A 53,082-nucleotide genomic window follows, 5' to 3' on the forward strand; every position below is an offset into this window, starting at 1 on the left:
ATAAAAGATGGAAAAGTATTTAATGAACTAATTAGAGGAAATGATAGTAGAAAAGAATTCTTCAATAGAATTATTGAGGTAGTGACATTACTTGGAGGTGACAGTGGAGATGTATTCTAAAATTGCATTAAATAATGTAAAGAAAAGTTTTAAAGACTATACCATATATTTTTTAACTTTAACCTTTGCCGTTTGTATATTTTATAGCTTTAATTCTATAGAATCACAAAAGGCAATGTTTGAAATAAGTAAGAAGGAAGCTAGTTTTATAGATATGTTAACTACAGTTATTTCTTGGGTATCTGTATTTGTGTCAGTAATTTTGGGTGGACTCATTGTTTATGCAAATAACTTTATGATAAAACGAAGAAAAAAAGAACTTGGTGTATATATGACATTGGGTATGAGTAAAAGAAAAATCTCAAGTATTTTAGTGTCTGAATCTTTTTTCATAGGCCTTATGTCTTTAGTAGCAGGGTTAATCTTTGGTATAGTTTTATCACAAGGATTATCTCTTTTTACAGCGAAGTTATTTCAGGTAGGCATGAGTGAATACAAATTTGTATTTTCACAAAATGCTACTGTAAAGACTATAGCTTATTTTGGAATAATGTTTTTACTTATAATGATATTTAATACCTTTGTAATTTCAAAATACAAACTTATAGATATGATAAATGCTAGTAAGAAAAGTGAAAATATAAAGATTAAAAATCCTATAGGATCAATTATTATTTTTATTTTAGGAGTAGGAATACTTATAACTGCTTATAAGTTTATAATAGAAGTGGGATTAGACATAACTGATTCTAGATTTACTATTTCGATAATACTGGGGATTCTAGGAACTATATTATTTTATTATGGATTAGCTGGATTTATATTGTATGTAATCAAGAATAGTAAAAATATATATCTTAAAAAACTAAATATATTTGTTACTAGACAGATAAGTAGTAAAGTTAACACAAATTTTGTATCTATAACAGTTATATGTTTAATGCTCTTTATAACTATTTCTATATTATCTACGGGATTGAGTTTTAAAAATTCCTTAGAAAGTAGTCTTAAAGATACAGTACCCTTTGATGTCTCAGCTAGAATTATAAATTTTGAAGGTGGGGAAAACAAAAATATAGAACAGGCCATTAAAGAATTAGGATTCAATTTCACAGATAAAGAAAAGTATGTAGTATTACAAGAGTATAGACTAGAAGAAAGTTATGGTGATATATTAAGAGGATATGGTAAAGAAGATAAATTTCTTGATAACGATTATAGTAACATGTCAGCTCTAAAAATAAGTGATTATAATAAACTAAGAGAGTTAAATGGACAAAGTTCCATAGACCTAAAAGAAGATGAAGTATTAGTAACCTCTAACTTTAGTAAATTAGTGCCTTTAGTTAAAAGCTATATGAAGGAAAACACAGTAATTAAAATAAATAATATAAACTATAATATAAAAAATCAAGAGCTTATTACAGAAGCTTATGAAAACACAGGCTTTGCTAATAATTTCTTTACAGTAATACTTCCAGATAAAGCTTTAGAAAACCTTAAGCCCTATGACTCTATATTAAATTGTAACTTTGTAGGTGAAGATAGAGAAAAACGAGAATCAGAAATAGGAGAAATATTCAAAAATAGCAGAGATGAAAATGCTTCGGGTAAAGACTTTATAATATTAGGTGATACTAAGACTGGCATATACAGTATGACAAAAGGAGCTACTACCACAATTTTATATATAGGTATATATATAGGGATTGTATTTTTAATATCTAGTGCAGCAGTACTTGCTCTTCAACAATTATCAGAAGCTAGTGAGAGCATTGATAGATATAAAGCTCTAAGAAGGATTGGAGCTTCAAAAAAGATGATAAATAAAACCATATTTATTCAAACTTTAATATACTTTGCAATGCCATTAGTATTAGCTATAATTCACTCCATAGTTGGAATTAGTGTAGCTAATGAATTTATATCTCTTTACGGCAATGTAGAGATAGGGGCTTCAGCCACTATAACAGCACTACTGATAATAGCTATATATGGAGGCTATTTCTACGCCACCTATATAGGCTATAAGAATGTAACTAACACTCCAAATCTATGATTTGGCTAAGTGTTAGTTACTCCAGCGAATGAAATGAATATATTTTTTAGTAGTAAAGGTAGCCTTAATGGCTACCTTTATATTTACCTTTATATTTATATTAAAACTATATTACATTAATTATATACTTATACAAATTAATCCTGTAAAATAATATTATAATAGACAAATGAAAAATATAAAAATTTATTTAAAAAAATGTTAAGGTGGTTTTTGGAAAGTTTTTATAAAAGCTTTTAATTTATAGATGTAGAGGTGGAGAAAATGAAAAAAGTCTTAGTTCTTGGAGGAAGCTATTTTATAGGAAAAGCCATTGTAGAAGCTTTATTAGGTTCTCAGAAAGATTATGAAATTTACACCTTAAATAGAGGAAATAGAAAAACCGAAGATAAAAGAATTATTAATATAATTTGTGACAGAGAAGATTTAAATGAAATGAAGAAATGTCTTAGCGAGCATGAATTTAATTATATAATTGATGTGTCTGGACTTAATGTAAATCAGTTAGAAATTCTTCATGAAGCCTTAAACTATGAAAAGTTAGAGAAATTTATTTTTATTAGTTCAAGTGCTGTTTATGATGTAGAAAATTATAAAATACCTTTTAAGGAATCATCTATGTTAGGTAAAAATAAATATTGGGGAGATTATGGAACAAACAAAATAGAGTGTGAAGAGTTTTTAGAGGATAAGTATAACTACAGTAATGTTCAGCTTATAGTACTACGTCCTCCTTATGTTTATGGAGAAAATAATTATGCAGCAAGGGAAGGTTTTATTTTTCATCATATTATTAATGATAGTCCTATTCTAATTCCTAATGATGGAGAGACTAAAATTCAATTTATCTACTCTAAGGACCTAGGCAATTTAGTAGAAGGATTTTTAGATACAAATCAAGATAATCTATCTATTTATAATGTTGGAAATAGCGAGGCAGTCACCTTTAATACATGGATAGAATTATGTGAGAAGGCTGCTGGTAAAAAGGCAATAAAGTATCATTTTTATTATGAGGAGAAGGGTTATAATGAGAGAGACTTCTTTTCATTCTTTAATTATGACAATGTGCTGGATGTAAAAAAAGTCCATAGTATATTTAAAGAAGAAACTTCCATGGAGGAAGGCTTAAAGAAGTGTTATCAATGGTATCTTCATAATGAATCCATGGTTATGATGAAAAAACATGTAGCAGAAAAGGAAGAGGAAATTTATAAATTGTTAGGGAGATGATAGTTCATAGTTTTAAAATATGGATGTATAGCTATGAATTTAGTTATATATTAAGTACGATATGGAGATTAAAATGGATAAGTTAATTGGGATTTTCAAGGTACATTAGCTCATAATGAGTGGATGCTTAGTAAAGCTTTATTCAAGGTTTATGGATGAACTATAGATAAAGAGTAGGGGGTGTGTTATATGGATTTTTTATATATTGTTATAGGGATTATAGTGGCTGAGTTTATATGCTTAATATTGTTTAAAGGACTTAATGATAGCATTATTGGACTTTTTAAACCGATGCAGAAATTTGTATCAAAATCTAAGAAGAAGAAAGTATGGAGTGCTATGGGGTATGCTATTGCTGTTTTTATTGCTTTGGCAATTAAGGATAGATTTGAGCTACATTACATTTGGTATGGTATATTAATTGGAGTTTTATTGTCTCTTAATGACATAATCTTTGAGACCGGAATATTTGCTAAGAGATTAGAAAATTTATAATGATATTAAATCGAAAATTACACTGTAAAAGTTTTATAGTGTTAAAAAGGTATAAAGCTAGTTTTATTACAGCTTTATACCTTTTATTTTAATTTACTTTAGACATGACTCTTTTAAATTCGGATATTGCACCACTAAGAGAAATTAAATCTTCATCTGGTAGCACAGATAACTTTTCCTTAAGAAAGCTTTTCATTAAATCCTTTTTGATTTTAAAGACTTCATGGGCTTTTTCTGTTATTTCAATTCTAATAACTCTTCTATCCTTTGGATCTTCATATCTAGTAACATAACCACACTCAAGGAGTTTATCTATTATTGGGGTCATATTAGGTTTAGATATACAAAGGTCTCTAGCTATACTAGACACCTTTGAAGGTCCATTTTGAGCTAGGTAAAAAACCACTTTTACATGTGATGGTGGTACAACTGTATTTTTCATAAAATCGTCTAATTTTATAATCTTTTTATGAAGTAACATCATAAGAAGAAAAAAGTCCTCAGATAGTTTAGTTAAATTTTTTTCATCCATAATAATTCTCCTTTGTCTGTAGTATTGAATTTCTCTATCCGATGACTACCAGCTCTAATACTCCTATCTTCTTCAAAGTATGGGTAAAGAGCTGCTACGTACCTGGATAACGATTTCCCCTAAAGGACAACGAATTCTAGTATCAAATAAATTGATACTAAGAACTCTGTTTATATTAAAATTGTTAATTAAAAATTAAAAAAACACAACAAAATAGTTATTGACTTATAATAGTTATGAAACTATAATTAATATATGTTTATAACTGTTATATACTTATAAATAATATAATATCATAATTTATATAAATTAATAAGTATTTTATAAGATTATTATAAATAAATTTTTTTTAAATTGCAAATAAACTGATAAATTGTAAATACTATTGTTATCTATGTTCATATAGCATAGGTAATAAAGTATTTTGTTTTTAGTTTATTTCTTAGTAATTTATTATTGTAAGAGGGAGTGGAGGAATATGTTCAAGTTAATTAAATATTTAAAGAACTCAGTAGTGCCAATTATCATCATAATTGGATTACTAATTGTTCAAGCAGTCTGTGACCTTTCTTTACCTGACTATACTTCTAATATAGTAAATGTTGGAATTCAGCAGGGGGGAGTAGAAAAAGTTACACCAGAAGTAATTAGAAAGAGTCAATTAGAAAAGTTAGAACTATTTATTAGTGAAGAGGATAAAATAGAAATTAAGAGTAATTATACATTGTTAGATAAAGATTCTCTTAGTGATGAAGAATACAATAAATATGTGAAGAAGTATCCTTCTTTAGAAAATGAAGGTGTATATAAGCTTACAACTAAGAAAAAGGATAAAGAAACCATTGAAAAGTTAAATGGAATATTTGCAAGGCCAATGTTAGTAGTGCAAGGCTTTGAAAGTGACAGTGAAGAAAGTAAGGCAATGAAAGCAGCAATTATAGCAGAGTTTCCTCCTAATATGGGTATAGATGAAAATGCAGATATATTAGAAGTGATATCACAGTTACCGCAGCAACAGCGATATACTATGATGAAAGATATAGATAAAAATTTTGAGAACTTACCTAATACTATGATAGACCAAGCAGCTATTAGTTATGTAAAAAATGAGTATAATAATATTGGTATGAATATAGACAAAATGCAAACTAACTATCTTCTTTATACAGGAGGATTAATGATACTTATAGCCCTACTAAGTATGGTCGCTACAGTAACTGTTGGATTTATTGGGGCTAGAGTGGCGGCAAACCTTGGTAAAAACCTTAGAAGTAAAGTATTTTCTAAAGTTATAGGTTTTTCTAATGCAGAATTAGATAAGTTTTCTACTGCGTCACTTATAACTCGTAGTACTAATGATATTCAACAAATTCAAATGCTCATGGTAATGCTTCTAAGAGTTGTATTCTATGCACCAATCTTAGGGATTGGTGGAGTAATAAAGGTTTTAAACACAGAAACTTCAATGGCTTGGATTATTGTTGTCGCAGTAGTGGCTATTTCAGCAGTAGTTATTGTTTTATTTACAGTAGTTATGCCAAGATTCAAAAGAGTTCAGAAACTAGTTGATAGAGTTAATCTTGTAACTCGTGAGATATTAACTGGTATGATGGTAATTCGTGCTTTTAGCACAGAAAGACATGAAGAAAAAAGATTTGACAAAGCAAATAATGATTTAACTAAGAATAATTTATTTGTAAATAGAACTATGGCATTAATGATGCCAACTATGATGTTGATTATGAATGGAATTACCATTTTAATAGTATGGAATGGAGCACACAGCATTGATGCAGGAACTATGCAAGTTGGAGATATGATGGCATTTATTCAATATACCATGCAAATTATCATGGCTTTCTTAATGATATCTATGGTTTCAGTTATGTTACCTCGTGCTACAGTTTCAGCTGGGCGTATAGATGAAGTATTATCTACAGAATATGTAGTTAAGGATCCTGTAGATCCAATAAAACTTGAAGAAGATAAAAAGGGAATTCTTAAATTTAATAATGTCTCTTTTAAATATCCAAATGCTGAAGAAAATGTTCTAAGCAATATAACTTTTACTGCTATGCCAGGCGAGACTACTGCATTTATTGGTAGTACAGGAAGTGGTAAGTCTACCCTTATTAATCTAGCACCAAGATTTTATGATGTAACCGAAGGAGAAATACTTCTTGATGGAGTTGACATTAGAAAAGTAAGCCAGCATGATTTAAGAGAAAAGATAGGCTATGTACCTCAAAAAGGAGTTCTATTCTCTGGTACCATTGAAAGCAACTTAAAATATGCTGGTAATGGCATTACAGATGAAGATATGATAAAGGCCGCAGAGATTGCACAAGCCACTGATTTTATTAAAGGTACTAAGGAAAGTTATAATACCGAAATATCTCAAGGTGGTACAAATGTTTCAGGAGGTCAAAAACAAAGACTTGCTATTGCAAGGGCTATTGCTAAAAAACCAGAGGTATATATATTTGATGATAGTTTCTCAGCTTTAGATTTTAAGACTGATGCGGCATTACGTAAAGCACTTAAGAAAGAAACTTTAAATAGTACAGTTTTAATTGTAGCTCAAAGAATAAGTACAATTCTACATGCAGAACAGATAATAGTTTTAGAAGAAGGTAGAATTGTTGGTATTGGAACTCATAAAGAGCTGATGAAAACTTGCGATGTATATAAACAAATAGCACTATCTCAACTTTCAAAGGAGGAGTTAGCTAATGAGTAAGGAGCAAAATATGAAAAAAGGACCTATGGGTGGAGGAGGACCTATGGGTGGTTCAGGAGAAAAGGCTAAAAACTTTAAGGGTACCATGAAAAAGCTTATTAGTTATCTTAAACCTTTTACTGCATCCATAATAATTGTTATAATATTTGCCATTGGAAGTGCCGCTTTTTCTATTATTGGACCTAAGGTTTTAGGTAAAGCTACCACCAACATTTTTAAGGGACTTTTAGGTAAGATAACAGGTTCAGGAGTCGGTATAGATTTTCAATATATAGGAAAAATTTTATCAATACTTTTAGTCTTATATATAATTAGTACATTATTCTCCTTTGTGCAAGGATTTATAATGTCAGGAGTTACTCAAAAGGTTTCATATAATCTTAGAAAAGAAATTTCAGAGAAAATTAATAGAATGCCTCTTAAATATTTTGATAATAAGACCCATGGTGAAGTTTTATCTAGGGTAACAAATGATGTAGATACCGTAAGTCAAAATTTAAATCAAAGTATGACTCAAGTTATAACTTCAATTACTACATTAATTGGAGTACTAATAATGATGATTTCAATAAGCGGTATAATGACAGTAGCAGCACTTCTTATATTGCCAATATCTATGCTATTAATATCAATAGTAGTTAAGAAGTCACAAAAGCACTTTAGAAATCAACAGAAATATTTAGGAAATGTTAATGGGCAAGTAGAAGAGACTTATGGAGGACATAATATAGTTAAGGCATTCAATGGCGAAGAAGAAGCAATTAGAGAATTTAATAATTTAAATGATAAATTATATGACTCAGCTTGGAAGTCTCAATTCTTATCAGGAATGATGATGCCTATTATGACATTCGTAGGGAATATAGGTTATGTAGTAGTTTCTATCTTGGGTGGATGGCTTGCTATAAAGAAAACTATTGAAGTTGGAGATATTCAATCCTTTATTCAATATGTAAGATCTTTTAATCAACCTATTGCGCAATCAGCCCAGATAGCAAATCTAATGCAATCTACAGCAGCGGCTGCAGAAAGGGTTTTTGAATTTTTAGCAGAAGAAGAGGAAGTACAATTTGCAGAAAATCCTATTAAAATAAAAAACTCTTTATTGGCAGGAGATGAGGGAGAAGATATTAAAGGTGAAGTAAACTTTGAAAATGTTCACTTTGGATATAAAGAAGATAAGATTATTATCAATAACTTCTCAGCACATGTAAAACCAGGACAAAAGGTTGCTATAGTTGGACCTACTGGAGCAGGAAAAACTACTATGATTAAATTGCTCATGAGATTTTACGATGTAAATAGTGGAGCTATCTTAATAGATGGTCATAATATTCAAGATTTCAACCGCCAAGATTTACGTAGCATCTTTGGTATGGTACTTCAAGATACATGGCTATTTAACGGATCTATTAAGGAAAATATAAGATATGGTAGATTGAATGCTACTGACGAAGAAGTTATTGCTGCAGCAAAGGCTGCTAATGTAGATCACTTTGTAAAAACTTTACCTGATGGATATGATATGACTTTAAATGAAGAAGCTAATAATGTATCTGCAGGTCAAAAGCAATTACTTACAATAGCTCGTGCAATTCTTGCGGATCCTAAGGTTCTAATTCTAGACGAAGCCACCAGTTCTGTAGATACTCGTACGGAAGTTTTAATACAAAAGGCTATGGATAATTTGATGAAGGGTAGAACTAGTTTTGTAATTGCTCATAGATTATCAACCATAAAAGATGCGGATTTAATCCTTGTAATGAAGGATGGAGATATAGTAGAGCAAGGAAACCATAATGAGTTACTTGCAGCTAAGGGCTTCTATTCAAACTTATATAATAGTCAATTTGAAGATATTCAAGAAGATGTAGTTTAATAGCTAATAAAATATAAATAGAATTCTTAGACTAGAATGGAGTTACTTCATCTGAAGTTTATTAACACAGTTTTAAGAACTAGCTTAAATTAAGTAAATTAATTTGAGTTAGTTCTTTTATTTTACAAATAAGTATAACTTAGTACTTGTGAAATAATAATGAAGTAATAAATTTAATTTAATATATAAATAATCAATAGACAAATATAAAAAAGATGATATAATTACCATTAATAAATGTGTAATATTAAACAGATTAGAAAATAATCATAGTTAACTAAATAAAGTTTACGTTTATTAAATACATGAAGGATTAGAAGGAGATTTATCATGAAAGCAAAACAGGTTTTAGATATAGCTCTTTCAGCAGGAGAACTACTTATAAGTAATGGGTCAGAATCCTATAGGGTAGAGGAAACTATTGAAAGGATATGTAAAGCATATAATTATAAAAGTGAATGCATAACTACAGGAAAAGGAATTTTTATATCCATTTTGGATGAGGATCAAGAAAAGGTTACATCACTAAAAAAAGTCAGAAGTAAGAGTGTTGATTTATATAGCATAGAGCTAGTAAATAGTTTTTCTCGAAGCATAGAGGCAGATAAGATTTCCTATGAGGAAGCAATGGAAAGACTAGAAGATATAAGAAAAATGCCTACTTTTAAATTACCCATTAGAGTGTTAGCTGGTGGAATGACTTGTTTTATTTATTCATTATTCTTCAATGGAACAATTTTTGCAGCTTTTATATCTGCTATTTTAGGTATGATAATTTATTATATGGTAGATAAGGTATCCAATGTAGGGTTTTTCCAATTTTTTATTTTCTTTTTCTCAGGATTTCTTATAGCCGGTATAAGTATTTTATTTGAAAATATTATAACTATAGTGAACAAGGACAAGATTATACTAGGGTCTATAATGGTACTATTACCTGGTGTAGCCCTTACTAATGGAATAAAAGACATAATTTATGGTGATTTTACATCAGGAATTTCAAAGGTAGGGGAGGCAGCTCTAATAATTACAGCAATTGGTTCAGGAATTGGTACTGCATTAGCCTTTAGAAATTTTCTAGGAATCTTTTAGAGAGAATATATTTAAGTGAAAGTAGAGGCTATGTTATGACTAGACAAATTATTTTGGCATTCTTTGGAAGTGTGTTTCCGGCCATATTATTTAATATAGATAGAAAAAAATTAGTTTGGGCAGGTGTTTCAGGAACTCTTGCATGGATAAGCTATTTAATAGTGTTCAATTATGGAGGAAGTGTAATCATTGCTACTTTCATGGGGGCATTTGTAGTAGGAGTTTATAGTGAAGTAATGGCAAGAAGGTTAAAGTCTCCAAGTATGCAGTTTTCAATACCAGGAATATTTCCATTAGTACCAGGAGTTATGGCCTATAATACAGTATTATATATAGTTGCTCAAAATTATGACCTTGCTTATAGCAGTGCAATGAAAACTATTATAGTAGGTGGAGCTATTGCCTTTGGAATGATGTTATCTTCAACTACTTATAAATTTTTTAGCAAAATTCAAAGAGATATAGAAACAAAGAAAGCAGCATAAAATAAAATATTTAGGCTACGTTTTAAACTGGTGTTAAAACATAGCCTATATTTAAACTAAGTTTAAATTTATACTTAATTATTGAGCTTTCTTTTCGCTTGCCTTATTGTTTTCAGGGTTACACTTATTATCACACTCTGGTTTTCTCATATGGTTACCATTAGTTTTTTCATCCCTAGATTTAGGAGTATTTTTATCTTGTTTCTTCTCATCAGTTTCATTTAGAGTTGGTTTCTTTTCCTCTTGTTTGGGTGATTTTTCATTCTCAGGTTTAGGCTCATTTATAGTTTGTTTTTTTTCATCAGATTTTTTGGTCTTATCTTCTTCCTCAGTCATAGTTGGTTTCTTTTCTTCAGCAGGTTTTTCATTCTTAGGTTTTTCTGTTGGAGCCTCTATAGTAGTCATTTTTATACTATTAGAATCCATTGCTATACTATTATATCCAAAGGCTACAGTAGAAGAAGCCATGATGGTACCAACTAATGTTAGCATAATTAAAGATTTTTTCATTGCAATACACCGTCCTTTTAAAGTATTTATTTGAGATTTTAAGTATGAGAAAATTTGATGAGAATAACAATAATGAGTATAACCTATGAAAAATAAAAGGTTTAAGAAAACTCGACCTTAGTTTATCCTTAGAAAGATAAAAATATGTTATTAAAAATTTTCCATTTATAATCCAGATAATTATAAATTAAAAGCAAATTTGAAAATTATAGTTTTTATGTTATAATGAAGTTAATTTAATAATTATTTAGCTAGGGGTGCCTAACGCTGAGAGAAGCAATAATTGCTTTAACCCTTGAACCTGATGTGGATAATGCCATCGAAGGAAAGCTTTAAAAGATTTTAATAATAGCTTATTTATAAAAATATTTATAAATATTTATTTTATGAAATCATCCAAAGGCTTACCTTGTGTAAGCCTTTATTTTTTCGGATAAGATTAATAAAAATTTATAAAAATATGTAAGCAATTATTTTCTCCTAAAGAAAGGCGCTAAATTATTAAATTAAATAATTATTGTACTTAGGGAGGAAGAAAGTATGGATTTTACAACACAAATGGATGCTGCTAGGAAGGGCATTGTAACGAGAGAGATGGAGATTGTAGCTAAGTCAGAGAATATGGATGTTCAAGAGTTAAGAGGCTTAGTAGCGGAAGGTAAGGTAGCTATACCTGCTAATAAAAATCACAAATCCATTGTGCCACAGGGAGTAGGACAAGGTCTTAAAACTAAAATAAATGTAAATTTAGGTATATCAAAAGATTGTGATGATATAGATAAAGAAATGGAAAAGGTGAAAGTTGCTCTAGATATGAAAGCGGAGGCTATTATGGACCTTTCTAACTATGGAAAAACTGCAAAGTTTAGAGAGAAGTTAGTAGAAATGTCTACAGCGATGATTGGAACAGTACCAATGTATGATGTAGTTGGCTTTTATGATAAGGAACTAAAGGATATCTCTGTAGATGAATTCTTTAAAGTAGTAGAAAAGCATGCACAAGATGGAGTAGATTTTGTAACTATCCATGCTGGATTAAATAGGGAAACTATAAATACTTTTAAAAGAAATAAGAGGCTTACTAATATAGTTTCAAGGGGAGGATCTCTTTTATTTGCTTGGATGGAATTAAATCAGAGAGAAAATCCATTCTATGAATATTTTGATAGATTATTAGATATATGTGAAAAATATGATCTAACTTTAAGCTTAGGAGATGCATGTAGACCAGGTTCAATATCTGATGCTACAGATGCTTCACAAATTAAGGAGCTCATGGTATTAGGTGAGCTTACAAAAAGAGCTTGGGAGAGAAATGTACAAGTTATAATTGAAGGTCCAGGACACATGGCTATTAATGAAATAGAAGCTAATATGTTACTTCAAAAAAGACTTTGTCACGGAGCACCATTTTATGTTTTAGGACCTTTAGTTACCGATGTAGCTCCAGGTTATGATCATATAACTTCTGCCATTGGTGGAGCTATTGCAGCAAGTTATGGAGCAGACTTTTTATGTTATGTAACTCCAGCAGAACATTTAAGACTTCCAAACTTAGATGATATGAAGGAAGGTATAGTAGCAGTAAAAATTGCGGCTCATGCAGCGGATATTGCTAAAGGAATTAAAGGCGCATCAGAGTGGGATAATGAAATGAGTAAGGCAAGACAGGAACTTGATTGGGAGCAGATGTTTACATTAGCTTTAGATGAGGAAAAGCCAAGAAAATATAGAAAAGAATCTACACCCCATCATAAAGATAGTTGCACTATGTGTGGTAAAATGTGTTCTATGAGAAATATGAACAAGATTCTTAGTGGAAAAGATATTAACCTTTTAAGAGAAGATGATTAATAATTAATAAAAGGACACTATTAGAAATTAAGCTTTCATTGGTAATTTAAGCTTAGTAATTTTAAGAGTGTCCTTCTTTATATATTTTTATGTTTAATAACTTGAATAATATAATTAATAATAAAGTAATAACTGTTTTAAAATTTAAATTATTAATATATATCTGCAGCTACTAAGTTAACTGAATCTATTGAATTTAGCGTCAATTCATCTTTTAAGGTATTTATTAATGTAACTTTATCTCTTCCAGATTCTTTAGAGATATATAATTGTTTGTCTGCAATTTCAATCATATAGTCAGTTGACCTAAGAGAGGAAAGGTTTCCATAGACCCCACCAATACTAACAGTAATTACAGAACTACCATTATCATTAGTAGATTTTATTTTTAAGTTCTTAACTTTAGAACTGATTAGATTACCTAGGTAAATAGCTTCATCATAGGTTAAATCCTCAGCAAGATATATAAATTCTTCTCCACCATATCTACCACAAAAATCGTGACGGGAGGTAGAAATGCCTTTTAAACATTGAGCAATACTGGCAAGACATTTATCACCATGCATATGTCCCCAATAATCATTATATAATTTAAAGTTATCCACATCTATCATAAATAAAATCATATTATTTTTATTGAGTTTAGAATATTTCCATAGTCTACTAAACATTTGGTCAATGGCATGTCTATTTGAAATTTTAGTAAGAGAATCTTTCAATGCTTTAAACCGTAAATTCTTATTCTCATTTTTCATATATTGTAGCCTTTTATTTTGGGATTCTATTTCCATTTCTAGTTTTTGATTTATTATTTTAATTTGTTCTAATTCTTCAGCTTCTATAGCATGATTACATTGAATTCTTATAATTTCTAGTTTAGATTTCATGGTAGATGAAGAAACTTCTTCCTCTGAAAGGTGGTACTGTCTGTAATATTCTAAGGCCGTTTTAAAATCTCCTAATGATTCGTAGTATTTAGAAAGCTCCAAATGTATTTTGCTAAGCTTATGTTTGGAATTAAGCTCCTCAGCACAATGTATAGCTTTATTTAAATATTCTAGAGCATAATTAGAAGAAGTAGAAAGCTTTAAAAAACCAATGTTAAAGTATAAATCTATGATATAGAATTTGTTGCTAATGGTTTCTAAGTGTTCTAAGGATTTATTATAGTATTCCATGGCTTTATCAAACTCTTTATTTTTAAAGTGAATGAAACCAATGTTATTTTCTATTTCACCTAGAAGTATAAAGTTATTAAATTCAATAGCTATATCATAGCTTTCAAAAAATGTTTTTAAAGCTTTATGGTAATTATTCTTCTCAAGAAGAACTTGTCCTATATTAAATAAAATAGATGCAGAGAGTGAAGTATAATTAAACTTTTTAGCTTTAGCTAAAGCTTTCTCATAATATTTCAAGGCTTTATTATATTGGGTAGTTATCCTGTGAATCTCTGCCATGTTATTAAGGGAACATGTATGAATAAAGCTATGTTTATCATCAATACACAAATCTAGAACTCTAAGACAATTTATTAAAGAATCCTCATAAAGTCCAACGTGAAAATATGCGCAACTTAAAAGATTTAAAGCTACAACAATGCCTTCCTCTTCATTTAATTCCATAAATATATCTAGAGCATGATGACCATATTCTACCCAGTTGGCAAAATTTGATAGTGACCTGTAAGTTAAGGCAAAATTAATAAAGCAATAGCCCATTGCAGATTTATTATTAAATGCTTCAGCTAATTTAAATGCTTCTTTTGTTATTTCATAAGCTTTTCTAGGATCGCTATGTACAATAGTTTTTCCATCATCAATAAGTTTAAAAAGTTCTTTTGAGTTATTATTCATACTAAACAACCTACTTTTCTTAGAATAGTTTAATTATAATTTGAATTTAAACTTATAACTGAGTAACAAATGCATTTTTAACCTTGTGGTTACAATAATATAATAACATAAAATTAGATGAAAAATAATATAATATATATAAATTACTTAAAAATTTAAGTAATTTAAATCTAAAAATAATTATATGTTGAATTTAGTTTATTTGGTATTAATCACAATATTTTTTTAATCTTTCAAAGTCTAGAATAACTATTTTTTTAGATGTACTTGCTAATATTCCTTGGGATTTTAACTCATTAAGAACTCTAGTAACGGTAACTCTAGAGCAACCGATTAAATTTCCTAGTCCTTCATGAGTAAGTGGGAGACTTAATTCAATTGGATCATTACATTTAGAGTAATTATTTATAGTTTGAGCAACAATTCTACAAAGAGCAGAGCAAATTTGAGCTCGTGGTGATCTCTTTAAAAGGTCTCCCATCTGAAATAAAGAAATTTGATATTTTCTTAATATGCTTTGAATAAAATACTCATAATTTTTAGGCTTATCATTTAAATAATTATATAAAGTTTCATTATCAATAAATGAGATTGAAGTATCTTCTAATGTAACTGGAGTAATGCCTATATGAGATTGATGAAATAAACTTTCTTCCCCATATATTTCTCCTGGTATTAGAAAAAATAAAATTTTTTCAAGACCCTTTTTAGTATATATACAAACTTTTACTTTCCCTTCAATAACTATTGAAAGCTTACCACCAGGGAAGTAATCTATATGGTCATTTTTTTTATAATGTTTTATAATTCCTAAAGGAGCAAGTTCTTCAAGAAAAAAAGTTCTCATTTTTTCTTGTGGAATGTGTTTAAAGTATTCTTCGTACATATATTAAATCATCCTTTTCAATGTAGTAGAGTAATAGTTAATATTTTATACCAAATTTAATAAAATAACATCTAAAGTCTAATATACCATTCATTTTATAGAAATTATGTTGAACTTAAATTTTATTCACTGGTATTATTTTCGTTTTTAGTATTAGTTTCATTTTCTGGAGTTGCAGAAGCAAAAGTTGAGAGGTTAGTACCTATAGCTTGAAAAAGATTTCCTAAAAGGTTAACTTCATCAGAAGTTCTATTTTTAGCGATATAGATAGATAGTATAGCAGCTGCTATAACTAATTCTTCAGGGTTTAGATTAGAATACATAAATTCACCTTAAGAAAATAATTATTATTTTATATATTATGTAATAGAAATGGATATGTCAATAAATTTAAATATAATTTTAGTTTAATACAATAAAAAATCTATCAAATAAATGATAGATTTTTCTATTTATATTATTATAAGCTATTCATATACTTTTTCCAATCTCCATGAGGAATGTAGATTGCATGTGAATTAAAACTTTTATCATTTTCATCTACGTATTTGTATACATAACAATTTTCAATGGCCTTTGTTTCAAGATTTTTGACATTTATAGTAGTTCTCGTATATTCATTGATTGATATATCTTTAAAGGATCTGAACCCCTCCATTTGATCTAAGGAAACTATATCTTCATAAAAATCTTTTAGTGTCATAATTTCTCCAATAACAGTATCTTCTCCATCTAGTAAAGCAGGATATCCCTTGTGTGAAAGATGAAAAAGCTTTCCCTTTACTTCGCCTAGAGAAGCTGGAGATACTTTATTTTTTAAGTATTTATCATAGTTAAAAAAATCTTCTCTTAAGCTTCCATATACAAATACTTTTTTTTCTTCTGTTGGGTATATCATTAGCAGATTGTACCTCCTATAGTTTTAATGTCTTTATCTTTATTATTAACTAGGGCTTCTATACAAAGCTCAAGACATTTTGAAATATCTTGAAGATTCATATAAGGTGTATTTGGTTTTGTAACCACTTGATTTGGTATATATGGAACGTGAATAAATCCACCTTTCATATGAGAGTACTTTTTATCGATAAGATAAAGTAATCCATACATTATGTGGTTACAAACAAAGGTTCCAGCAGTATTAGAGATTGCAGAAGGATAGCCATTATCTACCATGTTTTTAACCATTGCTTTTATAGGTAAGTTAGAGAAATAAGCATTCTCTCCATCATCTTTAATTTTTATATCTATTGGTTGATTTCCTTCGTTATCTTTAATTCTAGCATCATCTATATTAATAGCAACTCTCTCTGGCATAACTGAAAATCTACCACCTGCTTGTCCGATGCATATAACTGCATCGGGATTATGATTTTTGATAGAGCTTTCAAGAGCCTCTATTGATTTATTAAAGACAGTAGGAATTTCTACTTTTACAACTTCTACGCCAGCAATATTATTAGGAAGTAATTTTACTGCTTCAAGAGCTGGATTTATAGGTTCTCCTCCAAAGGGATCAAAACCACTTATTAAAACTTTCATATATATATTTAATGAAGCATTAGCTTCATTAAAATTCACCTCCTTTAGTTATATCTTATATAAACTTTTAAAATGCTAGGAAATACATTAAAACTATGTGCGATAATAGTAGTGTCATAGCCACAGGAAATTGACGTTTAATAATTGCATTTTTGTCATCTATCTCCAGAAGAGCTGCAGGCATAATATTAAAATTAGCTCCCATTGGTGACATTAGGGTTCCACAATATCCAGCAGTAAGAGCTAAGGCGCCAGCAACTACTGGATTAGCCCCCTGTGCAAATACAAATGGAATTCCGATACCAGCAGTGATAACTGCAAATGCAGCAAAGGCATTTCCCATGATCATTGTAAAGATAGCCATACCTATGCAGTAAGCAGCTACTCCAATTAAAAGATTTCCTTCAGGTATGAAGCTTGATATACCATTAGCAATAACAGTACCAACTCCAGCAGCTGTAAATAGTGAGCCTAATGCAGTAAGAAGTTGAGGCAAGATACTTACAGGTCCAACAGAGTCAATCATTCTAGCTCCGTCCTCTAAAATGAACTTTGGATTAGCTTTTGTGATAATTAAGGTTACTACAGTTGCTATCACAGCAGCTATACCAATAGCAGCTGTTCCGCTAATAGAAGTAAATTGTGCTATTCCTAGAGCTACAATTGCGATTACTAGAGGTGGTAAGAAAACTTTATTTTTAAGTTTTCCAGATTGAGTTTTAGCAAACTCTCCATCAAGGGGTTTGGTAGGTAGCATTTTAACTTGCTTAGAAACGGTCAAGCAACCTAAGGCTATTATTAAAATCCCAACTATATTAGCTGGGATATAAGGTCCAGCTATGAATATAATACCTAGAATTGACCAAAATATTGAAGTGCCAATTCTAGCTTTATGATCTTTATTTGTAAATGTATAGACTGCTAGGGAAATCATTAGGAAGCCCACTAAGGCATAAAAGATTTCCAATAAAAAATTTGATAGTGCCACCATATCCATAAACGATTCCTCCTTTAATTATCTTTTTTAGAATATTTTTTAATTAATGATTTATCTAACAAATGATTTTGCACTAATACCATTATAAATAGTATTACAGCTATTGGGATAGAAGCTTTAGCTACATCAAGGGCATCTACTACATAGCCTTGTTCCTGAAGTGTACTGGTTATTAGAAGTACTCCTGAGCTGGCCATAAATAAGTTTTGTCCAAAGAAGTTACCATAGTTGTCCATAGCAGCAGAAGAAGCCTTAATTTTATCTTCATCTTCCTTATTAATTTCTCCAAAGTTGCTAACGGCAGCACCTTGTGCCATAGGATTAACAAGAGGTCTAACAAATTGAGGATGTCCACTCATTCTAATAGAAAGGGCAGCTGCTACTTGTCTAACTAGGGCATAAACACTTAAAAGCTTTCCAGCAGAAAGAGATTTAGCGTTACTTATAAGAGTTGCAGCTCTTTCTTTAAGTCCATATCTTTCACACATACCAATTACAGGTAATGTTAATATGAATAATGTTATGGCTCTTTGAGATACAAAAGTTTGTCCTAGAGTAGTCAATATTTCGTTAATGCTCAAACCAGCAACGAGCCCTGTTAAAACCCCCGCAGAAAGAACTACAGCAATAGTATCGAGTTTTAACGTAAAACCAATGATAACAATTATAATACCGATTAATTTGATCATTATTATCCTTCCTCCCATAAATTTATATAATTTTTTTTAAATTATACACTATTATGAAAAGTAAATATGTATACAGGTATACAAAGAAAGGATAAATATTAGGTATAGATGAGGTTGATTAGATAAAAATAAAGTTTAATCATTATGCATGAATAACTATTTTTATCCATATTGTATTAGTAGTTATAGTATGATAATATTAGTCTAGTAAAATAGAATAATTAATATTTATAGTATGTTTTTAGAGAGAGGATAAGGGTATGGGAAAAATTATACTTACAATAGTAATAACAGTATTGATGCTCCTATTTGCAATTTTCTATTTTGGAGGTATCATATTTGTTACCTTTGCAGAAGGAATAAAGTTATTGCCAATAATTTTGCTTTTAATTGCCATAGGTATAGGAGGAGCAATTATTTATAATATGATAGAAAGAATAAAGGAAATAAAAGGGGGAGACGAAAATGATATTAGTAAATACTAATTACATTGCAGGCAAAGAGTTAGAAATGCTAGGAATGGTTAAAGGGTCAGTGGTGTGGTCTAAAAATATAGGTAAGGACATTCTTAGTGGTCTTAAAACCGTTGTAGGTGGAGAGATAAAAGGTTATACAGAAATGATGAATGAAGCTAGAGCCATATCTACAAAGCGTATGGTTGACGAAGCAGAGGCTATGGGTGCTGATGCTATAGTAAATATAAGGTATGCAACAAGCTCAATAATGAATGGTACATCTGAAGTTATTTGTTATGGAACTGCAGTAAAATTTAAATAAAAATTATCTTAGATAGACTGAGTCAAATAAAAAATTTTGACTCAGTCTTTATTATTTATTGGCAAAATTAACGTTTCAACACGATATTAAAGTAGGACTACTAATATTCTTATAGCTTGTATATTATATTTATGTAATTTTAAATAGAGCCTAGAAATAAGAAGTTTAAATCTTTTTGTATAAATAAGCGTATATAAATAAAGGATATTTCTTAAGATATAGATATTAAGATTTAGAATATGAGTAAAGAGTTAATACGTTCTTAGATAACGATCTACCCTAAAGAACAACGACTTCTAAGTATCAAGAATACTGATACTTAGAAGTCTGTTAGTGAACTTCAATGGGGTAAAATTACATATGAAGCAAAGAACTCTATTTATATGAAATATGGAGGTATATATATGAAAAAGAATAAATTAAAATTGTTATGCGTTACTTTAGTTTTAACTACGGTAGTACTTTTTTCGGGGTGTAATAATATAAATACAGGTGAAAGTGAAAAAGACGAGAAAAGTGTTGAAGTAGGAAATACAGAAAATCAAGATAATGATGAAATTTCAGCAAGCACAGAAGATAAAGGGGAGATTACTAAAAAGCCTAGTGATTCTGTAAGGGAGCTTGAGTTTAAGGACAGTTATGAAAGATCTCCATATTATAATTCAAGTAAAAAATATCCTATTATCACTATTTGCAAATCAAAAGAATGTTTGAAGGAGCATGAAGGGAAGGTAAAAGGACTTACTGTAAGCATGCTGTCATGTGTAAACGAAACCCGTGACGTAGATGCAAGTAAATATGATGATGAATTTTTTTCTAAAAAAGCTTTAATTATTGTAACATTAGATGAATCAAGTGGATCTGTGAGGCATAAAGTAAAAAAGGTAATTAAAGAGGGCAATAATATTTCTATAGCAATTGAGAGAATGGTTCCTGGAATTGGAACTGCAGACATGGCAGAATGGAATATATATATTGAGTTAAATACTGAGGACGTAGATGAAAATGATATAGTGAATCTTGGTTTGACTAAAGGTCTAAACTAGTTCTTAAATTTATGGTGAACATGTAATTATATTAAGATTCATGCTCACCATTTTCATGTAATTATTTATAGTTCATATTTCTTTTATAGTTGGAAATTATAGAAAAGGTGAATTACTTTAAAATAAATGCGCTATAAAGATGGAAAAAGGTATATAATAAAAGGTAGAATAAATTTATTGAAAAAGGAAGAAATTTTAATTAGGAGAATTGTGAGAATGAAGTTTGATTTAGAGTTGAGAGAGATAAAGGATATATGTGGAAATGTTATTTTTAATAGAGCCATGGATATGTACCTTAGAAATAAAGTTAGAAGTATAAGGATCAATGAAAACTCTATAAATATATTATCAGTTACGGCCATAGTACAGTCAGCCTATGATGTAAATAATTATAAAACTAGTGTACTTATAAATAATAGAAATTTTAAATTATATCCCAACTGTAGTTGTGAAGCTTTTGCACAATATCATATGTGTAAGCATGTAGGAGCTGTACTTATAAAGTTAAATAAGGAAGGTGTAAGAGGACGGGGTATAAACATTCCTAAGTCTGGGGAAGAAGAGCTTCTTGAAACCTATAAAAGCACCTTTGACAAGACAATTAGAGGAGTTGAGAAGGAATCTCTAAATATGAATATTACCCTAGTGGTAGAGGATGAGCACTATGGAAGTAAGAAAAAAAGTTTTTATTTAGAGTTAAAGATAGGAACCAGCAGATTATATGTGGTAAAAAATATTCGTGAACTTATGGAGTGTATGTACACAAGTGGTGGAACTATTAATTTTGGAAAAGAGCTTCAGTATAATAACACTAAATATATGTTTAAAGATAAGGATCAAGAAATCATGAATATTATAAAGGAAGTTTATGATTTAAATTTAGAAGTAATGAATAGGGTATATACTAATCGTTCTATATTCTTTAGTGGAAAAAGGGTATTTCTTTCAGAAGGTCAACTTAAAAATATTCTAACCATTAAAAATGGAAATACCATCAATTTGGAATATAAGGAAGAGCAATATAAAGATATAACTGTTTCATTAGGAAATATGCCTACTAGTTTTTATATGTTCATGAAGGGAGACAATCTAAATATAGATATGAATGGTGAAATCTCACAGGCCATTTGTGAGAATACAGGACTTTATTATTTAAATAATACTTTATATCTATTGTCTGAAAAGGAAAAAAGTGATTTTATCCCACTTCATAGAGCATTTACGAAATCAAAAAATAATACTATATCCTTTAAAAAAAATAGTATTAAGGATGTGGCGAATTTTCTTCTACCTAAATTAAAGAGTATAAGCCCAATTGTTATTAAAGATGAAAGTGTAAAGGAACTTATAAAAGAGGAACCTTTAGTAACAGAATTTTACTTAGATAAGGATAAAGATAGAGTAACTTGTGATGTGAAATTTAATTATGGAGAAGAAAGCTTTTATTATAATTTAGAAAATGAAAGTGAAAATATCAAAGAAGAAAATCAACAATTATTAAATGAAAAAGAAGTGGGCGTATCTGAAGATATTAGTGAAGAGATAGTTATTAGAGATTTAGTGAAGGAAATAAAGACTATAGAGAAGCTTTATGGACTTGGATTTAAAAATATAGATAAAAGTTTTTATATTGAAGATGAAGACGAATTAGTGGAGTTTTTAACCTATGGTGTGGAGGAATTAGCTGAGGTAGGAGAGATTTACTACTCTGATAGCTTTAAGGAGATAAAAATATTAACGCCTAAATCCTTTAATTCTAGCATTCGATTAAATGATTTAGATCTTTTAGAGTTTAATTTCAATGTTGAAGGAATTTCTAAAGAAGAATTGAAGGCAACTTTAACTTCTATTAAACAGAAGAAAAAATACTATAAACTAAAGAATGGTTCTATAATTCCACTTCAGGGCAGTGAAATTATAGATATTTATTCTGTTATTGATAACTTTGACATATCAATTTCAAAGTTAGCTAGTGGAAGTGTAGAAATACCTAAGTATGCATCCTTATATATAGATGAAAAGATTAATAAGGGAGCATTGAATTTTATCACAAGAAATAGCGGTTTTAAAAATCTTATAGATAATATAAAAGATGTAAAAAGTAATGAATATAGAGTTCCAGGAGAACAAGGTGCAGTATTAAGAACTTATCAAGAAATTGGATTTAAGTGGTTTAAAACCTTATCTAAATGCGGATTTGGTGGAATTCTAGGAGATGAAATGGGACTTGGTAAAACCCTTCAAGCTATAACATTTATAAATTCAGAAAAATTAGAAGGAAATTTGAAAAATAAGGCACTAATTGTATGTCCTACTTCATTAGTTTATAACTGGGTTATGGAATTTGAAAAATTTTCTAAGGACCTAAGGATTGTAGCAGTAAGTGGAAGTAAAGCAGAGCGAGAAATATTAATAGAAAATATTGAGGAGTACGATGTAATAATTACATCTTATGCATTAATAAGAAGGGATTTTGAATATTATGAGAGGATGAAATTTGATATTTGTATTATCGATGAAGCACAATATATTAAGAATCCAACATCTTTAAATGCAGAATCTGTGAAGTCAATTCAAGCTAAGAGTAAATTTGCTATGACAGGAACACCAATAGAGAACTCACTTACAGAACTTTGGTCTATTTTTGATTTTATAATGCCAGGATATTTAAAAACCCATGGAAAGTTTAATAAAAACTTTGAATTGCCTATAGTAAAAGAAAAGAATGATAAAGCTTTAGAAGAATTATTGAAGCTTATAAAACCATTTATTTTAAGAAGATTTAAAAGGGATGTAGCTCTTGAACTACCACCAAAGATAGAACATAAAATAGTGGTGGACATGACTTCAGAGCAGAAAAAACTATACTATTCTTATGTAGATGCCTATAAAGAAGAGATGGAGCAAGAAATAAAGGAAAAAGGCTTTAACAAAAGTAGGATGAAGATATTATCGCTTATTACTAGACTTAGACAAATCTGTTGTGATCCCGCTTCATTTATAGAAAATTATAAAGGTGATAGTGGAAAGTATCACGCTCTTTATGACATTTTGGAAGAAGCTTTAGAGAACAATCATAAGGTACTATTATTTTCTCAGTTTACTACAATTCTAGGGAGTATAAGAGAAAAGTTAAATAAAAAGGGTATAAACACTATGTATTTAGATGGTTCTGTTCCATCTAAAGATAGAATGAACTTAGTTAAAGAGTTTAATGATGGGGAACCATCAGTATTTTTAATTTCTTTAAAGGCTGGGGGAACAGGACTTAATCTTACATCAGCTGATATGGTAATACATTTTGATCCATGGTGGAATCCAGCTGTGGAAGAACAGGCTGAGGATAGAGCACATAGAATTGGACAAATAAATACTGTGGAGGTAATAAAACTTATAGCCAAGGGAACTATAGAGGAGAAAATTTACAATATACAAGAAAAGAAAAAAGAAATCATAGATAAAGTAATAGATGGAGAAGAACATACGGAATTAACCTTATCTTCTATGAATAAAAAGGAACTAGAAGAGTTATTTTCATAATAAAACTCTATCTGAAAAGTGTTTACTACAGCGTATTTTAAGAAGATAATTACCAATTAATTATATTTAGACAATGGAATTTTTAGGTTTTCGAAGTAAGTCATTGAAAATATAAGGGATATGAAGTATAATTATATTGTGAAGAATAGTATTTAGATATAAGGTACTTAAAGTTTACAATATGAGAATTTAAAGGTTAAGAATTATCTTAGCCATAATTATATGTTATGTAATAAATATATTAAGAGGTATTTTTGCAAGGTTAAGATTTTTCTAACCTTGCATTAGTACTTAAATAGACAATTTAATTTAGGAGGGAGATACTACATGGGTAGACAAAATGCACTAGGTGAAGAAAAAATCACAAAATTATTACTTAAGTTTTCTATACCAGCCATCATTGGGATGTTGGTTAACGCACTATATAATATTATAGATAGAATGTTTATAGGACATATTCCAGAGGTAGGAAATTTAGCAATTACAGGTATTGGAGTAACTATGCCAATATCAACTATTATATTAGGCTTTGGTATGTTAGTTGGAATAGGTACTGCTACTACTATTTCAATTAGATTAGGACAAAATAAGAAAGAAGAAGCAGAGAAGATTCTAGGAAATGCTTTTACTTTAATTATAATCATTAGTTTAGCTATAACAGCTATAGGATTAATTTGGGGAAAGGATATACTAAGAATGTTTGGAGCTAGTTCAAACACCCTAGTATATGCTGAAGAATACATGCAAATTATATTTATAGGTACTATATTTAACATGTTAAGTTTTGGACTTAACCATACCATAAGAGCCAGTGGTAGTCCTAATATAGCCATGACATCTATGCTTATAGGTGCGATTACAAATATAATTCTTGACCCAATATTTATATTTTTATTAGGAATGGGAGTTAAAGGAGGAGCTATAGCCACAGTAATAGCCCAAATCGCTTCAGCTATATGGGGGGTAAGTTTCTTTTTAAGGGGAAATGCTAATCTTAGAGTTAAAGTTAAAAACTTTAAGCTAGAAAAGAAGTTGATACTAGCTATATTTGCTATAGGTATGTCGCCATTTAGTATGCAAATTGCTGCAAGTATAGTTCAAGTAATATCAAACAATGCTTTAAGGAGTTATGGTGGAGATTTAGCCATAGGAGCAATGACTATAATAAGTAGCATAACTATGATAATCCTTATGCCGATTTTTGGATTAAATCAAGGAGTACAGCCTATTATTGGATATAATTATGGAGCTAAAAAATATGATAGAGTTAAGGAGGCTATAAAGTATCCTCAAATAGCAGCTTTAATTATTGCTACCATAGGATTTTTAATGGTAGAACTTATTCCAGGAGTTTTAATAAAATCATTTAACTCAGATCCACATCTACTTTCAATAACAAAGTATGGAATGAGAATTTTCCTTTCTATGATTATTTTTGTAGGACCGCAGATAATAAGAACTAATTATTTCTCTTGTATTGGAAAAGCTAAGAAATCCATGTTTTTAAGTTTATTAAGACAAGTAATACTTTTAATACCATGCATTATAATTCTTCCTTTGATACCACTTCCTAATGGAGAAACTCTTGGATTAACAGGAGTATGGTTGGCAGGACCAACTAGTGATTTTATATCTGTTATAATCACTAACTTTATCTTTAAGCATGAAATAAAGAAGTTAGATGATCCTAACGTAGAAGATGGAGAAGTTATGGGAGAGGCCATTTAAGTTTGTTAATTTATATAAATGAAAAAACTGTTAGCATAATAGTATGTTAACAGTTTTTTATATTTTAATTATATGTCATATAGCTTTTAAACTATAGAAATACCACCTTCAACAAGAATATGTTGAGAAGTTACGTAGCTAGAAGCATCTGATGATAGATAAATAATTGTTCCATTAAGTTCACCTTTTTTACCTGGCCTTCCGGCAGGGGAAATAGCATTGTAAGCTCTAAGAAAAGGCTCATGATTAAAAAGAGTATTTTCTGTCATCTCAGATTCAAAAAGGCCAGGACCTATAGAATTAACTGTAATATTATCTTGCATATAGCTTGCAGCCATACCCATAGTTAAGCCTCTAACAGCTGCTTTAGAAGTATTGTAGGAGTGACGGAAAAGAGAAGGATCTTTGTCTGCAATAACAGCATTTATAGAAGCTATGTTAACAATTTTGCCATATTTCCTGTCTCTCATATGAGGAACTACATATTTACTCATTAAGAAAATTCCCTTAACGTTAATGTCCATAACTTTATCCCAAGCTTCAACAGACATATTTTCAACAGAACCTGCAGTTGCAACTCCTGCGTTATTAAGAAGAATATCAATTTGTCCAAAGTACTTTATAACCTCGTCTATTGCTGCTTTAACACTATCTTCATTAGCAACATCACATTGAACAGCTAGAGCTTTTCCACCATTATTTTGAATTTCTTTAACTACATTATCAAGTTTATCTTTTCTTCTTGCAAGTAGTGCAACACTAGCACCATATTCAGCATAAGCTCTAGCGGCATCAGCTCCTAGTCCACTAGAAGCACCTGTAACTATAGCAACTTTATTAGTAAGATTGAATAAATTGTTCATAACATCAAATCCTTTCTAAAATATAAATTTCTTGTAAATGCTATTAATAAACAAATATTATTAATTGACATTTACTTGCTATAATAATATAGTAGCATAAATATAATATATTGTAAATTAATTAATTATTTAACAAATAAATATAATGCTAAATTACATTTAGTATTATATTAGTCTAAGAGATTAATTGGTATTCAGTTGTAGATTTATAATACAAAATATTCTATAATTTTAATATACTCTTAAGTGTAAGGAGTTAGTTTTGAGGAAGAATGATTAATATTCGTAGAGCTAAAGTAGGAGAAGCTAGTATTTTAATAAATGTAGGTGAAATGTAGTTAGAGTATTTTTTCATTAATTCTGATTATATAGGAAAAAGGTGTAGAAAGTTATTATGGAATCATGCAATTGAGAATGCTAAGAGTCTTAACATAAAAGAACTTGAAATAGTAACAAGTCCAGAAGCTATAAATTTTTATATAAAGATGGGTGCTATAAAAAAAGGAGAGATAGAATATATTGTGAAGATAGGACGTAAAATTCCAAGACTAATTTATAAGGTAGAGAAATAATCGTTCTCTAAATAAATGATAATTGTGTTATAACGAAACTATAATTAATATATTAAAGTAGTGAAGATATTATAAGGAGGAGTAGAATTGAAATTTAAAATTAAAATTCTTTTAGGAATATGCTTAATGTTATTATTATATACTTTTAGTGGGTGTACATTGGATACAGGGAAAGCAGATATCTATGATAATAATGAAAGAATTGCAAAAGATGGAGATAGCTATAGTTATGTAGGTAGGAATGAATCGGGTTCTAAAAATGAAATTACCGTTAAATATGGGAAGTTTTCAGGATCAGACACAGTTTGGAATATAGAATCAGAGGGGCAAAGTGAAATTACCATTAAATATAATTCGAAGGTTGAGACTGGTGATTTTAAAGGAGTTTTAATTAGTCCAGAAAAACAGGTGGAGGATATACTAGTAGGCACTGAAACAGGGGAAAGAACAATAAAATTAACAGAGGGAAAATATAGATTTAAATTTGTAGGAAATAAAGCAAAGGGAAAGATTGAAATTTCAATTAAAACTGAAGAGGATGAACAGGTTAAGATAAGAAAAGTAGATAATGATTAGTATTAAATCGTTTATAAGGGCCATATGAGAATAATTAAGTTAAAAATCTTAATTAATTTCCATATAGTCCTTATTTATATTATTAAAGCTATTTTAACATAGAAAATTTGTTATATAAATTCTATTCTGATATTAAAGAAACCTTTTGTCTTATTAATGGTATTATCTTATTCACATCTTCTTTACCAGTATATATTACACGCATAACACCTTTTCCTTTGCAAGCATAGATTTCGTATCCATCACTTGTTTCTTGAACAATTAAAAGATCTAGCTCATCATCATGTAAAATAGGAGGCTTAGTATCATCTGATCTTGAGTCCTCACTATCCTTCCATAATTCTAAGAGGAGTTTTTTTGACATAGATTTAAATCTTACTTGATATACTTCATTATTTACTATAGCATCATGCGATTTTAAATAGGGTGTAGTAGGATTAGTCATTATAGTGCCTAATTCAAAACTAGTATACTTTAATGGCGCAAAAAAGGTTTTTTTCAAATTATAGCGACGATCATAATTAACTTCCCCAGAAGTGGAAATTGGAGTTTCTTCTAAAGTTTCTGAGTCTTCTATTTCCTTTAGTCTTATAATTGCCATGGAAGTGGTATTATCAGGAATAGCTTTTTCATCATTATAACCTGTAAACAATGATGTGAAGGTTAAAACTACTAAAGTTATTGAAAGTAGAATTAGACAAGAACTAATAAAAATAGATACTATATAATTAGACTTCCAAGGTGCATTATGATCCACAGAGGTTCCTTGTAAAAGGCACTTTCTAAGTTTGCCTATATATATAATTTCAAACAATCCATTAATAAAGGTTGAAATAATTATTAATTGGGAAAGAAGTTCTAGAAAACTCATATTTACTAAAACACTAACGTATCTTTTATCAATAAACATAGGGATGACTGCATAAAATGCAAATAGAATTGCAAAAGAAATAAGAAGTTGTATTAAAGCTTTTTTATAAAAGGGTTTTAATAGCTGTGCATATTCTTCAGGGATAATATGAACCTCTGTGGTATTGAATTCATAGGGTGATGAGAAAATATGAAAATTGTTATAGTTTGTAACATATTCCCATCCACGAGCTTTATACATTTTAGTTTGTTCTTCGCCCAATTCATCCTTTTCCTTAGACATTTCTATTCTATAGTACATATCCCTAGGTTCATCTTTATTAAATTTAGCGAAATATTTGCCTATTTTTTCTATGAAAAGTCCTTTTTTAGCCATGGAATTAAGCCAGCTTTCGGTAACACCAATTTTCCAAGGAGAGCCAGGTTTAAATTTATAAACAGATTTACTCAAAATTAAATCCTCCTAATAAGTATCAATAAGATATTACATATTAAATAAATTATACCAGTAAATTTCATAGAAGTTAATCTAAAGTTAATGAAAGTGTATTAATATTCTTAAAAATTATGAGTTTATGAAATGTACATTTATTATTTTAAATTTCTTAATACTTTTTTAGACAAATAAGTAAATCTGTATAATTACATTTTAATTGTATTAAACTATAATAATAAATAAGCAATCTTCATTAATTAATTTAACTAGAAAGTTGAGGTAATTATTATGAGTAAAAAATCAAATAAAAGTAGCATAAATCCTTTAGTGGCTATAGGAGCTATAGCAGGGGCAGCAACAATAGCTACTTTAGGAGCTAAAAAACTTAAGAACAAATCACAAAGTCAAGAGACGGAAATTGAATATATAGATCATTCAGGGAAACAAGTTTACTTTGTTGGAGGAGGTTTGGGTTCTTTAGCAGGAGCAGCTTATCTTGTAAGAGACTGTAATTTTAAAGGTGAAAACATTCATATTATAGAGGGAATGCAAATTCTTGGTGGTAGCAATGATGGCGCTGGGGATGTACAAAATGGTTTCCTATGTCGTGGCGGGAGAATGCTAAATGAAGAAACTTATGAAAATTTTTGGGAACTATTTTCAAGTATTCCATCTTTAGATATGGTAGGTAAAAGTGTTACAGAAGAAATACTTAACTTTGACCATTTACATCCAACTCATGCTCAAGCTCGCTTAGTAGATAAGTATGGTGTAATTCAAGATGTAAAAAGCATGGGATTCAACAATGAAGATCGTATGGCTCTTGGTAAATTAATGATTACTCCAGAAGAAAGTTTAGATGATATGACTATAGAGCAATGGTTTAGTCATACCCCTCATTTTTTTGAGACTAACTTCTGGTATATGTGGCAAACAACCTTTGCTTTCCAAAAGTGGTCTAGTCTTTTTGAATTAAAGCGTTATATGAATCGTATGATTTTTGAATTCTCTCGGATAGAAACACTAGAAGGGGTTACACGTACACCTTATAACCAATATGAATCTGTTATTTTACCGATAAAGGCATATCTAGATGAACATGGAGTTGATTTTAGTATAAATGCAACGGTAACAGATTTAGATTTTAAACCAGGTAATGAGATTACAGTAACAGCTATCCATGTAGAAGATAGAAATGGAGAAAGAGTTGTTGAATTAAATGAAGGTGATGTTTGTATCATGACTAATGGTTGTATGACTGATAGCGCAACTTTAGGTGATCTTCATACACCGGCAGCTTTTGATCCTAGTGCTCCAATCTCAGGTGAGCTTTGGAAAAAAGTTGCTAATAAAAAACCAGGACTTGGTAATCCAGATCCTTTCTTTAATCATCCAGATGAAACTAACTGGGAAAGCTTCACTGTAACTTGTAAAGGAAATAAACTATTAAAATTAATAGAGCAGATTTCTACTAATATTCCAGGTAGTGGTGCTTTGATGACTTTTAAAGATTCTAATTGGTTAATGAGTATTGTAGTTGCAGCTCAACCACACTTTAAAGCTCAAACAATGGATACAACTATTTTCTGGGGTTATGGGTTATATACAGATAAAGTTGGAGATTATGTAAAGAAACCAATGCGAGACTGTACTGGTGAAGAAATGTTAATAGAACTTTTACATCATTTACATTTAGAAGATCAGATAGATGAAATTATGGAAGATGTGGTGAATGTTATTCCATGCATGATGCCTTATATAGATTCTCAATTCCAACCTCATAAGATGTCTGATCGACCAAAGGTTGTACCAGAAGGATCAACTAATTTTGCTATGATTAGTCAATTTGTTGAAATACCAGAGGACATGGTATTCACTGAAGAATATTCAGTACGTGCAGCAAAAATTGCAGTATATACTTTATTCAAAGTGAAGAATAAGAAAATCTGTCCTGTAACTCCATATAAAAAGAATCCTAGGATACTAAAAGAAGCTTTAAAAACTTCTTATAGATAAACAGATTATCCATAGTCCATTAATGGTTATTATGGATAAAAACTTCCACTAAGTTAAAAAAACTAGTAGCTTCATTTGTGCTGAAGCTACTAGTTTTTTATTTTAGTATATTTATATTTGAATATGGTATTAATATCCTATACAATAAAATAAAGGAATGAGTTTGGGAAGAGAGAATTTATTTTATATGAAAGTAGTGATATGAGTGAATAATATTATTTTAATAGCAAAGTATTATTTTAAAGGGTCATCAAAAGAAAATGGTCTAACTACCAGTAAAGTTAGAGCATTTTCATCAAAGCTATATAAAACTATAGAAGATAAAAGTATTGATAATATTTTTAATATATGTGAACAGTTACTTGATGAACATAAATGGGAATTAGGGGTTATTGCATATGATTGGGCTTATAGAGTTAGGAATCAGTATAATACTGACACATTTTTTGTATTTGAAAGTTGGTTAAAGAAGTATGTTACAGGCTGGGGGGATTGTGATGATTTTTGCACCCATGCCTTTGGAGAATTATTAAGTCAAAATAATGAGCTATTTAAATACGTGATAATTTGGACAAATCATACAAATTTTTTTGTGAGACGTGCAGCAGCTGTTATCTTAATTTATCCTATTAAAAAAAATAAGTATCATGGAATCAATCCTTACCTAATTTCAGATATGCTAATGAAAGATGAACATCACCTCGTATTGAAAGGGTATGGTTGGATGTTAAAAGTGCTGTCACAGTTTGAACGAGATAAGGTATATGAGTACTTATTAAAGAATAAAAATATTATGCCCCGAGTAGCTTTTAGGTATGCTTTAGAGAAGGTTGATGAAGAAACTAGAAGAAGATTGATGACGAGTTAATATATATTACTATTATCTATAAGGTTATTATCATTAAAATATAAATTTTAAAATCATATTTTTATTTATTGACATTATCACTAATTAGTGATAAGTTTAAATTATGAAAGATATAAAGAAATTAATTAAAGAAAATAACTTAGACCTATCAACTTTAGTCGTATTTACTAGAGCAGAGCATGAAATTCATAAAAGGGAATTTCAAACTATAAAGGAAACTGGGCTTACAGTTACTCAGTTTGGAGTTTTAGAGGCCTTATACAATAAGGGAAACTTAAAAATACATGAGTTAATAGAAAAAATATTAACTACTTCTGGTAATATAACTGTAGTTATAAAAAATTTAGAGAAGGAAGGATTAGTAAAAAAGATTATAGATCCAAAAGATAAAAGAGTTGCTATAATCTCTATAACAGATAAAGGAAGAAAAATTATTGAAGACATTTTTCCAAAGCATATTAAAAATATTAGTAGGATTTTTAGTGTTCTAACGGATGAAGAAAAAATTATGTTAAAAAATATATTAAAGAAATTTAAAAACTTATAAAGAGTTTTTATAAAAATATATCACTAGTTAGTGATAAAAAGGAGGTTGTTATGTTAAAGAGAATAGACAGTAATAACATGGGGAAAAGTAACTATGGATGGTTAAAAGGGAATTTTCATTTTTCTTTTGCAGAGTATTTTAAACCAACAAATATTAATTTTGGTGTGCTTAGGGTACTAAATGATGAGGTTATGAAGGCGAATTCAGGATTTGACACTCATCCTCATAATGACATGGAGATTATAACTTATATTGTAAGAGGAGAATTAACTCATGGAGACAGTATGGGGAATACTAGGAGCTTAGAGAGAGGTCAAATGCAATATATGAGTGCTGGTACAGGAGTGTACCATAGTGAATTTAATCGTAGCAATGAGGATTTAAGGATTCTTCAAATGTGGATTATGCCTGATGAGAAAGGATATAAACCTAATTATGGAGATTATAAATTTAATTGGAAAGATAGAACTAACAATTGGCTTCAAATGGTATCTGGCACTTCAAAGGATGTGCCTATAACTGTTCATCAAGATATAAATGTATATACAACTTATTTAGAAAGGGATAGAGAGACATCCTTTAAGGTAAATAAAGGAAGGCAGGCATACTTAGTACAAATTGAAGGTAACTCAGAAATTAATAGTATACATTTAAATGAACAAGATGCCTTAGAAATAGTTGAAGAAAACATTGAAATTAAAGCTAATGAAAACTCACATTTAATAATAATAGAAATGAATAAAACAGAAGCAATATATATATGATAATCACAATATAAAATTTAAGAATAGTAAATAAAATTATGTGTTGCGTAATGCTACATAAAAGGTAGAAAAAGGAGAGATAGATATGAGTAAAGTATTATACATTAAAGCAAATATTAAGAAGGCAGGAGAATCAAGAACTTTTAAGGTATCAGATAGTTTTATAGAGGAGTATAGAAGTAATAATCCTAATGATGAAATAATTACTTTAGATTTATATAAAGAAAATATAGATTTTCTAAAACCAGAGGATTTAGGAGAAATATTTGGGGCTAAAAATGAAGAAAGTAGGAATAACCCAATATTGAAATATGCATATCAATTTGCAGAAGCAGATAAATATATAATTTCAGCACCGATGTGGAATTTAAGTATTCCTGCAATTTTAAAAGCGTATATAGATTATGTAAGTGTTACAGGGATAACATTTAAGTACACAGCAGAAGGGCCAGTTGGACTACTAAAGGATAAAAAGGCTGTACACATTGTATCTAGAGGAGGAGAATATGGGGATGCACCATATGAAATGGGGGATAAATATTTAAGAACAATCCTAGGATTCTTTGGAATTCAAGATATCAAGACTATTGCTGTAGAAGGTTTAGATGTCATTGGAGCAGATGTTCAAGGGAAAGTTGAACAAGGAATAAAAGTATCTGAGGATATTGCTAGGTTGTTTTAAAATTATATGTGTTAAAAAGCCATAATTAGTTTTATGGCTTTTTTATATGGCTTATATATTAATAAAAAATATGAAATGTATTTACTTTATTGCTATACCGTGGTAAAGTAATAAAGTAACAAATTAATAAATAAGTGGGGAGATAAGCAAATGAGTAAAATATTAAGATGTGTAATAATCTCTGTAATTATTGTAGTAATGGCATTATTAGTAGTAGGATGTAACAATAAGTCAAAGGATGTAATGGATAAGGAAACACTTATAATTGGTTTTGATGATACCTTTGTTCCTATGGGATTTAAAGATAATAATGGAGAAATAGTAGGATTTGATATTGATCTTGCAAAGGAAGTATTAAAAAGAATAGGTAAACAAGTAACTTTTCAGCCTATTGATTGGTCTATGAAAGAATCAGAGCTTAACTCAAGAAAAATAGATCTTATATGGAATGGTTATAGTATAACCAAAGAAAGAAAAGAAAAGGTGAATTTTACAAATCCATATCTGGAAAATAGACAAGTTATAATAACTTTAGCAAATTCAAAAATAAACGGTAAAGTTGATTTAAAAGGTATGAATGTTGGAGCACAAAATCAGTCTAGTGCAGTAGATGCAATAAACAAGGAAGAGGAACTTTTAAAAACCTTTAAGGATGGTAAGGTTTATACCTTTGAAACAAATAATGAAGCATTAATGGATTTAGAATCAAGAAGAATAGATGCTGTTGTAGCTGATGAGATTTTAGCAAGATATTATATAAACAAAAAAGGTGAAGGTAAATATAAAATATTAAATGATGATTTTGGAGATGAATCTTATGGTGTTGGTATACGAAAAGGTGATGAAGAATTGCTTGAGAAGCTTAATCAAGCCTTTGATGATATAAAAAAAGATGGTACAGCCAAGAAAGTTTCTGAAAAGTGGTTTGGACAAGACATAATTAAATAGGAGTGTATTTATATGAATAATTTGATTACCCTAGTACCACAAGTATTCCAAGGATTAAAAGTAACCATTGAGGTATTTATATTAACACTTGTAATATCAATACCTCTTGGAATACTAGTTGCACAGGGACGATTATCTAAAAATAAAATATTGAACAAAATAACAAGGGGGTACATTTTAATTATGAGAGGAACCCCTCTACTCCTACAAGTTGTATTTATATTTTTTGGTTTACCTATTATTGGGATAACCTTTAACAGATTTTCCGCTGCTATATTAGCATTTACTCTTAATTATGCAGCATATTTTGCAGAAATATTTAGAGCTGGAATAATTTCTATAGAGGAAGGACAATACGAAGGAGCTAAAGTTCTTGGCTTTTCTCAAAAATACATATTTTTTAAAATAATTCTTCCACAAGCTATTAAGATAATACTTCCTGCTCTGGCAAATGAGAGTATTACCCTTGTAAAGGATACTGCTTTAGTGTATGTAGTTGGATTAGATGAACTACTAAAAGTTGGGAAAATAGCATCTAATACAGAAGCTTCTCTTATGCCCCTTTTAATAGTAGGAATGATATATTTACTTTTAATTGCATTATTTGGTGAAATCTTTAAAAAGTTAGAAAAAAGGTATAGCTACTATCAATAGAGGAGGTATATTGTGCTTAGAGTAATTGGATTAGAAAAAAGTTTTGGTGATAGTAAAATTCTAAAAGGTGTAAACCTTGAAATAAAAGAAGGGGAAATCACTGTTATAGTAGGACCTTCTGGTGGTGGTAAAACCACCCTTCTTAGGTGTATAAGTGGGTTAACTAAACCTGATAAGGGTTCTATAATAATAAACAACAAGTATTCATACAAAGATGGAGAAGAGGCTCAAAGAAAGGAAGGGTTGGAAATAAGAATGGATGTGGGGCTAGTATTTCAAAATTTTAATTTATTCCCACATATGAATGTTTTAGAAAATATCACAGAAGCTCCAAGGGTAGTATTGGGAGTTAGTATTGAAGAAGCTAAAAATAAAGGTAAAGAAATATTAGGTTTTTTAGGACTAACAAATAAAGAAAATAGCTATCCATTTCAACTTTCGGGGGGACAAAAACAGCGAGTTGCCATAGGAAGGGCCCTTGCAATGAATCCAAAACTTATATGTTTTGATGAACCAACCTCTGCCCTAGATCCAACCATCACTGAAGAAGTAGCAAATCTTATAAAAAAATTAAGTATTGAAAAGGCCATGACAGTTTTAATTATTACTCATGATATGACTTTTGCAACTATAGTAGCGGATAGAATTTTATCTATGGATAATGGAGTATTAAAAAATGAACATATGTATATTTAAAGTGAGGATAATCTCTTTATGAAGAGATTATCCTTATTTTGTTTATTATTAGAGAAAGTTTGATATGAAAATATGTAATGTACAAGTTGTATCTGTAATTAAAGTAGAAGTTAGAGCTTTTCATGGAATTCTTACAATAATGGTATGCACTGTAATTCTAGATGCATTAGCGTATATCATTAAAAAGACAACTGATTTAATTTAAATAAAATGAAAGAAAGTATTAATATGGCAGATTTAAGTTCATTCAAATGTCATAAATTACTATTAAAAATTTTAGCTATAATTTTTGTAGCTTTTAAAAGCATATCATCATTAATATGAGAATCAGTTTTCATTTAATTTCTCTAGATGAATTTAAAATATTCACTAATAAGGCATCTTCCAAAAATAAATAAGTCAGAATGCTCGTCTATTTTGTGTTATACTGCGTCAACAGAACCATTAGATAATGCTACTATCTGCGGAACCTGTTTTCTTGTCTAATTCAAAATATACTTCCCATCTTTGACTTATTATTTATTTTCTTATGCCTAAATTCACATTTTCCACAAAATTATTTATCTATAGTATTATATAAAAATTAAAATAATACAAGCTTGCAAATCACTTAATATGATAAAAATATAATGAAAAACGATAAAAAAATATTGTAATTGATGAAATAATTTTATATAATAACATTATAAAAGAATCGAAAATTATTTTAATGGATGTAACTTTTATAAAATATACAATAAGTTCAAGGCCATTAAAATTAAGAAAAGATATAGTGTTTTATTATTTTGACAAAATAATTTCTGTGTCTGATAGTATCTATAATATTAAAAAAGCTACTGCAACTAAAGAAGAAAATGACTAGATTTAGATTGAAAAAGATTTTCAATTTGCAATTTTTAATGGTTTACGTAAAATACTTAAATGCAGATTAGAAAAGACTTTAGGGAGTAAAAAAATAAAGTCATTTAGAGAATGGAGAATAAAGATGAAAAAGTCAATAATTAAAAAATATGATATTGCAATTATAGGATTAGGACCTGCTGGGTCTACACTGGCACGATTACTTTCTAATGAATATAAAATTATTGCTATCGATAAAAAAAGTTCTAATGAAAAAGGGTTTCAGAAACCTTGTGGTGGACTGCTTTCTTCAGCCGCGCAGAAAGCATTAATAGAGTTAGATATGACACTTCCCAAAGATGTTATGGTAGACCCACAGATTTTTGCAGTTAAAACAATAGATATGAAAAGTAATCTTATTCGTCATTATCAACGATTTTATATTAATCTTAATAGACACAAATTTGATTTATGGTTGGAATCACTTATTCCGAATCATGTAGAGATTCACAGTAATTCTCGTTGTTCTTGTATTGAAAAAACATTAGGAGGTTATCAAGTAACTTTCTATGAAGATGGTATTAAGCAGGTTATTCTCGCAACATATCTAGTTGGTGCAGATGGTGCAAATTCCTTAGTACGCCGCATCATATACCCAAAAAAGAAAATACGAACTTACATGTCAATTCAACAATGGTTTCCAGAGACACATTCTAATCCGTTTTATTCTTGCATTTTTGACCCAGAGAATACAGATTGCTGTTCATGGTCCATTTCCAAGGACAATCAGTTTATTTTTGGTGGAGCATTTCCTATGGATAATGCTAGACAACGATTTGAAAATCAGAAAAAAAAATTGGAGAAGCTTGGATTTCAGTTTGGAGATCCTATGAAAACCGAAGCATGCATGGTTTTACGACCATCATCATTCTATGATTTTCGCTGTGGTAGAAATAATGCATTTTTGATTGGTGAAGCTGCGGCATTCATCAGCCCTAGTTCACTAGAGGGAATTAGTGTGGCTATTAATAGTGCACGGGCTTTAAGTGAAGTTCTAAACATTCATAGCAAAAATGTAAATGAAAAATATAGGTTGAAAACTTTTAATATACGTTTAAAAATTTTTTTAAAACTACTGAAATGTCCATTTATGTATAATTCATTTTTACGTAAACTTGTATTGAAAAGTAGATTGCAAAGTATTAATATTGATTCAGGAAAATAGTAAAAACTTAATTGGAGAAAGTAGATATTTAAAGGGAAAAATAGAATAAAATTAAAAGCTAGTAGGGTTCATTTAAAAATCCTTACTAGCTTCTTTCTCTTTTGTATAGCACATAATTTGGAGAATAAATCTTACTAAATTATAGATATTTAATCTTTATTATATACATTAAATGTAAAAATATAGATAATAATAAAAATCTTTTCTTATTTTATAGAATTATTAATCAATTTCCTTAAGTTCATCTTCCTTTCAAAATTTGTAGAAGTTCTTCTTTGCGTGAATCTACTAATCTTAACAATGATTCTGTTACTAATCTAGATGTATTTGGTCCCGTAGTGACAGTTCCGTTTAATTTTCTTTTTTTCTTCAATGTAAATCACCTCAAATTAATTATTGTCAAGTAAAGAAGAGTTTATAACATATCTATAGATTTTATAGAATTTGTTTTAAAGTAAAAAGAGAAAAATATAACTGAATATACCTACTCTTTATATTTGCCGTGAAAAATTTGTCAAAAATAATTCTAAAGTTTAATATAATATTTGCGTTTTCATTTTTATAAAAATCTTATACCCCCTTTAATTATCTAATATTATTAAAAATATTAAGTTAGGTGACAATAATGAAAGACTAATGTAATAGATGTAAATATGAAGTTAGTTATAAAAAACATATAATTTACTTAAAAGAAACTATAGGAGGATATAAAATGAAAAAATTAATAGGAATTATTGTAAGTATAATAATAGTAGGTGGAGTTTTATTGTTAGTAAGTTCTAACGGTATAATTAATCTAGGTTCAACAAAGTATTACGTTAAAACTGTCAGTGAATATAAGGATAGAACAAGTGAGAATAGTGGAGGATACAATACGTATGAGTATAAAATAAATGGGTATGATAAGGATGGAAATGAGAAATTAATTACATTTACAACGTCAAAGATACTAAAGGTTGATAGATATTTAAAGGTATATGTTAAGGGTGAAAAAACAAAGAGTTATGAAGAAGTTGAAATAAAAGAACTACCCGATAAGGTAAAAGAAATCTATAAATTAAATTAGTTTACTATTCAATATTTTTATTTGAGAAAGAAATTATGTTAATATAGGGCTAGAGAAAAACATAATTTTTAGGGGATGAAGATACAATGAACGCAATTAATCACTTTAAGACTATAACAAAACATAAGTTATTAGTTATGAAATACTGCTTTAAGGTGGGGTTATATAAACAAGGAATATTACATGATCTTTCTAAGTACTCTTGGGTAGAATTTTCAGCAGGAGTAAAGTATTACAGAGGAGATGTTAGTCCTAATGGAATACAAAAGAAGGTGGAAGGATATTCTAAGGCTTGGCTTCATCATAAGGGAAGAAATAAGCATCACTTAGAATATTGGATTGATTATGGTACGAAAATACAAGATGGAATAGTTGGTATGAAAATGCCCAATAATTATGTAGTTGAAATGTTTATTGACAGAATTTGTGCTTGTATGAATTATGAGAAAGAGAAGTATAAAGATAATTCGGCCTTAATATATTATGAAAGGGGTAAGGATTATCAAATTATTCATGAGAAAAGTAGGGAATTATTAGAGTTTTTACTTAATAAGTTAGCAAGTGAAGGTGAACAGATAACTCTAGATTATATAAAAAAACAGATTTTAAAATAACATAATAAAGCCATCTGAAAGGAGAAATTACTCCTTTCAGATGGCTTTAATTTTTTAGTTTTTAAATTTTGTACCCTTAGGATAGATTATTTCTATGCTACCATCACTGCTACCAGTCATGTGACCTGCATTAGATTTAAAGAGGGTTTTCCCTTTAAAGCAATCAAATTGAGACATTGTACCATAGGAGCTAAGAAGAATAACCTTTTGGTTTTCGTCATAAGTATAGTTAATATATAGTTTGTTATCCTCAAGTTTTGCTGTAACTATAGGGTTTTTAAAATAATTAAGATTTATATAGTCCACTTCATTGCAGGGAAGATGGTATTTTACAATAATATTTTCATAAACTTCTTCTATTGAGGAGTCGCTATAGCGAGTAGTAAAAATATTTTCTTCATCTTCATTAAATTGAGTTACTATTTCAATAGGGATATCAGTGTTAAGATTAGTTAGAGATACTTCTATTTCTTTTTCTTCAAAATTTTTAATGGGGTTGTCATTAACAGAGTCTATGGAATCAAATCCCATTTCCCTAGTGCTATTGTATGGATAATTATGGGTAAAAACACTTAAAGATATCACAATGATAAAACAGAAAAGGGCAATTCCACATAAAATAAATCCAGATTTAGTTGTATTTTTAGTCTCAGCTTTATAATATACTATAGTATTATTTATAACTACAGACAAAATAAGTAAAATCATTAATGTTATAGTACACTTTACAACAAACATACCAAGGGAAGGTTCTTTAGTCCAAAAGCTAAAAAGATTTCCAATAGTAATGAACAGAGCTCCATTGTTAAAAAATGCAGCAACTACAAACATTATGAAAGTAATATAGAAATAAATATGAAATTTTTTACTCAAAACATTGATTAACAAAGTCAGGGCAATTAACATGGAGCCATAGAGTAAATTAACTATAAAACCAGAGATTAAGAAAGGTAAATTTATAGGATAAGCAAAAGATATATTAGAATTTAAATTTCCAATTAATGCCCAAATGTTATATTGAATTAGGTATAAAAGTAAAGAAGTTACTGACACTTTTAATAGAGTAATGTAGTTAAACAGAGCATAAGACATAAATCTTGTTTTATTATCCTGGGGAAAAGCTTGATGTTGATTATTGAAGGAGTTATACCACAATAAAGTTCCGATGCTTATACTAATTGCCAGGAAAAGACCATTAGTGGTATAGGTCTGTAGACTATAGGTAGTTACATCTTTAGAATAAATGAAAATATCCATAAGAGTTGCACTTAAATCAATTGCAAAAAAGGATGCAAGGAGTATATAAATTATCCAAAGTGCCTTTTTATGCTCTTTTGAGCGTATTTTATATAGATTATTAATATTTTTTAATTGTCTTTTATCCATAACTCCTCCATGCCTCCATTATAATTATTTTCAGTCAGATAAATATATAGCTCTTCTGGACTAATTCTTGAAATTTTCAAATTGTTAGTTGATATCTCTATCTCTAAAGATTCTGTAATTAAGCCTTCTATTATTGCAAAGGAGGTTATGTTACTAAAATCTTTATATAATACTTTTTTATCTTTAATGAAATTTACTAAATTATCAGGATTTCCATCTACTCTATAGGCAGACTCTTTTATAGTATCCATAGCTTCATATAAAACTAAAGACCCATTATTAATTATTACTAGTTCTGAAAGAATATTTTCCAACTCCGATAAAATATGGCTAGAAATAATTATAGTTCGTGGATGTTCTATATAATCACGTAGTATGATATCATAAACAGCTTTACGAGTTTTAATATCCATGCCTAAAATTGGTTCATCAAACATGGTAACCTTGGCACGACAGGAAATACCACATATAAAGTTAAATAAGCTTCTCATACCTTGAGATAAATTTTTATACTTAATTTTCATTTTAAGATTAAAATGTTTCAAAAGGTTTTCTGCAAACTTAAGGTCAAAGTTAGGGTACATAATATTATAATACTCAACAATTCTACCTAGACATAAGTTAGATTCATAGGACATATTATGATAGCTATATATAATTTCTTCTAATACCGATAAATTATCCATGGGTTCTTCGCCTAAAACCATTAATTCTCCTTCAGTTTTCTCAATTAGACCTGCACATAGTTTCATAAAAGTAGTTTTTCCTGAGCCATTACTACCGATTAAACCTATGAGTTGATTTTCATTAATTTCTACAGATAGATTATCTATAGCCACCTTAGATTTATATCTTTTAAAAAGATTTCTAGCTATAATGCAAGAAGTCATATTATTTATCCTCCTTATAGTGTTTTTTTATACTTTCAAGTACATAATTTTGAGATAAGTCTAATTTTTTTGCTGTATTGACTAGATCTTTTACCAGTTTTTCAAAGGTTTCATTTTTCCGTCTATTCATAATTTTTTTCTTTGCATTGGGAGTTATAATCATAGCTAATCCTCTTTGTTTTTCAAGAATCCCTCTTCCTACTAATAAATTAATTCCCTTAGCTGCAGTAGCAGGGTTAACTGTAAGCTCTTTGGCAATTACTAATTGAGAGTAGCAGGTACCACTTTCTTCTAAAGTTCCACTAAGAATATCATCTTCAATAGCATTTGCAATTTGAACATATATAGGAACTAGGCTATTTACATCTATTTTCAAGGGTAAACCTCCTTTGTTTCAGGAACTACATTACATGAGTAATGTAGTATTGTGCTTTTAGTATATTATTATTAGGAATTAATGTCAATATGTTTTTAAAAAATAATTAAAATATAAAACGATAATACTTTTATAATATAAATTCAAAACCTATAAAAATGAATATAAAATGAACAGAAATGTGAATATACAGATGTAATATAGAGAAATAATAAGAAATAAGGGGAAAAAAGGCGAATATGATACTTTATTTTTTTGTGATTTTATAGTAATATAATTATAGAATATCGATAAATTTTGATTCTTAAAGTCAAAATTTGTTGGATTTATATCTAAAATCTTAAAGTACATAGGACAAGTTATTATTTATATGTGTAAAGGAAATTTATAAGTATAATATACAATATAAAATTGTTATGAAATAAATAAAGAAACTGCTAAGATAGAAATGCTGAAAATTAAAGAATTTAGGCCGTAAAATGGCTAAAATTTTTTTATATGCCTGAAAACGTTTAAAGAGTGATAAGGACTATAATCTTAAATTAAAGCATAAAAATTCTTAATTCATAGATAATTATACAAAAATACATGAAAAATTCTCATTATTTCATAAAAATGTGTATATTTAAGAGTATGTTACTAATACAAAATCTTTATTAGCTTATAAATAAAATGTTAACTATGGCTTAAAGTAGATATAAATAATTTAAGCTACTATATGTGGCAAGCACTAATACTAAATTATTGGAGGGATTTACATGGCAAAGAAAAAAAGGAAATTATCATTTCCAACTGCTTTTACAGTATTAATTATAGTATTGCTTTTAGCAGCAGCACTAACTTATGTAATACCAGCTGGTTCATATTCAAAGTTATCTTATAATGCAGATAGCACTGTGTTTGAGATTACTGCTCCAAATGGAGATATAAAAGAAATGCCTGGTACTCAAAAAACTTTAGATGAACTTAAGGTTACTGGTGACATTTCTAAATTTGCAGATGGTAGTATTAATAAACCAGTAGCTATACCAGGTACTTATGAAAAAGTTAAACAAAGTCCACAAGGTATAATTGATATAATTCTATCACCTATTAAGGGAGTATATGATACTATAGATATAATTTTATTTGTATTTATTATAGGTGGAGTTATCGGAGTGTTAAATAACATTGGTGCATTTAATGCAGGTATTGCAAGTCTTTCGAAATTAACTAAAGGAAAAGAATACATATTGATAGTATTTATTACTTTCTTGATTTCTCTTGGAGGTACTACTTTTGGACTGGCAGAGGAAACAATAGCTCTGTATCCAATAATGGTTCCGGTATTCTTAGCTGCAAACTATGATGTTATGGTATGTATTGCAGCAATATACATGGGTTCTTCTATAGGAAGTATGTTCTCAACAGTAAACCCATTCTCAGTAGTTATAGGTTCTAATGCTGCTGGAATAAGCTTTACAAATGGGCTTAACTTCAGAATTATTGCTTTTGTTCTTGGTACTTTAATTACTATAATATATATCTTAAGATATGCGAAGAAGGTTAAAGCAGATCCAAGTAAATCATTAACATTTGCAGACAAAGAAAAAATTGAAGCTAAATTTGCTAGTCAAGGAGAAGCACCAGAATTAACTTTAAGATTTAAAATTATATTGTTAATATTTCTTTTAACCTTTGTAGTTATGATTTATGGAGTTTCTTCTTTGGATTGGTGGTTCGCAGAAATGACAGCTCTATTTTTAGTAACTGGTATAATTATTGGATTCCTATCAAAATTAGGGGAGAAAGAGTTTGTAAACCAATTCGTAACTGGAGCTGCTGATTTAATGAGTGTCGCATTAGTTATAGGGGTTGCTAGAAGTATTAACCTTGTATTAGAAAATGGTATGATTTCTGATACAATACTTAATTTCTTCTCTAACGCTATAGCGGGTATGAATGGAAATATATTTATAGTATTAATGCTTTTAATATTTATAGTACTTGGATTCTTTATTCCTTCTTCATCAGGTCTAGCTGTTCTATCCATTCCAATTATGGCTCCTCTTGCAGATTCAGTTGGACTTTCAAGAGATGTTATAATTTCAGCCTATGTATACGGATTGGGGTTAATTTCATTTATTACTCCAACAGGATTAATCCTTGCAACTTTAGAGATGGTTGATGTAACTTATGATAAATGGTTAAAATTCATCATGCCTCTAATGGGATATATAGCAGCATTTAGTGCAATAATGCTATTAATACAAGTTAACTTTTAATATGAAATAGTAAAAATTTTAAAATTTTAAAATATACCACCTAGAATAGGTTAATTATAGTCTATTTTAGGCGGTATTTTTTATATATGATAGTTATTTATTTTGAATTAGCAATACAAGAAACAAAAGTTTTATTGTTAAATGTTTAACAAAAATAATAATTTATAAAAAATATTAACTATAAATAGTATATTAGTTATAAGTTTCATAAAAAATAATATAATGTAATATAGCGTATTGTAAAACAAAACAAGTGATGCTACAATATGTAATAAGATGAATATATAGGGAGGGAATTTGATGAAAAAAGAAGACAGTTTTAAACCGTTCATTTCTGCTGAAAAAGTCGTACCCGAATTTACATTAACATCTATTATTTTAGGAATTTTACTGGCAGTACTTTTTGGTGGAGCAAATGCTTACTTAGGTCTTAGAGTTGGTATGACAGTATCAGCTTCAATTCCAGCAGCGGTTATCTCAATGGGCGTTATACGTGTTATTCTAAGAAAAGACTCCATTCTTGAAAACAACATAGTTCAGACAATTGGTTCTGCTGGTGAATCACTTGCAGCTGGAGCTATTTTTACATTACCAGCATTATTTATGTGGGCATCTGAATGGGGAACAGAAGCACCATCTTTACTGGAAATTGGAATTATCGCACTTTGTGGTGGTGTACTCGGTATTTTATTTATGGTACCACTTCGAAAAGCTCTTATTGTTGAAGAACATGGAGTGCTTCCATATCCAGAAGGAACTGCTTGTGCAGAAGTTCTGCTTGCTGGTGAACAGGGAGGAGCAAAATCTTCTACAGTGTTTGCAGGTCTTGGAATAGCTGCATTATACAAATTTATTGCGGATGGATTAAAGTTGTTTCCAAGTGAAGTACATTATGAACTTACAGGATATAAGGGATCTGGAGTAGGTATAGACGTACTTCCAGCACTAGCAGGAGTAGGTTATATATGTGGACCTAAGATAGCTGCATACATGTTATCTGGTGGAATAGTTGCATGGTTTGTATTAATGCCATTAATTAGTTTATTTGGTGGAGATGCAGTTATATATCCAGGTGCGGATCCTATAAGTGCTATGGATTCATTTACAATTTGGAGCAAATATATCCGTTATATTGGTGCAGGTGCTGTTGCAATGGGTGGTATATTAAGCTTAGTAAAGTCACTACCATTAATTGTAAAAACGTTTAGACAAGCGATGAAGAGCTATGGTAGAAGTAACACTATTAGTGACCTTAGGACAGAACAAGACTTACCTATGAAAGGTATTTTAGCAGCTTGCTTAATAATTGTTATATTAATGTGGCTAGTACCTGTAATTCCTGTAAATCTAGTTGGTGCAATTATAATTGTAGTATTTGGATTCTTCTTTGCTACAGTATCTTCTAGAATGGTAGGATTAGTAGGAAGTAGTAATAACCCAGTATCAGGAATGGCAATAGGAACATTATTGTTTGCAACAATTATTTTAAAAGCTACAGGGACTATTGGACAAGAGGGTATGACTGCAGCAATCGCAATTGGTTCAATTATATGTATTATAGCAGCTATTGCTGGTGACACCTCACAGGACTTAAAAACTGGTTATATTATTGGTTCAACACCTAAGAAACAACAAATCGGTGAGTTGATTGGAGTACTTGTATCTGCCATAGCTATTGGTGGAGTGTTATATCTATTAAATAAAGCATGGGGTTATGGTTCTACAGAATTACCAGCACCACAGGCAACTTTGATGAAGATGGTAGTAGAAGGTGTAATGGAAGGAAATCTTCCTTGGGCATTAGTATTTGCAGGAGCAGGTATTGCAATTGTAATTGAGATACTAGGAATTCCAGTATTACCATTTGCAGTAGGACTTTATTTACCAATTCACTTAAGTACACCAATTATGGCTGGTGGATTAGTAAGATTATACTTTGATAAGAAGAAAAATATTTCAGAAGAACAAAGAGGTCAAGTTGTTGAGAATGGTATTTTATATACCTCAGGTTTAATTGCTGGTGAAGGATTAGTAGGTATTTTACTTGCAGTATTTGCAATTATCCCAATTGGAGCATCTACTCTTGGTGATGTAATTAATATTTCAGAAACTATAAGTTTAGGTAATATTGGTGGACTAATCTTCTTCTTGTTGTTAATATTCACAATATTCAAATTTAGTACATCTAAAAAGAAGATTAGAAAATAGAAATTATACCTTATAATAGTCTATTGAAATAAAAAATAAGTTATCCGACCTAGGTAAAACCTAGGCCGGATATTATTTAATAGGAAGTGAATAATCATGTTAAATAAAGAAAAAAATGCACAGAAAGAAAATTATTTAGATTACATTCCAAAGAAAAATGAAGAGTATACTTGGTCTGTAAATGAAAAAAAACTAGTAGTAGTAGATATACCTAATAAAGGAATTCATAATAGAATTGCTCAAAATTTCTTTCACAAACCCAAAGTTAGTCATATAGAACTAGATGCCTATGGAACTTTTATATGGAATTACATTAATGGAATGAATACAATTTTTCGTATTTCGGAAGAGGTAAAGAAACACTTTGGTAAAGAAGCGGAGCCTTTATTAAACCGTTTAGTAAAATTTTTTCAAATTCTTCACGAAAATAAATTTATTCTTTACATAGGGAAGGAGAATAAATAATGCCAATCAGAATTCAAACAATTATAGGTATTTTATTATTTGCAGTAGCTACTGCTATTATATATGCATGGGGACTAAAAAAATCAGGTGCACAACAGAAGGATCTTTTACAAATCTTATATAGCAAGGGTGCGCAAAAAGTAATTAAGAAGTTAAAAACACAAAAGTACATTACAAAATTGGAAATAGAGCAAGAAGTTTTAGGAGTTACAGCCTCCCAATTTTATAGCAGAAAAAAAGCTGTAGTCACTGACAAAAAAGAATTCACAAGAACTTTAATAGAATTTATGACGAATAAGAATCTTATTATGGAAGATATTGAGAGTAATAAAAGGGTATATAAATTAAGATAATAAAAACAAATTAAATATAACAAAAGTGTGCACAATCATAGGATTTTGCACACTTTTTATATAACTAATTATAAATTTTTTGGTGGTTTTCTCCAAAGAGTTTCATTTACTGCTCTTACAGTTTTAGTAAACTTTTTACAAGTGACAGAAATTTTTATTTTTTCTTCTGAAGATAACCTTTCACTGGAGAATAATCTATTTATTCCGTAGCCAAAGCCTAAGGTTCCAAAGCCGAACTGCATTTCTGGAATTCTTCCTTTCCTTAGATTCATATCCATAGGTTTTTGATTTTTTAGTATATCTTGCTTAGTTTCGGCAGGATGTTTATCCCAGAAGTACTTATATTCAGGATTTAATTTATATGCAGTTTCATGAACTTCCTTAAATAAAGTGAACTTTACATAAATATTATTCATGGCATTTTCTAATCTTTTTCTTGCTTTTGCATTTGATTTTTCAATCTTTTTTTCCTTTGACATTAAAATTCCTCCAAAATCCATATATATATATTAATAATATTCAAACAAATAATAAGTTATAAATATAATTATATATAGAATTCCTTACAAATGCAAACTTTTACAGCTATATAAGAAAAGTAAGTTACTATAATATAAACTCTAATTTAATCTAGTGTGATTATATAATAACAACATAGATTAGTTTAAATATAAGAAGAAGGATAATTTCACATATTGATTATTATATATTAATTATGTTATTATATAATAGAAAACAATATAAATGACTATTTGGTTTCCTTAGGGAATTAATAGGGAAGTTAGTGAGAATCTAACACAATCCCCGTTGCCGTATTAGATGATGATATAAGCTGGATATTTTTAAAATATCAACCACTGACATTATGTTGGGAAGGTGCTTGTAGAATACGAATCTTAAGTCGGAAGACCTGCCTAATGGTTAAAGCAATGTCCTTTCGGGTAGAAGAGGTAATAATGCACTTTTTATATTAAAATTTATATTTTAAATGATAATAATATAAGATGTGATTTCACGTTAATCTAGGTTAGAGTAATTCGACGTATCTAGTTTAGCGGGTTTGTTATGCGTATTAAATACCTCTACTTATGAATATAAGTGGAGGTATTTTTATGAAAAAGGACTATGGCTTTACTATTTATATTAATAAATATAGAAAGGAAGTCGTAAAATGAAACTAAAAAATAAAATCTTATATTTAATAGTAATGTTAAGTTATGCTAGCTCAAATATAACTGCATTTGCAGAGGGTAGATCAAATCCTAAGGCAGAAAGTTCTCCATGGATTTATTTATTCTTAATAGCATTGGTAGTAGTTTTAATATTTCAGTTAATATATCCAATAAAAAAATACAGTAAGAATAAATAATTTAAAAGTGCTAGTGCCTAAGATAAAATTTAGGTGCTAGCTTTTTATTATTATATATTATTATATATTATGATATTTACTAATATATTTATGAAGATATATTATTTGACATTAGATACAATAAATTTTATAATTAAAGTGAAAATATGTTTAAATAAATTCATGAATATGAATTTATTTTTAAATGTATAAATTTTATTTATTAATGTAAGTTGAGGTGATATGTTGAATTTACCAAAAATTATTAATATTCAAAAGTATTCTATCCATGATGGGAATGGAATTCGTACTACCATTTTTTTTAAGGGATGTCCACTATCTTGCTTATGGTGTCATAATCCAGAAAGTCAAAATTACAGTGAAGAACTTATGTACAATGGAGAAAAATGTACAAGGTGTATGGCATGTATAGATATTTGTCCTCAAAGGGCAATTTCAAAGGAAGAAAAATGCGTTATTACAGATAAAAACAAGTGTGATCTTTGCAAGGAATGTATTGACTATTGTGTAAATAATGCTCGTGAAATTGTGGGGAAAGAATATACAGTAGCACAGCTTGTTAAGGAAGCAGAAAAAGATAAAATGTTTTATGAGGAATCAAGTGGAGGAATTACATTATCTGGCGGAGAGGTTATGACTCAAAATATGGATTATATAGAGGAATTATTAAAAAAGTTAAAGAAAAAGGGATATGACATTGCCATTGATACTTGTGGTGAAGCTCCCTACGAAAATTATAATAGAATACTTAAGTATGTAGATACTTTTTTATATGATATAAAGCTTATGGATAATAAAAAGCATATAAAATATATAGGAAAATCTAATAAGATTATTCTTGAAAACTTAAAAAGGTTAAGTGAAGCTGGAGCAAATATCAATATAAGGATACCCTTGGTGGAAGGGGTTAATGCAGACGATGAATCTATAGAAGAATTAATAAAATTTTTAAAGAATAATATAAATGTACATAAGATAAATTTACTTCCTTATCATAATATAGGGAAGAGCAAATATGAAAGACTTCAAAAGGTTTATGAAGGAGTTAACTTTGAAGCACCTAGTAAGGAAAGAATGGAGACTGTAAAGGGAAAATTTGAAAAAGCTGGATTTATAAATATAAAAATAGGAGGCTAATTCATGGAAAGAGGCATGAATGAAAGAATAAAAAAATTAAGGACTCAAAGTGTAAACACTGTTCCTTATATATACATGGAGAGAGCTAAGCTAATGACTGAGGCCTATAAGAAGTATGAAGGCTCTGTATCAATTCCAGAAATGAGAGCTTTAGCATTTAAGTATTTTATGAAGAATAAAACTTTATGTATTAATGAAGGGGAACTTATAGTTGGAGAAAAAGGAGATGGACCACAGGCAGCTCCAACATTTCCAGAACTATGTTGTCATACCCTTGAAGATATGCACATAATGAATGATAGAGAATTAATTTGTTTTAAAGTAAATGAAGAAGATTTAAAAACTCAAGAGGAAGAAATTATTCCTTACTGGGAAAAAAGATCTATTAGAAATAAAATTATAAATTCCATGAGTGATAAGTGGAAGTCCTGTTATGAAAGTGGAATTTTTACTGAGTTCATGGAGCAAAGAGGTCCAGGTCATACAGTAGGCTCTGAAAATATATACAAAAAAGGATTCTTAGATTATAAAAATGAAATTAAGGAAGCTATATGTAAATTGGATTTTTTAAATGACAAAGAAGCATTTTCTAAAAGAGAGCAACTAAATGCTATGAGTATTAGCTGTGATGCTATTATGATTCTAGGGGAGAGATATGCTAAATATGCTAGAGATCTAGCTAGCAAAGAAATAGATGGTAGAAGAAAAAATGAGCTACTTCAAATTGCAGAGAACTGTGAAGTTGTACCAGCCCATGCTCCAAGGACTTACTGGCAAGCAATACAGATGTATTGGTTTGTTCATTTAGGAGTAACTACAGAATTAAATCCTTGGGATGCATATAGTCCAGGGAGGCTCGATCAACACTTAAATCCTTTCTATGAAAGAGATGCAGAGGAAGGTATTTTAGATGAAGATAAGGCTAAGGAAATTTTGGAATGTCTATGGATTAAGTTTAATAATCAACCATCACCTCCAAAGGTAGGAGTAACCTTAAAGGAAAGTGGTACCTATACTGACTTTGCTAACATTAACACTGGTGGAATTACACCTGAAGGGCAAGATGGGGTAAATGATATAAGTTATTTAATCCTAGATTGCATGGATGAAATGCAACTGCTTCAGCCAAGCTCCAATGTACAAATCAGTAAGAAAACCCCTAAGAGATTCCTAAAAAGAGCTTGTGAAATATCTAGAGAGGGATGGGGTCAACCTGCCTTTTATAATACAGAGGCCATTGTACAAGAACTACTTAATGCAGGTAAATCTATAGAGGATGCAAGAAGAGGTGGCACTAGTGGATGTGTTGAAACTGGAGCATTTGGAAATGAAGCCTATATTTTAACAGGATACTTTAACCTACCAAAGATATTAGAGTTAACATTATTTAATGGATATGATAAAGTAAGTGGTAAGCAACTAGGATTAGAATTAGGATATGCTAAGGACTTTAAAAACTATGAAGAGTTATTTAATGCTTATAAGAAACAAATAGAGCATTTTGCAGATATAAAGATAGAAGGAAGTAATATCATTGAAAAAATATATGCAGATTATATGCCTGCACCTTTTCTTTCAATTATAACTAATGATTGTATAAGAAAAGGAAAAGACTACAATGCAGGGGGAGCTCGGTACAATACTAACTATATACAAGGGGTCGGTATAGGAACTATTACTGATTCTCTAGCTGCTATAAAATATAATGTATATGATAAAAAGAAATTTACCATGGAAAAATTGATAGAAGCCATAGAAAATAACTTTAAAGGCAATGAGATAATTGCAAATCTAGTTAGAAATAAAACTCCAAAATATGGTAATGATGATGATTATGCTGATGAAATCATGACATCAGTATTTGATGCGTATAATAAAATAATAACAGGTAGACCAAATGTTAAAGGCGGATATTATAGAATCAATATGCTACCTACTACTTGCCATGTTTACTTTGGAGAAGTAATGATAGCTAGTCCAAATGGTCGCCTAGCTCATAAACCAGTATCAGAAGGGATATCACCTGAAAAGGGAGCAGATATTAATGGACCAACAGCAGTTATAAAATCAGCCTCTAAGATGGATCATCTAAGAACTGGAGGAACTCTTTTAAACCAAAAATTCACTCCAAGTGTAGTAGCAGGAGAAGAAGGACTAGATCACATGGCCAACTTAGTAAGAGTTTACTTCAATATGGATGGACATCATATTCAATTCAACGTAATTGATAGAGAAACCTTAATAGAAGCTCAAAGACATCCTGAAGATTACAAGGATTTAATAGTAAGAGTTGCAGGTTACAGTGACCACTTCAGAAATCTAAGCAAAGAACTTCAAGATGAAATAATAAACAGAACAGAACAGCGATTTAACTGACACTCTAAATCTTTGATTTAG

At 29.4% G+C, this 53,082-nt stretch carries 48 protein-coding genes, 1 pseudogene and 2 riboswitches; of the genes and pseudogenes, 34 read left to right on the forward strand and 15 right to left on the reverse strand.

The features are described from left to right. The 4 genes and pseudogenes from B3630_RS14485 to B3630_RS14500 form a co-directional block, all read left to right on the forward strand. Nucleotides 1-120 (forward strand): annotated as a pseudogene (locus B3630_RS14485) (ABC transporter ATP-binding protein); the annotation flags it as partial. After that, complete coding sequence (locus tag B3630_RS14490) at nt 110-2,119, forward strand: ABC transporter permease (protein WP_346899457.1); 2,010 nt, start codon at nt 110-112, stop codon at nt 2,117-2,119. The pseudogene B3630_RS14485 and the gene B3630_RS14490, both read left to right, overlap by 11 nt. A gap of 264 nt (nt 2,120-2,383) precedes the next feature. After that, complete coding sequence (locus tag B3630_RS14495; protein ID WP_346899366.1) at nt 2,384-3,352, forward strand: NAD-dependent epimerase/dehydratase family protein; 969 nt, start codon at nt 2,384-2,386, stop codon at nt 3,350-3,352. A 189-nt stretch (nt 3,353-3,541) separates the two neighbouring features. Further along, nucleotides 3,542-3,847 (forward strand): hypothetical protein, encoded by a 306-nt coding sequence (locus B3630_RS14500; RefSeq protein WP_346899368.1) that lies wholly within the window; start codon nt 3,542-3,544, stop codon nt 3,845-3,847. A gap of 88 nt (nt 3,848-3,935) precedes the next feature. Here B3630_RS14500 and B3630_RS14505 read toward each other — a convergent pair whose 3' ends face one another. Next, entirely contained in the window at nt 3,936-4,379 is a 444-nt protein-coding gene (locus B3630_RS14505) for a MarR family transcriptional regulator (RefSeq protein ID WP_346899371.1), read from the reverse strand. 478 nt (nt 4,380-4,857) lie between these two features. On the opposite strand from B3630_RS14505, the gene B3630_RS14510 reads away from it, so the two are divergent. From B3630_RS14510 to B3630_RS14525, 4 genes are all read left to right on the forward strand, one after another. Next, nucleotides 4,858-7,119 carry an ABC transporter ATP-binding protein gene (locus tag B3630_RS14510; RefSeq protein ID WP_346899373.1) on the forward strand — a complete coding sequence of 754 codons (2,262 nt, stop codon included), beginning with the start codon at nt 4,858-4,860 and terminating at the stop codon, nt 7,117-7,119. Continuing rightward, nucleotides 7,112-8,998 carry an ABC transporter ATP-binding protein gene (locus tag B3630_RS14515; protein WP_346899375.1) on the forward strand — a complete coding sequence of 629 codons (1,887 nt, stop codon included), beginning with the start codon at nt 7,112-7,114 and terminating at the stop codon, nt 8,996-8,998. Before B3630_RS14510 ends, B3630_RS14515 begins: the two co-directional genes overlap by 8 nt. A 330-nt stretch (nt 8,999-9,328) precedes the next feature. Then, the gene (locus tag B3630_RS14520) at nt 9,329-10,090 is read left to right on the forward strand and encodes a threonine/serine exporter family protein (RefSeq protein WP_346899377.1); all 762 of its coding nucleotides are present in this window, start codon (nt 9,329-9,331) and stop codon (nt 10,088-10,090) included. Between the two features lie 5 nt (nt 10,091-10,095). Next, nucleotides 10,096-10,575, forward strand: a complete 480-nt coding sequence (locus B3630_RS14525) for a threonine/serine exporter family protein (RefSeq protein WP_346899459.1) — start codon at nt 10,096-10,098, stop codon at nt 10,573-10,575. 78 nt (nt 10,576-10,653) lie between these two features. Here the strand turns inward: B3630_RS14525 and B3630_RS14530 are convergent, their stop codons facing one another. Next, nucleotides 10,654-11,085, reverse strand: a complete 432-nt coding sequence (locus B3630_RS14530; RefSeq protein ID WP_346899379.1) for a hypothetical protein — start codon at nt 11,083-11,085, stop codon at nt 10,654-10,656. 243 nt (nt 11,086-11,328) lie between these two features. Beyond that, a riboswitch (TPP riboswitch) is annotated at nt 11,329-11,430 on the forward strand. A gap of 195 nt (nt 11,431-11,625) precedes the next feature. On the opposite strand from B3630_RS14530, the gene thiC reads away from it, so the two are divergent. Further along, the gene (gene thiC, locus B3630_RS14535) at nt 11,626-12,939 is read left to right on the forward strand and encodes a phosphomethylpyrimidine synthase ThiC (protein ID WP_346899381.1); all 1,314 of its coding nucleotides are present in this window, start codon (nt 11,626-11,628) and stop codon (nt 12,937-12,939) included. Between the two features lie 152 nt (nt 12,940-13,091). On the opposite strand, the gene B3630_RS14540 is transcribed toward thiC, so the two are convergent. The 7 genes from B3630_RS14540 to B3630_RS14570 all read right to left on the reverse strand — a co-directional run bounded on the left by B3630_RS14540 (nt 13,092) and on the right by B3630_RS14570 (nt 18,906). Then, nucleotides 13,092-14,795 (reverse strand): tetratricopeptide repeat-containing diguanylate cyclase, encoded by a 1,704-nt coding sequence (locus B3630_RS14540; RefSeq protein ID WP_346899383.1) that lies wholly within the window; start codon nt 14,793-14,795, stop codon nt 13,092-13,094. A gap of 208 nt (nt 14,796-15,003) precedes the next feature. Then, nucleotides 15,004-15,681 carry a Crp/Fnr family transcriptional regulator gene (locus B3630_RS14545; protein WP_346870293.1) on the reverse strand — a complete coding sequence of 226 codons (678 nt, stop codon included), beginning with the start codon at nt 15,679-15,681 and terminating at the stop codon, nt 15,004-15,006. 122 nt (nt 15,682-15,803) lie between these two features. Further along, nucleotides 15,804-16,004: a hypothetical protein gene (locus B3630_RS14550; RefSeq protein WP_346899385.1), complete on the reverse strand. Its 201-nt coding sequence runs from the start codon at nt 16,002-16,004 to the stop codon at nt 15,804-15,806. A 137-nt stretch (nt 16,005-16,141) separates the two neighbouring features. Further along, complete coding sequence (locus tag B3630_RS14555; RefSeq protein ID WP_346899387.1) at nt 16,142-16,579, reverse strand: gamma-glutamylcyclotransferase family protein; 438 nt, start codon at nt 16,577-16,579, stop codon at nt 16,142-16,144. Next, complete coding sequence (gene pcp, locus B3630_RS14560) at nt 16,579-17,223, reverse strand: pyroglutamyl-peptidase I (protein ID WP_346899461.1); 645 nt, start codon at nt 17,221-17,223, stop codon at nt 16,579-16,581. The genes B3630_RS14555 and pcp overlap by 1 nt, the downstream gene beginning before the upstream one ends. 67 nt (nt 17,224-17,290) lie before the next feature. After that, nucleotides 17,291-18,220, reverse strand: a complete 930-nt coding sequence (locus B3630_RS14565) for a DUF979 domain-containing protein (RefSeq protein ID WP_346899389.1) — start codon at nt 18,218-18,220, stop codon at nt 17,291-17,293. 14 nt (nt 18,221-18,234) lie between these two features. Further along, nucleotides 18,235-18,906, reverse strand: a complete 672-nt coding sequence (locus B3630_RS14570) for a DUF969 domain-containing protein (protein ID WP_346899463.1) — start codon at nt 18,904-18,906, stop codon at nt 18,235-18,237. Between the two features lie 263 nt (nt 18,907-19,169). On the opposite strand from B3630_RS14570, the gene B3630_RS14575 reads away from it, so the two are divergent. The 5 genes from B3630_RS14575 to B3630_RS14595 all read left to right on the forward strand — a co-directional run bounded on the left by B3630_RS14575 (nt 19,170) and on the right by B3630_RS14595 (nt 26,000). Next, nucleotides 19,170-19,394: a hypothetical protein gene (locus B3630_RS14575; protein ID WP_346886725.1), complete on the forward strand. Its 225-nt coding sequence runs from the start codon at nt 19,170-19,172 to the stop codon at nt 19,392-19,394. Further along, complete coding sequence (locus B3630_RS14580; protein WP_346899391.1) at nt 19,375-19,686, forward strand: YbjQ family protein; 312 nt, start codon at nt 19,375-19,377, stop codon at nt 19,684-19,686. The genes B3630_RS14575 and B3630_RS14580 overlap by 20 nt, the downstream gene beginning before the upstream one ends. 404 nt (nt 19,687-20,090) lie before the next feature. Continuing rightward, nucleotides 20,091-20,732, forward strand: a complete 642-nt coding sequence (locus tag B3630_RS14585; RefSeq protein WP_346899393.1) for a hypothetical protein — start codon at nt 20,091-20,093, stop codon at nt 20,730-20,732. A 216-nt stretch (nt 20,733-20,948) separates the two neighbouring features. Then, a complete protein-coding gene (locus tag B3630_RS14590) occupies nt 20,949-24,272 on the forward strand; it encodes a DEAD/DEAH box helicase (RefSeq protein ID WP_346899395.1) in 3,324 nt (1,107 codons plus the stop codon). A gap of 327 nt (nt 24,273-24,599) precedes the next feature. Then, on the forward strand, nt 24,600-26,000 hold the full coding sequence (locus tag B3630_RS14595) for an MATE family efflux transporter (protein WP_346899397.1): 1,401 nt from the start codon (nt 24,600-24,602) through the stop codon (nt 25,998-26,000). An 86-nt stretch (nt 26,001-26,086) separates the two neighbouring features. Here the strand turns inward: B3630_RS14595 and B3630_RS14600 are convergent, their stop codons facing one another. Next, nucleotides 26,087-26,863 carry an SDR family NAD(P)-dependent oxidoreductase gene (locus B3630_RS14600; protein WP_346899399.1) on the reverse strand — a complete coding sequence of 259 codons (777 nt, stop codon included), beginning with the start codon at nt 26,861-26,863 and terminating at the stop codon, nt 26,087-26,089. A gap of 659 nt (nt 26,864-27,522) precedes the next feature. Between B3630_RS14600 and B3630_RS14605 the strand changes: the two genes are divergently transcribed. Continuing rightward, a complete protein-coding gene (locus B3630_RS14605) occupies nt 27,523-28,011 on the forward strand; it encodes a hypothetical protein (protein ID WP_346899401.1) in 489 nt (162 codons plus the stop codon). Nucleotides 28,012-28,132: 121 nt separating this feature from the next. On the opposite strand, the gene B3630_RS14610 is transcribed toward B3630_RS14605, so the two are convergent. Beyond that, the gene (locus B3630_RS14610; protein ID WP_346899403.1) at nt 28,133-29,332 is read right to left on the reverse strand and encodes a DUF2812 domain-containing protein; all 1,200 of its coding nucleotides are present in this window, start codon (nt 29,330-29,332) and stop codon (nt 28,133-28,135) included. Nucleotides 29,333-29,605: 273 nt separating this feature from the next. Here B3630_RS14610 and B3630_RS14615 point away from each other — a divergent pair, with 273 nt between their 5' ends. From B3630_RS14615 to B3630_RS14670, 12 genes are all read left to right on the forward strand, one after another. Further along, complete coding sequence (locus B3630_RS14615) at nt 29,606-31,333, forward strand: oleate hydratase (protein WP_346899405.1); 1,728 nt, start codon at nt 29,606-29,608, stop codon at nt 31,331-31,333. Between the two features lie 205 nt (nt 31,334-31,538). Continuing rightward, nucleotides 31,539-32,201, forward strand: coding sequence for a DNA alkylation repair protein (locus tag B3630_RS14620; RefSeq protein WP_346899407.1), 663 nt, complete (start codon nt 31,539-31,541; stop codon nt 32,199-32,201). 103 nt (nt 32,202-32,304) lie between these two features. Continuing rightward, nucleotides 32,305-32,748: a MarR family transcriptional regulator gene (locus tag B3630_RS14625; protein WP_346899409.1), complete on the forward strand. Its 444-nt coding sequence runs from the start codon at nt 32,305-32,307 to the stop codon at nt 32,746-32,748. Nucleotides 32,749-32,798: 50 nt separating this feature from the next. Further along, nucleotides 32,799-33,512, forward strand: a complete 714-nt coding sequence (locus B3630_RS14630) for a pirin family protein (RefSeq protein ID WP_346899411.1) — start codon at nt 32,799-32,801, stop codon at nt 33,510-33,512. An 85-nt stretch (nt 33,513-33,597) separates the two neighbouring features. Next, nucleotides 33,598-34,194: an FMN-dependent NADH-azoreductase gene (locus B3630_RS14635; protein ID WP_346899413.1), complete on the forward strand. Its 597-nt coding sequence runs from the start codon at nt 33,598-33,600 to the stop codon at nt 34,192-34,194. 150 nt (nt 34,195-34,344) lie between these two features. Further along, nucleotides 34,345-35,142, forward strand: a complete 798-nt coding sequence (locus B3630_RS14640) for an amino acid ABC transporter substrate-binding protein (RefSeq protein ID WP_346899415.1) — start codon at nt 34,345-34,347, stop codon at nt 35,140-35,142. Nucleotides 35,143-35,154: 12 nt separating this feature from the next. After that, complete coding sequence (locus B3630_RS14645) at nt 35,155-35,796, forward strand: amino acid ABC transporter permease (protein ID WP_346899417.1); 642 nt, start codon at nt 35,155-35,157, stop codon at nt 35,794-35,796. Between the two features lie 12 nt (nt 35,797-35,808). After that, nucleotides 35,809-36,492 carry an amino acid ABC transporter ATP-binding protein gene (locus B3630_RS14650; RefSeq protein ID WP_346899419.1) on the forward strand — a complete coding sequence of 228 codons (684 nt, stop codon included), beginning with the start codon at nt 35,809-35,811 and terminating at the stop codon, nt 36,490-36,492. Nucleotides 36,493-36,556: 64 nt separating this feature from the next. Beyond that, complete coding sequence (locus B3630_RS14655) at nt 36,557-36,697, forward strand: hypothetical protein (RefSeq protein WP_346899421.1); 141 nt, start codon at nt 36,557-36,559, stop codon at nt 36,695-36,697. Nucleotides 36,698-37,477: 780 nt separating this feature from the next. Beyond that, nucleotides 37,478-38,557, forward strand: a complete 1,080-nt coding sequence (locus B3630_RS14660; RefSeq protein WP_414633017.1) for an FAD-binding protein — start codon at nt 37,478-37,480, stop codon at nt 38,555-38,557. 712 nt (nt 38,558-39,269) lie between these two features. Further along, entirely contained in the window at nt 39,270-39,623 is a 354-nt protein-coding gene (locus B3630_RS14665) for a YxeA family protein (RefSeq protein ID WP_346899423.1), read from the forward strand. 86 nt (nt 39,624-39,709) lie between these two features. Further along, nucleotides 39,710-40,237 carry a DUF5662 family protein gene (locus B3630_RS14670; protein WP_346899425.1) on the forward strand — a complete coding sequence of 176 codons (528 nt, stop codon included), beginning with the start codon at nt 39,710-39,712 and terminating at the stop codon, nt 40,235-40,237. 54 nt (nt 40,238-40,291) lie between these two features. On the opposite strand, the gene B3630_RS14675 is transcribed toward B3630_RS14670, so the two are convergent. From B3630_RS14675 to B3630_RS14685, 3 genes are read right to left on the reverse strand one after another with little or no spacing between them, the layout of a single operon-like run. Continuing rightward, nucleotides 40,292-41,623 (reverse strand): hypothetical protein, encoded by a 1,332-nt coding sequence (locus tag B3630_RS14675; RefSeq protein ID WP_346899427.1) that lies wholly within the window; start codon nt 41,621-41,623, stop codon nt 40,292-40,294. Continuing rightward, nucleotides 41,605-42,513 carry an ABC transporter ATP-binding protein gene (locus tag B3630_RS14680; RefSeq protein WP_346899429.1) on the reverse strand — a complete coding sequence of 303 codons (909 nt, stop codon included), beginning with the start codon at nt 42,511-42,513 and terminating at the stop codon, nt 41,605-41,607. The genes B3630_RS14675 and B3630_RS14680 overlap by 19 nt, the downstream gene beginning before the upstream one ends. A gap of 1 nt (nt 42,514) precedes the next feature. Continuing rightward, on the reverse strand, nt 42,515-42,889 hold the full coding sequence (locus B3630_RS14685) for a GntR family transcriptional regulator (protein ID WP_346899431.1): 375 nt from the start codon (nt 42,887-42,889) through the stop codon (nt 42,515-42,517). 758 nt (nt 42,890-43,647) lie between these two features. On the opposite strand from B3630_RS14685, the gene B3630_RS14690 reads away from it, so the two are divergent. The 4 genes from B3630_RS14690 to B3630_RS14705 all read left to right on the forward strand — a co-directional run bounded on the left by B3630_RS14690 (nt 43,648) and on the right by B3630_RS14705 (nt 48,179). Beyond that, nucleotides 43,648-45,153 carry a YfcC family protein gene (locus B3630_RS14690; protein WP_346899433.1) on the forward strand — a complete coding sequence of 502 codons (1,506 nt, stop codon included), beginning with the start codon at nt 43,648-43,650 and terminating at the stop codon, nt 45,151-45,153. Nucleotides 45,154-45,453: 300 nt separating this feature from the next. Next, nucleotides 45,454-47,361, forward strand: coding sequence for an OPT family oligopeptide transporter (locus B3630_RS14695; protein ID WP_346899435.1), 1,908 nt, complete (start codon nt 45,454-45,456; stop codon nt 47,359-47,361). A 96-nt stretch (nt 47,362-47,457) separates the two neighbouring features. Continuing rightward, entirely contained in the window at nt 47,458-47,826 is a 369-nt protein-coding gene (locus B3630_RS14700) for a PqqD family protein (protein WP_346899437.1), read from the forward strand. After that, nucleotides 47,826-48,179: a hypothetical protein gene (locus B3630_RS14705; RefSeq protein ID WP_346899439.1), complete on the forward strand. Its 354-nt coding sequence runs from the start codon at nt 47,826-47,828 to the stop codon at nt 48,177-48,179. Before B3630_RS14700 ends, B3630_RS14705 begins: the two co-directional genes overlap by 1 nt. 68 nt (nt 48,180-48,247) lie before the next feature. On the opposite strand, the gene B3630_RS14710 is transcribed toward B3630_RS14705, so the two are convergent. Continuing rightward, a complete protein-coding gene (locus B3630_RS14710) occupies nt 48,248-48,658 on the reverse strand; it encodes a hypothetical protein (protein ID WP_346899441.1) in 411 nt (136 codons plus the stop codon). A 257-nt stretch (nt 48,659-48,915) separates the two neighbouring features. Further along, nucleotides 48,916-49,111, forward strand: a riboswitch (cobalamin riboswitch). Nucleotides 49,112-49,350: 239 nt separating this feature from the next. On the opposite strand from B3630_RS14710, the gene B3630_RS14715 reads away from it, so the two are divergent. The 3 genes from B3630_RS14715 (at nt 49,351) to hypD (ending at nt 53,061) form a co-directional block, all read left to right on the forward strand. Then, nucleotides 49,351-49,548, forward strand: coding sequence for a hypothetical protein (locus tag B3630_RS14715; protein ID WP_346899443.1), 198 nt, complete (start codon nt 49,351-49,353; stop codon nt 49,546-49,548). Between the two features lie 225 nt (nt 49,549-49,773). Next, nucleotides 49,774-50,685 (forward strand): trans-4-hydroxy-L-proline dehydratase activase, encoded by a 912-nt coding sequence (locus tag B3630_RS14720; protein ID WP_349680472.1) that lies wholly within the window; start codon nt 49,774-49,776, stop codon nt 50,683-50,685. Nucleotides 50,686-50,688: 3 nt separating this feature from the next. Beyond that, nucleotides 50,689-53,061: a trans-4-hydroxy-L-proline dehydratase gene (gene hypD, locus B3630_RS14725; RefSeq protein WP_346899447.1), complete on the forward strand. Its 2,373-nt coding sequence runs from the start codon at nt 50,689-50,691 to the stop codon at nt 53,059-53,061. The last annotated feature ends 21 nt before the right edge of the window (nt 53,062-53,082 follow it).

The organism is Clostridium sp. UBA7503 (genome assembly GCF_002477055.1).
Lineage (GTDB): Bacteria > Bacillota > Clostridia > Clostridiales > Clostridiaceae > Clostridium_J > Clostridium_J sulfidigenes.

Excerpts from the sequence above, each read along its gene's own strand:
- B3630_RS14490 (WP_346899457.1), top strand. The coding sequence starts at position 110 with ATGTATTCTAAAATTGCATTAAATAATGTAAAGAAAAGTTTTAAAGAC.
- B3630_RS14495 (WP_346899366.1), top strand. The coding sequence starts at position 2,384 with ATGAAAAAAGTCTTAGTTCTTGGAGGAAGCTATTTTATAGGAAAAGCC.
- B3630_RS14500 (WP_346899368.1), top strand. The coding sequence starts at position 3,542 with ATGGATTTTTTATATATTGTTATAGGGATTATAGTGGCTGAGTTTATA.
- B3630_RS14505 (WP_346899371.1), bottom strand. The coding sequence starts at position 4,379 with ATGGATGAAAAAAATTTAACTAAACTATCTGAGGACTTTTTTCTTCTT.
- B3630_RS14510 (WP_346899373.1), top strand. The coding sequence starts at position 4,858 with ATGTTCAAGTTAATTAAATATTTAAAGAACTCAGTAGTGCCAATTATC.
- B3630_RS14515 (WP_346899375.1), top strand. The coding sequence starts at position 7,112 with ATGAGTAAGGAGCAAAATATGAAAAAAGGACCTATGGGTGGAGGAGGA.
- B3630_RS14520 (WP_346899377.1), top strand. The coding sequence starts at position 9,329 with ATGAAAGCAAAACAGGTTTTAGATATAGCTCTTTCAGCAGGAGAACTA.
- B3630_RS14530 (WP_346899379.1), bottom strand. The coding sequence starts at position 11,085 with ATGAAAAAATCTTTAATTATGCTAACATTAGTTGGTACCATCATGGCT.
- thiC (WP_346899381.1), top strand. The coding sequence starts at position 11,626 with ATGGATTTTACAACACAAATGGATGCTGCTAGGAAGGGCATTGTAACG.
- B3630_RS14540 (WP_346899383.1), bottom strand. The coding sequence starts at position 14,795 with ATGAATAATAACTCAAAAGAACTTTTTAAACTTATTGATGATGGAAAA.
- B3630_RS14545 (WP_346870293.1), bottom strand. The coding sequence starts at position 15,681 with ATGTACGAAGAATACTTTAAACACATTCCACAAGAAAAAATGAGAACT.
- B3630_RS14550 (WP_346899385.1), bottom strand. The coding sequence starts at position 16,004 with ATGTATTCTAATCTAAACCCTGAAGAATTAGTTATAGCAGCTGCTATA.
- B3630_RS14555 (WP_346899387.1), bottom strand. The coding sequence starts at position 16,579 with ATGATATACCCAACAGAAGAAAAAAAAGTATTTGTATATGGAAGCTTA.
- pcp (WP_346899461.1), bottom strand. The coding sequence starts at position 17,223 with ATGAAAGTTTTAATAAGTGGTTTTGATCCCTTTGGAGGAGAACCTATA.
- B3630_RS14565 (WP_346899389.1), bottom strand. The coding sequence starts at position 18,220 with ATGGATATGGTGGCACTATCAAATTTTTTATTGGAAATCTTTTATGCC.
- B3630_RS14575 (WP_346886725.1), top strand. The coding sequence starts at position 19,170 with ATGGGAAAAATTATACTTACAATAGTAATAACAGTATTGATGCTCCTA.
- B3630_RS14580 (WP_346899391.1), top strand. The coding sequence starts at position 19,375 with ATGATATTAGTAAATACTAATTACATTGCAGGCAAAGAGTTAGAAATG.
- B3630_RS14585 (WP_346899393.1), top strand. The coding sequence starts at position 20,091 with ATGAAAAAGAATAAATTAAAATTGTTATGCGTTACTTTAGTTTTAACT.
- B3630_RS14590 (WP_346899395.1), top strand. The coding sequence starts at position 20,949 with ATGAAGTTTGATTTAGAGTTGAGAGAGATAAAGGATATATGTGGAAAT.
- B3630_RS14595 (WP_346899397.1), top strand. The coding sequence starts at position 24,600 with ATGGGTAGACAAAATGCACTAGGTGAAGAAAAAATCACAAAATTATTA.
- B3630_RS14600 (WP_346899399.1), bottom strand. The coding sequence starts at position 26,863 with ATGAACAATTTATTCAATCTTACTAATAAAGTTGCTATAGTTACAGGT.
- B3630_RS14615 (WP_346899405.1), top strand. The coding sequence starts at position 29,606 with ATGAGTAAAAAATCAAATAAAAGTAGCATAAATCCTTTAGTGGCTATA.
- B3630_RS14625 (WP_346899409.1), top strand. The coding sequence starts at position 32,305 with ATGAAAGATATAAAGAAATTAATTAAAGAAAATAACTTAGACCTATCA.
- B3630_RS14630 (WP_346899411.1), top strand. The coding sequence starts at position 32,799 with ATGTTAAAGAGAATAGACAGTAATAACATGGGGAAAAGTAACTATGGA.
- B3630_RS14635 (WP_346899413.1), top strand. The coding sequence starts at position 33,598 with ATGAGTAAAGTATTATACATTAAAGCAAATATTAAGAAGGCAGGAGAA.
- B3630_RS14640 (WP_346899415.1), top strand. The coding sequence starts at position 34,345 with ATGAGTAAAATATTAAGATGTGTAATAATCTCTGTAATTATTGTAGTA.
- B3630_RS14645 (WP_346899417.1), top strand. The coding sequence starts at position 35,155 with ATGAATAATTTGATTACCCTAGTACCACAAGTATTCCAAGGATTAAAA.
- B3630_RS14655 (WP_346899421.1), top strand. The coding sequence starts at position 36,557 with ATGAAAATATGTAATGTACAAGTTGTATCTGTAATTAAAGTAGAAGTT.
- B3630_RS14660 (WP_414633017.1), top strand. The coding sequence starts at position 37,478 with ATGAAAAAGTCAATAATTAAAAAATATGATATTGCAATTATAGGATTA.
- B3630_RS14665 (WP_346899423.1), top strand. The coding sequence starts at position 39,270 with ATGAAAAAATTAATAGGAATTATTGTAAGTATAATAATAGTAGGTGGA.
- B3630_RS14670 (WP_346899425.1), top strand. The coding sequence starts at position 39,710 with ATGAACGCAATTAATCACTTTAAGACTATAACAAAACATAAGTTATTA.
- B3630_RS14675 (WP_346899427.1), bottom strand. The coding sequence starts at position 41,623 with ATGGATAAAAGACAATTAAAAAATATTAATAATCTATATAAAATACGC.
- B3630_RS14680 (WP_346899429.1), bottom strand. The coding sequence starts at position 42,513 with ATGACTTCTTGCATTATAGCTAGAAATCTTTTTAAAAGATATAAATCT.
- B3630_RS14690 (WP_346899433.1), top strand. The coding sequence starts at position 43,648 with ATGGCAAAGAAAAAAAGGAAATTATCATTTCCAACTGCTTTTACAGTA.
- B3630_RS14695 (WP_346899435.1), top strand. The coding sequence starts at position 45,454 with ATGAAAAAAGAAGACAGTTTTAAACCGTTCATTTCTGCTGAAAAAGTC.
- B3630_RS14700 (WP_346899437.1), top strand. The coding sequence starts at position 47,458 with ATGTTAAATAAAGAAAAAAATGCACAGAAAGAAAATTATTTAGATTAC.
- B3630_RS14705 (WP_346899439.1), top strand. The coding sequence starts at position 47,826 with ATGCCAATCAGAATTCAAACAATTATAGGTATTTTATTATTTGCAGTA.
- B3630_RS14710 (WP_346899441.1), bottom strand. The coding sequence starts at position 48,658 with ATGTCAAAGGAAAAAAAGATTGAAAAATCAAATGCAAAAGCAAGAAAA.
- B3630_RS14715 (WP_346899443.1), top strand. The coding sequence starts at position 49,351 with ATGAAACTAAAAAATAAAATCTTATATTTAATAGTAATGTTAAGTTAT.
- hypD (WP_346899447.1), top strand. The coding sequence starts at position 50,689 with ATGGAAAGAGGCATGAATGAAAGAATAAAAAAATTAAGGACTCAAAGT.